The 56,797-nt window shown below is 41.3% G+C and carries 45 protein-coding genes and 1 tRNA gene (1 of these 46 running past the window's edge); 12 read left to right on the top strand and 34 right to left on the bottom strand.

Annotated elements, in window-relative coordinates:
• On the bottom strand, positions 1 to 6,811 hold a 6,811-nt coding region (locus tag L1266_RS10670; protein WP_235377506.1), incomplete at its 3' end, for an Ig-like domain-containing protein.
• Positions 6,812 to 7,055: 244 nt separating this feature from the next.
• On the opposite strand from L1266_RS10670, the gene L1266_RS10665 reads away from it, so the two are divergent.
• From L1266_RS10665 to L1266_RS10650, 4 genes are all read left to right on the top strand, one after another.
• The gene (locus tag L1266_RS10665) at positions 7,056 to 9,068 is read left to right on the top strand and encodes a TolC family outer membrane protein (RefSeq protein ID WP_235377505.1); all 2,013 of its coding nucleotides are present in this window, start codon (positions 7,056 to 7,058) and stop codon (positions 9,066 to 9,068) included.
• A 72-nt stretch (positions 9,069 to 9,140) separates the two neighbouring features.
• Positions 9,141 to 11,279, top strand: coding sequence for a type I secretion system permease/ATPase (locus L1266_RS10660; RefSeq protein ID WP_235377504.1), 2,139 nt, complete (start codon positions 9,141 to 9,143; stop codon positions 11,277 to 11,279).
• Positions 11,276 to 12,697 (top strand): HlyD family type I secretion periplasmic adaptor subunit, encoded by a 1,422-nt coding sequence (locus L1266_RS10655; RefSeq protein WP_054554375.1) that lies wholly within the window; start codon positions 11,276 to 11,278, stop codon positions 12,695 to 12,697. The genes L1266_RS10660 and L1266_RS10655 overlap by 4 nt, the downstream gene beginning before the upstream one ends.
• 22 nt (positions 12,698 to 12,719) lie before the next feature.
• Positions 12,720 to 13,307 (top strand): LuxR C-terminal-related transcriptional regulator, encoded by a 588-nt coding sequence (locus L1266_RS10650; RefSeq protein ID WP_054554374.1) that lies wholly within the window; start codon positions 12,720 to 12,722, stop codon positions 13,305 to 13,307.
• On the opposite strand, the gene L1266_RS10645 is transcribed toward L1266_RS10650, so the two are convergent.
• From L1266_RS10645 to L1266_RS10635, 3 genes are all read right to left on the bottom strand, one after another.
• Positions 13,304 to 15,262, bottom strand: a complete 1,959-nt coding sequence (locus L1266_RS10645) for a bifunctional diguanylate cyclase/phosphodiesterase (protein ID WP_235377503.1) — start codon at positions 15,260 to 15,262, stop codon at positions 13,304 to 13,306. The two genes, L1266_RS10650 and L1266_RS10645, sit on opposite strands and share 4 nt — an antisense overlap.
• A complete protein-coding gene (locus tag L1266_RS10640) occupies positions 15,256 to 15,963 on the bottom strand; it encodes a transglutaminase-like cysteine peptidase (RefSeq protein WP_082389319.1) in 708 nt (235 codons plus the stop codon). Before L1266_RS10640 ends, L1266_RS10645 begins: the two co-directional genes overlap by 7 nt.
• A gap of 120 nt (positions 15,964 to 16,083) precedes the next feature.
• The gene (locus L1266_RS10635) at positions 16,084 to 16,542 is read right to left on the bottom strand and encodes an LPP20 family lipoprotein (protein WP_235377502.1); all 459 of its coding nucleotides are present in this window, start codon (positions 16,540 to 16,542) and stop codon (positions 16,084 to 16,086) included.
• Positions 16,543 to 16,652: 110 nt separating this feature from the next.
• Here L1266_RS10635 and L1266_RS10630 point away from each other — a divergent pair, with 110 nt between their 5' ends.
• Entirely contained in the window at positions 16,653 to 17,843 is a 1,191-nt protein-coding gene (locus tag L1266_RS10630; RefSeq protein WP_235377501.1) for a flagellar assembly protein FlgT, read from the top strand.
• On the opposite strand, the gene L1266_RS10625 is transcribed toward L1266_RS10630, so the two are convergent.
• Positions 17,826 to 18,725, bottom strand: coding sequence for a LysR substrate-binding domain-containing protein (locus L1266_RS10625; RefSeq protein WP_054554370.1), 900 nt, complete (start codon positions 18,723 to 18,725; stop codon positions 17,826 to 17,828). The genes L1266_RS10630 and L1266_RS10625 overlap by 18 nt on opposite strands.
• Before the next feature lie 109 nt (positions 18,726 to 18,834).
• Between L1266_RS10625 and L1266_RS10620 the strand changes: the two genes are divergently transcribed.
• From L1266_RS10620 to L1266_RS10605, 4 genes are all read left to right on the top strand, one after another.
• A complete protein-coding gene (locus L1266_RS10620; protein ID WP_166341770.1) occupies positions 18,835 to 19,563 on the top strand; it encodes a glutathione peroxidase in 729 nt (242 codons plus the stop codon).
• 232 nt (positions 19,564 to 19,795) lie between these two features.
• Positions 19,796 to 21,229 (top strand): sodium:proton antiporter NhaD, encoded by a 1,434-nt coding sequence (gene nhaD, locus L1266_RS10615; protein WP_054554368.1) that lies wholly within the window; start codon positions 19,796 to 19,798, stop codon positions 21,227 to 21,229.
• 187 nt (positions 21,230 to 21,416) lie between these two features.
• Positions 21,417 to 21,638, top strand: coding sequence for an alcohol dehydrogenase catalytic domain-containing protein (locus tag L1266_RS10610; RefSeq protein WP_235377500.1), 222 nt, complete (start codon positions 21,417 to 21,419; stop codon positions 21,636 to 21,638).
• Entirely contained in the window at positions 21,599 to 22,480 is an 882-nt protein-coding gene (locus tag L1266_RS10605; protein WP_235377499.1) for a zinc-binding dehydrogenase, read from the top strand. Before L1266_RS10610 ends, L1266_RS10605 begins: the two co-directional genes overlap by 40 nt.
• 42 nt (positions 22,481 to 22,522) lie before the next feature.
• On the opposite strand, the gene L1266_RS10600 is transcribed toward L1266_RS10605, so the two are convergent.
• From L1266_RS10600 to rppH, 18 genes are all read right to left on the bottom strand, one after another.
• Entirely contained in the window at positions 22,523 to 23,479 is a 957-nt protein-coding gene (locus L1266_RS10600; protein WP_138618701.1) for an alpha/beta hydrolase, read from the bottom strand.
• A 361-nt stretch (positions 23,480 to 23,840) separates the two neighbouring features.
• A tRNA-Arg gene (locus tag L1266_RS10595) sits at positions 23,841 to 23,915 on the bottom strand.
• Positions 23,916 to 24,024: 109 nt separating this feature from the next.
• Positions 24,025 to 24,690, bottom strand: a complete 666-nt coding sequence (locus tag L1266_RS10590; protein WP_138618699.1) for a FlgO family outer membrane protein — start codon at positions 24,688 to 24,690, stop codon at positions 24,025 to 24,027.
• A 3-nt stretch (positions 24,691 to 24,693) separates the two neighbouring features.
• Positions 24,694 to 25,368 (bottom strand): FlgO family outer membrane protein, encoded by a 675-nt coding sequence (locus L1266_RS10585; RefSeq protein ID WP_138600292.1) that lies wholly within the window; start codon positions 25,366 to 25,368, stop codon positions 24,694 to 24,696.
• Between the two features lie 14 nt (positions 25,369 to 25,382).
• On the bottom strand, positions 25,383 to 25,976 hold the full coding sequence (locus L1266_RS10580) for a FlgO family outer membrane protein (protein ID WP_054554363.1): 594 nt from the start codon (positions 25,974 to 25,976) through the stop codon (positions 25,383 to 25,385).
• Positions 25,977 to 26,030: 54 nt separating this feature from the next.
• A complete protein-coding gene (locus L1266_RS10575) occupies positions 26,031 to 26,633 on the bottom strand; it encodes an SPOR domain-containing protein (RefSeq protein ID WP_235377498.1) in 603 nt (200 codons plus the stop codon).
• 13 nt (positions 26,634 to 26,646) lie between these two features.
• Positions 26,647 to 29,613 carry an MSCRAMM family adhesin SdrC gene (locus L1266_RS10570; RefSeq protein WP_235377497.1) on the bottom strand — a complete coding sequence of 989 codons (2,967 nt, stop codon included), beginning with the start codon at positions 29,611 to 29,613 and terminating at the stop codon, positions 26,647 to 26,649.
• Between the two features lie 20 nt (positions 29,614 to 29,633).
• A complete protein-coding gene (locus tag L1266_RS10565) occupies positions 29,634 to 30,425 on the bottom strand; it encodes a fimbrial biogenesis chaperone (protein WP_235377496.1) in 792 nt (263 codons plus the stop codon).
• An 8-nt stretch (positions 30,426 to 30,433) separates the two neighbouring features.
• A complete protein-coding gene (locus L1266_RS10560; RefSeq protein WP_054554359.1) occupies positions 30,434 to 30,901 on the bottom strand; it encodes a DUF4402 domain-containing protein in 468 nt (155 codons plus the stop codon).
• A gap of 19 nt (positions 30,902 to 30,920) precedes the next feature.
• Complete coding sequence (locus L1266_RS10555; protein ID WP_235377495.1) at positions 30,921 to 31,514, bottom strand: DUF4402 domain-containing protein; 594 nt, start codon at positions 31,512 to 31,514, stop codon at positions 30,921 to 30,923.
• A gap of 111 nt (positions 31,515 to 31,625) precedes the next feature.
• Entirely contained in the window at positions 31,626 to 32,234 is a 609-nt protein-coding gene (locus tag L1266_RS10550) for an SPOR domain-containing protein (RefSeq protein ID WP_082389317.1), read from the bottom strand.
• Positions 32,235 to 32,307: 73 nt separating this feature from the next.
• On the bottom strand, positions 32,308 to 32,775 hold the full coding sequence (locus L1266_RS10545; protein WP_235377494.1) for an SPOR domain-containing protein: 468 nt from the start codon (positions 32,773 to 32,775) through the stop codon (positions 32,308 to 32,310).
• Between the two features lie 470 nt (positions 32,776 to 33,245).
• Positions 33,246 to 34,127, bottom strand: coding sequence for a UTP--glucose-1-phosphate uridylyltransferase GalU (galU, locus tag L1266_RS10540; protein ID WP_235377493.1), 882 nt, complete (start codon positions 34,125 to 34,127; stop codon positions 33,246 to 33,248).
• Between the two features lie 26 nt (positions 34,128 to 34,153).
• Positions 34,154 to 35,005, bottom strand: a complete 852-nt coding sequence (locus L1266_RS10535; protein WP_138600286.1) for a thymidylate synthase — start codon at positions 35,003 to 35,005, stop codon at positions 34,154 to 34,156.
• 13 nt (positions 35,006 to 35,018) lie between these two features.
• Positions 35,019 to 35,822 (bottom strand): prolipoprotein diacylglyceryl transferase, encoded by an 804-nt coding sequence (gene lgt, locus L1266_RS10530; RefSeq protein ID WP_054562237.1) that lies wholly within the window; start codon positions 35,820 to 35,822, stop codon positions 35,019 to 35,021.
• Between the two features lie 14 nt (positions 35,823 to 35,836).
• Positions 35,837 to 36,646, bottom strand: coding sequence for a sulfite exporter TauE/SafE family protein (locus tag L1266_RS10525; protein WP_235377492.1), 810 nt, complete (start codon positions 36,644 to 36,646; stop codon positions 35,837 to 35,839).
• A gap of 338 nt (positions 36,647 to 36,984) precedes the next feature.
• A complete protein-coding gene (gene ptsP, locus L1266_RS10520; RefSeq protein ID WP_217874758.1) occupies positions 36,985 to 39,261 on the bottom strand; it encodes a phosphoenolpyruvate--protein phosphotransferase in 2,277 nt (758 codons plus the stop codon).
• 33 nt (positions 39,262 to 39,294) lie between these two features.
• Entirely contained in the window at positions 39,295 to 39,813 is a 519-nt protein-coding gene (rppH, locus tag L1266_RS10515; protein WP_054562240.1) for an RNA pyrophosphohydrolase, read from the bottom strand.
• A 540-nt stretch (positions 39,814 to 40,353) separates the two neighbouring features.
• Here rppH and mutH point away from each other — a divergent pair.
• A complete protein-coding gene (gene mutH, locus L1266_RS10510; protein ID WP_235377491.1) occupies positions 40,354 to 41,025 on the top strand; it encodes a DNA mismatch repair endonuclease MutH in 672 nt (223 codons plus the stop codon).
• On the opposite strand, the gene L1266_RS22400 is transcribed toward mutH, so the two are convergent.
• The 6 genes from L1266_RS22400 to rlmD all read right to left on the bottom strand — a co-directional run bounded on the left by L1266_RS22400 (position 41,020) and on the right by rlmD (position 49,626).
• On the bottom strand, positions 41,020 to 41,988 hold the full coding sequence (locus L1266_RS22400) for a prolyl hydroxylase family protein (RefSeq protein ID WP_235377490.1): 969 nt from the start codon (positions 41,986 to 41,988) through the stop codon (positions 41,020 to 41,022). The genes mutH and L1266_RS22400 overlap by 6 nt on opposite strands.
• A gap of 154 nt (positions 41,989 to 42,142) precedes the next feature.
• Positions 42,143 to 43,441, bottom strand: a complete 1,299-nt coding sequence (gene eno / locus L1266_RS10500) for a phosphopyruvate hydratase (RefSeq protein ID WP_062566760.1) — start codon at positions 43,439 to 43,441, stop codon at positions 42,143 to 42,145.
• Between the two features lie 100 nt (positions 43,442 to 43,541).
• The gene (locus tag L1266_RS10495) at positions 43,542 to 45,176 is read right to left on the bottom strand and encodes a CTP synthase (protein WP_235377489.1); all 1,635 of its coding nucleotides are present in this window, start codon (positions 45,174 to 45,176) and stop codon (positions 43,542 to 43,544) included.
• A 157-nt stretch (positions 45,177 to 45,333) separates the two neighbouring features.
• Positions 45,334 to 46,134 (bottom strand): nucleoside triphosphate pyrophosphohydrolase, encoded by an 801-nt coding sequence (gene mazG / locus L1266_RS10490; protein WP_235377488.1) that lies wholly within the window; start codon positions 46,132 to 46,134, stop codon positions 45,334 to 45,336.
• Positions 46,134 to 48,293 carry a GTP diphosphokinase gene (gene relA, locus L1266_RS10485; protein WP_235377487.1) on the bottom strand — a complete coding sequence of 720 codons (2,160 nt, stop codon included), beginning with the start codon at positions 48,291 to 48,293 and terminating at the stop codon, positions 46,134 to 46,136. The genes mazG and relA overlap by 1 nt, the downstream gene beginning before the upstream one ends.
• Before the next feature lie 7 nt (positions 48,294 to 48,300).
• Positions 48,301 to 49,626 carry a 23S rRNA (uracil(1939)-C(5))-methyltransferase RlmD gene (gene rlmD, locus L1266_RS10480; RefSeq protein WP_235377486.1) on the bottom strand — a complete coding sequence of 442 codons (1,326 nt, stop codon included), beginning with the start codon at positions 49,624 to 49,626 and terminating at the stop codon, positions 48,301 to 48,303.
• Between the two features lie 80 nt (positions 49,627 to 49,706).
• Here rlmD and barA point away from each other — a divergent pair, with 80 nt between their 5' ends.
• Entirely contained in the window at positions 49,707 to 52,475 is a 2,769-nt protein-coding gene (gene barA, locus L1266_RS10475; RefSeq protein ID WP_187490621.1) for a two-component sensor histidine kinase BarA, read from the top strand.
• 28 nt (positions 52,476 to 52,503) lie between these two features.
• The gene (locus L1266_RS10470; RefSeq protein WP_166341790.1) at positions 52,504 to 52,830 is read left to right on the top strand and encodes a hypothetical protein; all 327 of its coding nucleotides are present in this window, start codon (positions 52,504 to 52,506) and stop codon (positions 52,828 to 52,830) included.
• 70 nt (positions 52,831 to 52,900) lie between these two features.
• On the opposite strand, the gene pdxJ is transcribed toward L1266_RS10470, so the two are convergent.
• The 5 genes in view from pdxJ to lepB are tightly spaced (at most 43 nt apart) and all read right to left on the bottom strand, a layout consistent with a single transcriptional unit that may run on beyond the window.
• Positions 52,901 to 53,632, bottom strand: a complete 732-nt coding sequence (pdxJ, locus tag L1266_RS10465) for a pyridoxine 5'-phosphate synthase (RefSeq protein ID WP_054554340.1) — start codon at positions 53,630 to 53,632, stop codon at positions 52,901 to 52,903.
• A gap of 43 nt (positions 53,633 to 53,675) precedes the next feature.
• Positions 53,676 to 54,362 carry a DNA repair protein RecO gene (gene recO, locus L1266_RS10460; RefSeq protein ID WP_235377485.1) on the bottom strand — a complete coding sequence of 229 codons (687 nt, stop codon included), beginning with the start codon at positions 54,360 to 54,362 and terminating at the stop codon, positions 53,676 to 53,678.
• Between the two features lie 17 nt (positions 54,363 to 54,379).
• On the bottom strand, positions 54,380 to 55,312 hold the full coding sequence (gene era, locus L1266_RS10455; RefSeq protein WP_054554338.1) for a GTPase Era: 933 nt from the start codon (positions 55,310 to 55,312) through the stop codon (positions 54,380 to 54,382).
• Positions 55,302 to 55,979: a ribonuclease III gene (rnc, locus tag L1266_RS10450; RefSeq protein ID WP_054554337.1), complete on the bottom strand. Its 678-nt coding sequence runs from the start codon at positions 55,977 to 55,979 to the stop codon at positions 55,302 to 55,304. Before rnc ends, era begins: the two co-directional genes overlap by 11 nt.
• 2 nt (positions 55,980 to 55,981) lie before the next feature.
• Positions 55,982 to 56,797: the 3' portion of a signal peptidase I gene (gene lepB, locus L1266_RS10445; RefSeq protein ID WP_054554336.1), read on the bottom strand. It continues 120 nt past the right edge of the window; only the last 816 of its 936 coding nucleotides appear in the window; its start codon lies off the right edge, out of view — the gene reads right to left on this strand; its stop codon occupies positions 55,982 to 55,984.

Genomic DNA, 56,797 nt, shown 5'->3' with positions numbered 1-56,797 from the left:
GTAAATCTGATGTACCACTTAAGGTCACCAGTTGACCCAGTAAGAAGGTCGGCACAAAAGCAAGCTCCGGTGGAATGGTGTCGACTTCACCACTGTCACTGGCACTGCTGTTATTACCTGCTGCATCGCTGATACTGGCACTGACTGTGTAGTTGCCATCAGCTAAGGCTTGCCCTGCTTCGGCGCTCCAATTGCCTGAAGCATCAGTGGTGACTGTCACGGTATGGCTGATACCATCAGCATCGGTAAAGGTCACGGCGAGTGAGGTATTGGCTAAGTCTGAGGTGCCTGTGACCGTCGGCGTATTGTCGTTGGTCAGCGCTGGCGCATCAATGCTAATCGTTGGTGCCGTCACATCGATGGTGCCTGTTTCAGTATCGCTGCCTTCGTTACCCGCCGCGTCGCTCACGGTGGCCACCACGGTATAATCACCTTCAGCTAATGCCGTACTTGGCTCAACAGACCAACTGCCATCCGCTTGCACCGTCGCTGTCGCACTTTGTACATTACCGGCACTGTCAGTGATAGTAAGCAGCACTAAGCTGCCCACAGCCGCTCCGGTGGTTTGCCCACTAATCAGCGGTGTCACATCATTACTATCGGCCAAGGTATCAAGGCTAATCGTCGGTGCGGTAATGTCGATTTCACCAGTGGCACTATCGGTACCAGTATTACCTGCCGCATCTGAAACTTCTGCTTCAATAGTGTAATTACCCTCGGCAAGTACTTCAGTTGCAGCAACTGACCAGCTTCCGTCAGCACTAGTAATAGCAATTAAAGTTTGAATATTACCAGCACTGTCGGTAACCGTTAGTCTAACCTCAGTACCTGCAGGAACGCCTGAGCTTTGTCCTGAGAATACTGGGGTTGTATCATTTGTGATATTTTGAGGATCGATGAATACACTTGGTGCTGTGATATCGATATTACCCGTTGCGGTGTCAGATCCTTGATTTCCTGCAGTATCTTGTACTGTAGCAACAACAGTAAATTCTCCTTCAGCAATTGCTACGCTAGGCTCAACAGACCAGCTGCCGTCCGCTTGAACAATCGCTGTCGCTGTTTGAACATTACCAGCACTATCGGTGATTTCTAAATTAACAAGTGTACCTGTTGCCACACCATTCGCTACACCACTGATCAGCGGTGTTACATCAGCACTATCTGACAATGGATCAACACTAATAGTAGGGGCTGTTAAATCAATTAAACCGGTTGCCGAGGTTGAAGCAGAGTTTCCAGCAACATCACTCACAGATGCTTCGACAGTGAAGCTTCCTTCAGCAATAATAACCTCAGCATCAACAGACCATGATCCATCAGCTAATGTGGTAGTAGTTAAAGTTTGGGTATTACCCGAACTATCTGTTATTAATAAAGTTACCTGCGTGCCTTGCGGTACACCTGTTGTTTGACCCGTTAGAGTAGGTGTAACGTCATTTGTATCAGCAATAGCATCAATGCTAATTGTAGGCGCAGATAAATCGATGATACCTAATTGAGAGTCGCTCGCTTCATTGCCTGCATTATCTACCACCTCAGCTAATACAGAATACTGTCCTTCAGCCAGCGCATTGCTAACTTCTGCTGACCATGAACCATCTTGCGAGATAACAACAGATGCTGTCTGAACGGCTCCTGCACTGTCAGTAATTGTGAGTGTTACGACACTACCAGCCGCCAAACCTGACGTCTGACCCGTAATGATCGGAGTTACATCGTTGCTATCTACTAAGGCATCAATACTGACTGTCGGCGCTGTTACATCAATTACGCCTTGAGCAGCAGCATCACTGGTCAAGCCATCAACTGTTACTGACGCATTAACAGTAAATGTGCCTTCACTTAAAGCTTGCTGTATCTCTACACTCCACTGACCATTCAGCACTGTTGCAGTAAGCTGTTGGCTGTTGTTATTACTGTCTTCAACAATTATAGTTATGACGCTGCCATTAGGGGCATCTGAGGTGCCACTTATAGCTGGCGTTGTGTCATTGGTTTCGTTGATTGCATCTATTGCAATGCTAGGCGCAGCACTATTTAAAATAAAGCTATTCGTTGCTTGGGCCTGATTGCCTGCAGCATCAGTTATTGACGCTGTAACATTGATGTTGCCATCGTCTAATTCTGCAGGCACATCCCCAGACCAACTGCCATCAGCATTAACGGTTGCGCTAAATTCATAGCTGTTAATACCATCTGAGACAACAACCGTAACGATACTACCCGCAGGCTCATTCGTTTGTCCGCTAATTGTAGGCGTTGTATCGTTGACCGTTCCCAAATTGTCAATCGTAATAATTGGAGCAGTGAGATCAACAACACCGTTTTGAGTGATTTGCGTTTGATTGCCAGATTCATCCTCTACACTTGCTGTCACCGTGAACGCCCCTTCAGCTAGAGGCGTATTAGGGCTGATTGACCAGCTTCCGTCCGCAGCCACAACCGCAGAAAGCGTTTGTACCACGCCATCGCTGTCAGTAACGTTGACAGTAACAATACTGCCTGCAGTGACATCAGTTGTGCCTGTGATCAACGGCGTACTGTCATTAGTCAAAGGATCAAAATCTAACGTTAATAAAGGATTAATTCCATCGAACGTACCAACTTCAGTATCCGTGCCTGTATTACCTGCATTATCAGTGATGCTGGCTGTTATAGTAAATTCCCCTTGCGACACTGCACTTGTAACAGGCACTGCCCAATTTCCATCAGCATCAACAGTTGTCGTATAGGTTTGGCTATTATTTTGAGAGTCGACAACAGTAACTGTTACTGTATTACCTGCCGTCGCTCCTTGTGAGCTGCCTGAAATTAAAGGCGTACTGTCATTGATAGCGCCTATGGTATCTATGCTAATAAGCGGTGCAGTCGTATCAACCACTGCGGTGATCGAATCATTTGCGGTATTACCAAATTGGTCGGTAACAGTGGCATCAATCGTAAACTCACCCTCTGCAAGTTCATCTGATACATTGATACTCCAATCTCCATTTGCATCAACTGTTGTTGTAAATGTTTGGCTTGGACCCGAAGCTGGAATAATCACCACCGTGACCACATCACCTGCTGTTGCATTTAATGTTGAACCTGAAATACTGGGTGTTGTGTCGTTTGTTTCGCCTAACGCATCAATTAAGATAGTTAAAGATGAACTATCCACCGTACCCGTTTCTGAATCTGAGGCTTGATTACCAGCTAAGTCAGATACCGTAGCGGTAACCGTGTATTGCCCATCAGCAAGGCTGCCTGGTACGTCTGCACTAAATACACCATTATCATTAGTGATTGCAGTAAACGTCTGACTATTGCCATTTGCATCTGTGACAACTAAAGTGACCGGTGTGCCTGCTGCAACGCCTTGCACTGTGCCTGAAATTGTAGGTGTGTTGTCAGCACTACTTCCTAAGTTATCAAGGCTTATAATTGGCGCGGTTAGATCAATGATCCCTGTCGTCGTATCTTGAGCTTGATTACCAGCAGGATCACTCACTGTTGCGGTAATTGTAAACTCACCCTCAGCCAACACTTGATTTGCACCAACTTGCCAGCTGCTATCTGCATTAACTGTGGTCGTCAGTATTTGCTGATTTCCATTACTATCAACGAGTATGATCGTAACAACCGAGCCAGCATCAACCCCTGATACAATACCTGAAATAATGGGTGTAACATCATTAGAATCGTTAAACTCATCAATTGTGATGGTAGGTGCTGTTAAATCAATCACACCCGTTTCAATGTCTTGTGCGCTATTTCCTGCTTCATCTTGAGTTTGCGCAACAACAGTGAACTCGCCTTCAGCTAGCTCTTGATCAATATTAATCGACCAGCTGCCATCGGCATTTGTAACAGTTGCAAATACTTGTGCACTCCCATTACTGTCGGTAACCGTGACTGTAACTGTGCTACCAGCATTTAACCCTTGTGTTGTGCCAGATATTGTCGGCGTGGTGTCATTACTATCAGCAATTGCATTAATATTAATAATTGGTGCAGTTAAATCTATTGTGCCAGTTGCTGTTGCTGAACTGGTGTTACCCGCTTCGTCGCTTGCGCTTGCAGTGACAGTATAATCTCCCTCAGCAAGCTCATTTAAAGTTTCGACTTGCCATACACCTTGTGCATTTGTGGTGGTTGTTATCGTTTGCACAACACCATTACTATCTGTAATGACTAACGTAACTGTCGTTCCTGCTGGTACATCTGCAACAGATCCTGAAATTAGTGGAGTTGTGTCATTAGTATCATTTAAAGGATTGATTGAAATAGTAGGATCGGTTAAATCAATGACCCCTATTTCTGTTGCTGTCGCTGTATTACCCACTTCATCGGTTACTGTCGCGGTGACTGTGAATTGACCTTCAGCCAATGCAGTACTTGCTTCAACAGTCCAATTACCGTTTGCATCGGTAATAACTTGTAAAGTTTCAGTCGCTCCATCACTTCCTGTAAATGTAACAGTAACGACTGCGCCTGGTTCAACATCTTGTGTTGAACCAGATACACTTGGAGTCGTGTCATTAGTATCAATAATGAAATTAATACTGACTGTTAAATCTACATTACCAATCGCGGTTGCTTGTGCTTCATTACCTTGAGGATCTAATACCGATGCGACAACTGTAAAATCTCCTTCAGGTAAAGGCTCTGTCAATTGAATAGACCAACTTCCATCAGCTTGAGTGATTGCGAGTAAATTAATAACCCGCCCATCACTTGCTGTAATTGTCAGCGAAATTGTCGTTCCAGTAGCTACGCCATCGGTTTGCCCACTCAGCAATGGTGTTGTGTCATTACTATCAGCAATAGAATCAATTGTGATTGAAATAGGAGAAAATGCGACGGTACCTGTCGTATTTGCAGATGCTGAGTTACCCGCAGCATCACTAACGGTAGCAATTGCCGTAAAACTGCCTTCAGGCAAAGGGCTTATTGCATCAACACTATAACTGCCATCAGCAAGAACAAGCGCCGTCAACGTTTGCGACTGACCATTACTATCAACAACTTGTATTGTAACTTCGGTGCCCTCTGGCACCCCTTCAACTCGCCCGACAAAGGTTGGCGTTGTATCATTTGTATTGGCAATAGCTGTTAACGTTATGTCAGGAGCCGTCAAGTCAACAACCCCTTGGGTGTCAGCTTGGGCAGTATTTCCGGCTGCATCAGTTACGGATGCACTTACGTCAAAAATCCCTTCAGCAAGATCTGCGACAACATCTAAACTCCAATTCCCATCAGCATCGGTTACCGTTGTCAATGTTTGAACTTGACCATTAATATCAGTGACAACAACGGTAACAAGTGTGCCTTGTTGAACACCAACAACATTACCACTGATATTTGGCGTAGTGTCCTGCGTATCATCAATTGGCGTGATACTAATCACAGGCGCTGTATTATCAATAACACCTGTGGTCGTTGCTTGCGCCTCATTTCCAGCAATATCAACGGCTGTTGCAGTTACAGTAAACTCACCTTCAACAAGTGCATCAGGCACATCAACGATCCAACTACCATCTTCAGCAACAATTGCAGTTACGGTTTGCACTGTATTATCTGCGCCAGTAATCACGACAGTGATTTCACTACCAACAGTGACTCCACTTACCGTTCCTGAAATAGTTGGCGTGGTATCATTTGTTTCGCCGATGGTGTCAATACTTATAACGGGAGCAGTCAGATCGACTAGACCATTTTCACTATCACTGCCTTCATTGCCAGCCTCATCAACTGCCGATGCAACGACTGTATAAAGCCCCTCAGCAAGTGCTTCAGTTGTAATACTCCAATTTCCTTGATCATCTACTTGCGTCGCTATTACCTGCACTTGTCCTGCGCTGTCTGTAACAGTGATAGTGACAGTATCACCACTGCTGATACCAGACACTGTGCCAGTAATTAGTACATTTTGAATCGCTGAATCAGTAAGTGTATCAATCGTTACAACTGGCGCGACAGTATCAATACTTGCGCCAATATTATCTGATACAGGGTCACCATTTGGATCAAGAGCAACCACATCGACAGTGATTGGACCATCAGGTAATGGGTCAAGTGGTGGGGTTACAAAAGTACCATCTGGTTGGACTACAACAGTCACAACTTGGGTATTACCATTCGCGTCGGTTACTGTCACCGTGACCGTTTGTCCTACTAGGTTTTCAGATGTACCTGATATAACTGGTTGTGGATTATTAGTAAGACCTAATTCATTGACACTCAATGTTGCAATTAACTCATCACCTGGTACAACACCATCAGTTGTATCTCTAGGAGAGAAAATGCCAGTGTTATCAGCGTTAAAGCTGTCATCAAATGCTAAACTAGATGGGTCGATACCTTCAGCGATACGTGCTAGCTCTACAAACGAGGTGCCTCCGCCAGATGCAGCACCACCGCCTCCACCAGCAGCCGTCGCCTCTAAATTATCTAAAATGTCTCCCCCCCCTTCAAGCGCATCTAAAAAATCACTGATATCAGTGCCTGTTTGTTGCTCTGGGGTTGGTTGATTGGGTTGATTTAAACTTGCAATGGCTTCGTCGATACTATCATCGAAAAGGGTATTCTCTGAGTTATCTTGCGTCTCTTTTGCTAGCAAGTCAGGGGTTATAGTCACTGATTTATTGGCAGGGATCGCCAACGACTCTCCTTGTACATCAATTAATATGGTCGAGTTATCTGCGGTAACAACAGTATCTCCTACCGTTATCACATCGCCAACTGAGAGGGCTTTTATAGAACCATCCGCTTGCACTAAGCCTGCAGAACCTTGTACATCAATAACCAGTAATTGATTTGCGTCCATTTGCTTTTCCTCAAACTATGAGTAATACATTTGTATAACTTAAGCTTAGCCAGCAAGTAACACTTTGTTACTGGACTATGGTACAGGTGAACACTAAAAAACAGCACTATTTAACTAATATTCGAATAAACAAAACAATTAATAAAAAACTAAAAGCAACACAAAAGTATCATTTGCAGTATTTGAAATTGTTGGCTAAACCTTAACTTAGCGTGAATAAAATTTAGTCTAAAAAGAGGATCATATGGCTATAAGCAAGCAGTTCACTAGCAAAAAGCTCAGCGCTTTACTTATTTTAATGTTTGCAGCGAATGGAAGTGTATTCGACGCACAAGCAGAACAAACCTCTGTAATGCCTTTGCATTATGTATCTGATAAAGCAATTTCATCTAACCCAGAAGTACAACAAGCTTGGCATGCATTTAAAGCATCAATGTATGGCATTGATGCTGCTCGTTCAGGTTATTTACCAACCGTCGATGTATCAGCGAGTGCAGGTTATGAAAAACGTAACTACGGTATTGAAGATGAATACAACCGCAATACCGCAGAGCTCACATTAGGGCAAATGCTATACGATGGTTTTAGAACATCGAACACAGTTAAGCGCTTTGAACGAATTCAACTGATACGTTATTTTGAACTACTTGATCAAGCTGAAAAGATTGCACTTCAGGCAAGTATTGCTTACCTAGATGTGCAAAAGTTCACTGAGTTAGTTGAGCTTGCTGAAAATAACTTAAAAGAGCACGAGGCTGTCTATCAGCAAATAGAGCAAAGCGTTGGTGCTGGTGTTGCTAGAGCAGCAGATCTTGAACAAATTAATGGTCGCCTCTCGCTTGCGCAATCGAATGTTATGACAGAGTATGCAAACTTGCATGATGTAAGTGCTCGCTATTTACGCATTGTTGGAGAGCTGCCAACAAAAGGAACAGCAAAAGCAAGACTAAGTGATGATGCAATTCCCATCACCATCAATCAAGCTCTTGATATAGCTTACAAAAGCAGCCCTAACTTTTACGCATCTCTGTATAATATTGAAGCGCAAAAAGCGAATGCTGATTCACAACGCTCCGCATTTCATCCTAATGTAGATTTATCTGCACGCTACGGAATGCAAGATAGAGATGAGTTAGGTTTAAATGAAACTCGCTCTGAGGCAAGAGTTGGTATAGATATTCGCTACAATTTATACAATGGTGGCTTAGACAGTGCGAATCTTGATCAAGCCTATCAAGAGATTAATGTTGCTAAATATCAGCGCGACCAAACCTGTATTGAAATCAGACAAAACCTTCAAGTTGCTTATAACAATGTGCAGGTTTTACAAAATAAGATCCCTTCTCTTGCTAGTCATAAAGAGTCATCTAATAAAGTAAAATATGCCTATAAAGACCAGTTTGATATTGGCCAAAGAACGTTACTTGATGTGCTTGACGCTGAAAATGAAGCATTTCAATCAAATCGTTCTTATATCGCGGCTCTATATGACAGACAGTCAGCTATTTTAACTATGCTTGCGGAGATGGGTAAATTACTCGACACGCTCAACGTTACATCCGACAAGTTTCCAAAAATTACAGAGTTAACTGATGACCCAATTGCATTAAATGCAGACAGTATTTGTCCAAAATTTGATGTAGCTGCAACGATTGGCAGACAAGCATTCTTGCAGAAAAAAAAACAGCAAGATAATGCATATATGACAGTAACCGCTATGCCTAGCTACTTAACTATGCCGGCAGCTCCTGTCGAAACAGCTACGACATTTGCCGATGATGATAATGATGGTATCGCAAATGCGCAAGATGAATGCCCATCTACGCCTGCATTTACGGAGGTTGATGAAAAAGGCTGCACAAAGTATCGAAGCAACACGAGTAATGTAGAGATTGGCATTCCTTTTCTCGCAGACTCAAGTGTTGTGCGCCCTCAGTATATGCAGGAAATAGCTCGACTTGCTGATTTCTTAAAAGAACACCCCAACAAAAATGTTGAAATTCAAGGGCATGCTTCCCTTGAAGGACCAGCCCTTCACAATAGAAAGCTCTCTGAAGAACGCGCATCTTCGGTTGCTGAGATATTAATCCAGCAATACGGTATTGCCCCAAACAGAGTGAAATCGCTTGGTTATGGTGTTGATCAACCAAGAATAAATGAGATTTCAGTTAGAGCAAATGCTGCAAATCGTCGCATTGAAGCAGTGATAACCGACGCAGGTAGCCGCCCAGCAGTCATGAAAGATGGCTGGTCGTAAAGCTCATGGTGAATTTGATACCAATTCGCTTAATTTAGTATTTTTGCGCATTGGTATAAGTATGGATATTGTATGCAAGAAACTGATGCTCAAGATCATGGTGGCAGCCTTGTTGACTGTTTAGAAACCCTATGCCGCTATCATGATCGAGAATTTTCTCGTGAAACATTATTAAGCGGTTTACCCCTTGAGAACGGCTTATTGACTCCGTCAGGTTTTTCACGTGCCGCTAAACGTATAGGCTTTAAAACTAAAATTGTTCACAAACCCCTATGCGACCTTAATACAGCTTTGTTACCTGCGGTGTTAATCCTAAAAGGTAATAAAGCCTGTGTAATTACTGAGCTTGATATCGAAAACGACAGCGCTAAGGTCATCTACCCTGAACTAAATGACTCCGCCGTTAAAATCAGTATTACAAAACTTGCTGATAGCAGCACAGCAATGGTTATTTATGCACAGCCCGAATTCGCTTTTGACGCACGCTCCCCTGTACTACAAAAATTAGCCAAAGATGGCTGGTTTTGGGGAGTCATCAAAGAGTGCAGAAGTTTATACAAAGATGTAGTCGTTTCTGCCATTGCATTAGGCGTATTATCAATTGCGATGCCGCTTTTTGTTATGAATGTGTATGACCGAGTTGTACCCAATCATGCAGTAGAAACCCTATGGGTGCTGGCAAGCGGTGTTTTAATTGCACTCACCGCAGATTTTATTTTACGGTTAGTTCGAAGTTACTTTGTGGAGCTGGCAGCAAGTCGTATTGATGTCAAAGTTTCAGCTGTCATTATGGAACGCGTACTTGGCATGAAACTAAAAAACCGCCCCGCTTCTGCAGGTTCGTTTGCAAGTAATATTCAATCATTTGAAGCGGTCAGAGGCTTCTTTAGCTCTATGACCCTTATTGCGCTTGTCGATTTACCTTTTGTTTTACTCTATTTAATTGTAATCGCGATCATTGGCGTCGAATTAAGCTTACCAATAATCGTCGGGGCTTTGATATTGCTCTGTTACGCATTAGCAGCCCACCGAAAGCTTGAAAGCCTCTCAGAGCAAACAATGAAAGCAAGCTCTATGCGCAATGCAATTTTAGTTGAAAGCTTAACTAATATTGAAGATGTAAAAAGCTTTCATAGTGAGTGTAAAACTCAGTCCAATTGGGAGAAATCAACAATTTACATTGCTCGCGTTAACGCGCAAAGCCGCTTAATTTCATCTTCTATCAGCAATGCAGGTTCATGGGTTCAGCAATGTGTTGGGGTCATAATTATGATGGTTGGCGTACATCTCATTATTTCCGGTGACCTCACTCAAGGAGGGCTCATTGCAGCCTACTTACTTTCGTCGCGTACTATGGCTCCAATTACCCAATCTGCTGCTGTGCTAGCTCAGTTTCATCATGCCGCAATTGCAATGCATTCACTCAATGAAATTATGGATAATGAAGTTGAACGCCCAGCCGGCAAGCACTGGCTAAGTCACCCTGTACTACTGGGTGATATTGAATTTAATGATGTTCGGTTTAAGTACTCTCAAGAAAGCAATGAAGCATTAAGTGGTGTTAGCTTTAAAATAAAGTCTGGTGAAAAAGTAGCGATTCTTGGTCGCAATGGCTCTGGTAAAAGCACAATTGAAAAATTAATTCTCGGCCTGTATGAACCAACTTCTGGCAGTATCTTAATAGATAATAATGATATCCATCAGATCGATCCTGCCGAGTTACGACATAACATTGGCTATGTACCACAAACAATTTCTTTATTTTTTGGCACCCTTAAAGACAATATCACCCTTAGTGCATGGCATGCTAAAGACGAGCAAATTTTATCTGCGTGTCAACAAAGCCAATTATTTGAGTTAATAAACTCACACCCAGATGGTTTTGACCTACAAGTGGGTGAACAAGGCCGGCTACTTTCTGGCGGGCAGCGCCAAGCTGTTGGGATTGCACGTGCGCTTCTGAACAATCCGCCCATCTTACTGATGGATGAACCCACATCAGCACTTGATCACAATAGCGAAAGTAAAATTATTAACAATATTAAGCGCAACTGCCAAGAGAAGACCCTAATTGTCGTCACTCACAGAACCTCATTACTCGAGCTGGTAGACCGCATCATTGTACTTGATAACGGCAAAGTGGTTGCTGATGGCCCCAAGGCACAGGTGTTATCGGCTTTAAATAACCATACAGTAGGAAAAGTATCATGAGTAATAAAAACTTACCTATTGAACAACGCTCATTTGAGCATCTAAACAAGGTGCTGGAAAAGCAAAAAGCAAAACGTCCCTCTATTTTCTCTAAGCTTTTTTCCGGTTGGTTATCACCGCCAAATAGTCAAGACTGGGTCGTTGACGCACAATGGGAAAAAATGCAGCAACAACCAGCAAGTGCCCGATTACTGCTTTACATTATCTGTATCAGTATTGTTGCGCTTATTGTTTGGTCGGGATTTGCTCATCTCGATGAAGTAGCCAGAGGAGAAGGCCGTGTAATCCCATCTCACAAATTGCAAATAGTGCAGTCGTACGATGGTGGTATGGTCGAGCAGATATTTGTACGTGAAGGACAAGTTGTTAATGCAGGTGATGTTTTAATAAAAATAGATCCCACACGGTTTATTTCTTCATTTAGAGAAAACCAAGCTAAGGTACTGTCTTTGACTGCTAAAGTTGAGCGATTAAAAGCTCTTACGCAAAAAAAACCTCTGCTATTTGCTGCCAGCTTGATAGAGCAAGCACCGGACGCGGTTCTACATGAACAAGCTATTTTTGAAAGCAGTAACAAAGAACTTGAGCAACAGGTTACCATTCATAAACGCCAATTAGAGCAGCGTCGACAAGATTATGCCGAAGCTAGGGCTGCATTACAGCAACACACGAATTCATTGAGTTTAGCTAACCGAGAGTTAGCAGTAACTCGCCCCTTACTTCGCACAGGTGCGGTATCAGACATAGATATAATTCGCTTAGAGCGCCAAATTGTTGAACATACAGGTGAAATAAATCGAACAAAAGCGGCAATAAATCGTAGCCTATCAGCTATAAATGAAGCAAAAAACAAAGTCACCGAAGTTGAGCTTGCCATGATAAATCGCTGGAGTAATGAGCTATCAGAAGCCTTACTCAGGCTTGATGCAATGAAAGAAACTGAGTCTGGACTTGCTGATAAAGTTGCACAAACGGAGATCCGCTCCCCCGTCAATGGAACGGTTCAACGCCTATTAGTCAACACAGTTGGCGGAGTACTCCAACCTGGCAGCGACGCAATTGAAATTATTCCACTCGATGATCAATTGGTTGTTGAAGCTAAAATTCTACCTAAAGACATTGCTTTTTTACGCCCAGGTCAAGCTGCAATGATTAAATTTAGTGCTTATGATTTTGCGATCTATGGCGGCTTAGAGGCTGAAGTTACTCATATCAGCGCTGATACGATTACAGATGACAGAGACAATACATTTTACTTAGTGCAGCTTAAAACAAATCGTAATCACTTTGCAGACAACCTAACCATCATTCCGGGAATGACTACACAAGTCGATATTATTACCGGTAAAAAAACGGTTCTTGAGTATTTATTCAAACCAATTTTGCGTGCAACGTCGCTGGCAATGAGTGAACGCTAGCGGGCTTTTTAATGGAGTAATCATGCGTCGCAGTATTTTTATTACACAAGATGACTTGCAATCGCCTCACTGGTTAAGTGCATTTCCAAATTGCGTAATTCAGACAGCCTGCCCTAAGAAATTATTAGCAGACACATTAGTCTGGTTACTTGCAGACTCTGCGGATTGGCAAGTGCAGCTACAAAAATTAACCGCACAACGACTACCCGTGATTGTGATGACAACTCAGCTGGATATTCAACAACTGTGTGATGCACTGCAACTTGGTGCACGCGGATACATTGAAGCATTTGCAAACAAAACTGTTATCGAACAAGTTGCTGAAACCGTTAACGCCGGTGGAATTTGGCTTCCTGGGCAATTACTTTCAAACTTGGTTGGCGTGTTATCAGGACAAGCAATTAACTATCCGCATCAATGTGATCTGAGTTCTCTCACCAAGCGTGAAAAACAGGTTGTTGATGAAGTTATAAAAGGTGCAACCAACAAACAAGTCGCGCAAGTTTTAAATATTACTGAGCGCACTGTCAAAGAGCACATGAGCTCAATTTTTCATAAATTAAAGGTACGCGATCGAATGCAATTAATGCTTGCTGTGAAGGGTCATTAAACTGACTCTTCAACCGCAACAACACCATCAAAACCAAGCCCTTTTAAGGTTGATTGATCACTTGGGTTTTTAACCCCTTCAGCAACAACCTTAATCCCTAGCGAGTGAGCTAATGAGCATACCCCTCTCAAAAAGCTTTGGTTTGAGTCATTAAAACTAATGTTATGACAATAAACGCTATCTACCTTTATCATCTCAAGGCCAAGCTCTTGGATTTTAGTTAATTTTGTAAACTCAGCCCCAACGCGTTTTAACGCAACTTTTGCACCTATGCTATGCACCTGACTGCAAAAACGCCTGAATAACGGTAAATCTTTAATGGCAGTGTTTGCTCGTACCTCAAAGCAAATTCGCTTAGCAAGTTCAGGGTAAGCACACAATCCTGTCAAAATTGACGCTACGGCCATATCATCATGTAAGTTACCTGCTGAGAGCTCCATCCCCAGCAAGGCACCGTCTGTTAACTCACCATATTGCTTAATCATCAATTTCATTAGGCTCCAATCAAGCCGCGCTAGTAATTGAAGTTTGTGCGCCCATTGATAGTAAAATCCTATTCCGTACTTCTCTCCTTTGAGCAATAAACTCAGTGAAATTTGTTGTTGTAGAAGAATGTCGCTGAACGAGGTAACGGGATATAATGCAATTTCTAGTTGGTTTTCTTTTAATGCTAATTCTATCGTTTCTCGCCAAAAATTAAGGTCATCATTTCTAAGCTCAGCAGTACCATCTACAGTAAAGTGGGCATTACAACCAGGCTTTGAAATCGCCACTTTTAATAAGCTATCAACCCGCTTTAACAGCGCTCCTCGCGTATCGTTGGTAGTAACTAAACTGCAACTATGAGATACAGCAAGATCCACCTGTGCGTACTGAGCAACTAATTGCTGATGAGACTGCAAAATATTGTCACTCAACAGTGTTAGATCACTCACATCAGAAAACAACACCAAAAAGTCAACATGCGACATTCGCGCAATATGGCTCTCTCTAAAGCTATCTTCATTTGACTCTAGAAATGCAACTAACGACTGCGAGAAAAGACGTAAAAACTCGACCATCTCTACACGTCCAACTTGCTCTGTTAGCTCGTCAAGATTAACCACCCTAAAAAGGAATAATGCGCCATGCCCTTGTGTATTATCTAAAAAGGTATCTAAGGTCGCATTAAAATACTCACGATTTGCAAGCCCAGTCAGGTCATCGTGCTGGCTCTTAAAACGCATTTCTTCAAGCCTTTGACGGTCCTCTTTCACGATGCGGCTAAAACGTGTAGATAGTAAGTTCATTGAAGAAACTAATTTGGCAAACTCGTATGTTCTAGGCACCTTTGATTTAATAAAGCGCTTTTCTCCTAACGCTATTGCTTGGCGCATTACATCGCTCAAAGGGCTTAAAATTTTCGATAAGAAGTAAGCGCTCGCTATACAAGCAACAACTGCAACAGCAAGAAAGCTAAAAAACAAATGCACCGAACTTTGCCAAAGCGCATCTTGTGTATGTTGACTATGACTTTCAACATATAAAGTACCATATTGCTGCCAACCATCACTGACAAGCGCAATGCCGGGTGCTACTTCAAGAGAATATAAATGGCGGAACCAGCTCGGTGCATCAAGCACTAACTCGCCCTTAAATGCACGTTTTATAATAGTCTCGCCATTCGGATCTTTTAATTCAATACGTTGGTAATAACCTGTATCAAACGACGCCGAAAGAAGCAGTTCGATTTCCACCGGGTCCTTATCCATTTGACTCAACATTAGCGCTAATGAATTTGCATTATCTACATTTTTCATTTTAAGTTCGGCTGTAAAATAGTCTTTTGCCGAACTTGTACTAATTAGCAAACTGCTAATAAAGCCAATAATGATCACCACTAAAATGGCAATCCATAACTCTTGTTTCAAAGTAATGGTTTTTTTGCGTTTAAACGCTTTAATTACATTCACCATTTAACTCCTTCTTTACGAGTTTGCTCTAAAATATGTCGCCAACGTGATAGCCTCGCTGTCGGATCGGCTACGCTTTGTGCTGAATTGTTAGCCCAAAGGCCCTTACTGTTAAAGCTGAAAACAGGACTAAGATCGGTGCGCTTTGCAGCAGGCAACACTTTTACGATTAAGCTGTCTAAAATAAGTGGTTGTGCATTGGGTTGACTGTAATAACCCAACACCATGTGGGCTTGGGTCTTCCTAGTTCCAGGTAATTGCGCTTTAACATAAATCAATCGGAGCTTGGTATCGCTTATACCCAAAGCGCGTAAGCTGACGTACTTAGCAATAGCGTAATCTTCACAATCACCAAGCCCTGTTCCCATTGTTTCTAGTGGGGTTGCCCAATAATCATTTTGTTTCCATAGCTGGATATCAGTTTGATAACGTAAACTACGCGCAAAAAAATCATTAACGACCAAAATTTGCTGTTGTTCAGGAAGGTTTTGAGCATGCTGCAACATGCCTTGCCATTGCCTTGCGACAGTAACTCGAGTGGCGCCGTAGCGTTGCTGCATTTGTTGAATAAAGGTTGAAAACTCGATCACTAAGCGCTCAGCTAAAGCACCGCTAGTGACGCAAAATAGAATGACAATTGAAGAAGATAAAAAGCGGTAACGCCCAATAAAACGACAAGCAAAGATACAAGCCTTAGATAACATAAGGCATGCCTTGAAGATATTCAGCTTGAATGTAATCGTGTGTGTTACCCATTATGCTTTAATAAAAAAATATGATTTTTAAAGCATAGCACCCAAGCTGAAACTATGAGAATTTAAGCGCTAATAATACGTTACTTTTTTTACCTGTCGAGGTTTTACTTCGCCGATGTATAAATCGTGCACACGCTTCATATCGAGCTGCAATTCAGTTACATAGGTATCGCCTACTGCATAAGTCTTGATCACCTGTGCACCTTTGATCACACCTTGTACTTGGCTTTGTAATTGATCATTATGTGCGATACTGTTTTGCACTGTGGTACCTGCGGAAATTTTTTGCCCGTAAACTTGCTCAGCAAGCTCTCGATACGCTTCAAGCTTTGAGGCTTTAATCGCAAGAAGGGTACGCTGCGATTCATTGCTACCTGGTTGAGCACTAATTGGCGCATAACCCACGGCTTTTAGCACTGGGTAGCTATCTGGCTCAATGTAAGTGTATTCTACATGTTGATCAAAAATACTACTGCAGCCGGTTAATGCTGCGCAGGCAACCAGCCCGCCGAATAATAATGCTCGCATGATTTATTTCCGCTTAAAACTCTTTGGCTACAAATATGCACGTTTAATGCCACTGTGGTACAGTCCTTGCTCGTTAAGGTTATTCATTGGTTTTAATGCTAGGTGTCAGCATGAAAAATAAAACAATAGCCAACTTTAAGTGGTTCGCTTCAGCCTTTACAATTTTGTTTTCTAACAATAGCTTAGCGCAGTGGTTTGAATCTACAGGTCATGCTGTTATAAAAAATGGCGATACGAGCCAAGCCAAATCTGCCGCTATTAAAGACGCCATAACTCAGGCGTTAGTGTTTTCTGGCGCTCGAGTTAGCTCAGTACAAACCCTCGTTGACGGGGTTTTGACGCAAGATCAGCTAAAAATAAGCAGCCACGGTGAAATCCAAAAAATAGAACTGATCAGCGAAGACCGCCATAACGACACCTATGCTATAACGCTTCGCTTAGATATTTTTGCTCAAGCAGAAGAATGCCCAGCAAACCAATACACTAAATTTATTGCCGTGACACAAAGCCAACTGGCCAACCGCGAGCAAGCGCGCATGGGCCAAATTTTTGACGTAAACAAAGCTATTAGCGAACACCTCTATGCCAGCTTAAACAATACGCAAATGGCTGCAAAGCCAACAGCCTATTACAATATCCCACTGCGAGTAGATCATTTTTTCACTCAGCAATACGATTACAGTAATGCGCTACTTGAAGAGATCACTAGTCGCAGTAACTCGCAATATGTATTACTGAGCCGTATCCGTGACTTATCGGTTAACCATAAGATCAACAACGATTATGCGTTTTGGCAGGATGATAGTTTCAAGCGTGCATACAAAGTAGATTACGTATTATTTGATGGCACCACTTACGAAAAGCTCTGGCAAAAAAGCTACCAAACAGAAGGCATTTGGCCGTATAAAAAGACTGAGATCATCGATGTATATAGCGACCGATTTTGGGCAACTGACTATGGCCAAGCTATCAGCGATATAAACCAAACCCTAACCTATGACTTACAAGCAGCCATGGCCTGCTTACCCACGCAAGGAAAAATACTGCATATCGAAAACGATAGGCTAATCATCAACTTGGGTAAGGCGCACGGGATTGAGCAAGGGCAAATTTTAAATATTGCCCATCATAATTACCTAACGGATGCTCAGGGTAATAAGCTTCCGCATAAAATCACCACACTTAACCAGGTAAAAGTAACTCAGCTTTATCAGCAATCAGCGGTAGCCATAAGTATTGATCAGCAACCACTACCAAACATTCAAATAAACGATATTGTTGAATTAGCTACTAGCGAGTAAATGAGCTTGTAGTCCCTTATGAGCATTTAGCCAGTCGGCTAATTGCTCAACGCCTGCTATATGTGGGTAATGCTTACGGGTTGCAATAACAACTTGGCGCTGCTGATTTGGTGTAATTGCTAAGTACTTTACTCCCTCACGTGGTGTACAAGCAAGCTTAGGAACAAAAGTTAACCCATCATCCATTGCCACCAGCGCGAGTAAGGTTTCAATACTATTGCCTTTATATTGATTTGACACCTCAACCCCTGCTGAAAAGCAAAATTGTTCTGCTTGATCTTTAAAGCAATGCCCTTCATTTAGCATCAATAAATCACAACCTTGTAATTGAGCCAGCGCAACCTCAGGGTATTTTGCTAATGCATGTTGTTCAGAAACCGCTACTAAAAAATCTTCTTTATAAAGCGGTGACACATGATAAGGCGCTAAATCAGCCACATCAGCAACAATGGCAATATCAATCTCACCATTATCAAGCGCTACAAGCGTTTGTGCTGTTTGCATTTCTATAAATGAAAACTGAGTTTCACTAAAGGCTTGCTTCATCGATGTTAGCAGCGTTGGCAGTAAATAAGGCGCAATGGTAGGAATAATACCGACATTTATTTTACCTTTAAGTGGGTCGTGTGAGCTGGTAGCTATTTCTTTAAGTACCTGTGTTTGCTCTAAAATAACTGTGATCTGTTTAAGTAGTTGCTCACCTTGCACAGTCAACGTAACCTGCTTAGTTGAACGGTCAAAAATAACAACACCCAACTCTTGCTCAAGCTTTTTGACCTGACCACTCAATGTAGGCTGGCTGACATAGCACGCATCGGCAGCTTTTCTGAAGTGCTTATATTGTGCAACCGCTTTTACGTATTCAAAGTCTTTTAAATTCATATCACACCATCAATAGCTTTTACCTATCATACTAATACAAACAAACGATTGGAGCTATCATAAATTAAATTGCATAATGGCACTCAACAAATCAAGAGGAATCAAAACAATGTTAAACAATATCGAAGGCCAAAGAGTACCAAACGTTACATTCGCAACGCGTGTAGACGAGCAGTGGAAATCAATAACCACTGACGAAATTTTTAAAGGTAAAACGGTTGTGTTATTTGCATTACCTGGTGCATTTACACCAACATGCTCATCAACTCACTTACCTCGTTATAACGAGCTTGCAGCTGTATTTAAACAAAACGGCGTTGATGACATTGTTTGTATTTCTGTAAACGATACATTCGTAATGAATGCATGGGCTCAAAACCAAGAAGCGCAAAACATTACTCTATTACCAGATGGTAACGGTGAGTTTACCGACGGTATGGGTATGCTCGTTGATAAAAACGACTTAGGTTTTGGTAAACGCAGCTGGCGTTATTCTATGCTGGTAAAAGATGGCGTTATCGAAAAAATGTTTATTGAGCCACAAAAGCCAGGTGACCCGTTTGAAGTATCTGATGCAGATACCATGCTTGAATACATTAACCCAGCACAGGTAAAACCAGAATCAGTGAGCATTATTACTAAACCTAACTGCCCGTTCTGTACCAAAGCTAAAGCGCTACTAGACGCAAAAGGTTATGTGTACGAAGAAATTGTATTAGGTCAACACGCTTCACTAACGAGTTTAAAAGCGATTTCAGGTCGTGAGACAGTGCCGCAAGTATTCATAGGCGGTGAGCACATTGGTGGCTCTGACGATTTAGAAAAACACTTTGCATAATTTTCAAGTTGGGGCTGCTCGTTGCAGCCCTTTATTATTTTAAAACCTCAACCCATTGATTAAATTATAAATTATACAACTGGTCTGCTCTCGCCATCACCCGTATTTATATTCAAAATACCAACACCTTAGTTACCAATTTGTTACATAAAGCCAAGAATAAACTTAAAATGTCTGCAGCTACATTTACTCAAACCGTAACGAATTTAAGATGAATTAAGTGGAATATACAATGAAAAAACTATTACAAGGACTGATCCTATCCTTGCTATGTTTCGGTGGCCAAGCTCATGCTGCGTCAACTGGTACTATCGATTTACTCACCCACCCTGTTGGCATTATCTGCCTTGTTATTTTTATCTTTGCTTATGTGCTCGTCATACTCGAAGAAAAAATTCACTTACGCAAATCAAAACCCGTATTAGTTGCAGCCGGGATTATTTGGACCCTTATTGCTTGGCAATACAGTGCACAAAACTTATCTGATCTGAGCACCGACGCATTTCGCCATGCCTTGTTAGAGTTTTCAGAGTTAATGCTATTTTTGCTCGTTGCGATGACCTACATTAACGCCCTAGAAGAACGCCGTTTATTTGATGGCCTAAGAAGCTGGCTGGTTGCGAGGGGCTTTAGCTACAAACAATTATTTTGGATAAGTGGTGTACTGGCATTTTGTATTTCACCTGTAGCCGATAACTTAACAACCGCCCTACTTTTATGTGCTGTGGTAATGAAAGTTGCAGCAAATGATAACCGCTTTATTGCTATGTCATGCGTAAATATAGTGATTGCCGCTAATGCCGGCGGCGCATTCAGCCCATTTGGTGACATCACGACACTGATGGTTTGGCAAGCCGATGTTGTTGCCTTTACCGAGTTCTTTGTTTTATTTCTGCCAGCTTTAGTCAGCTATATTATTCCTGCCTTTGTTATGTCTTTATTTATCAATAACCGTCACCCGGATACGGCCGATGAAGATATTGAACTTAAACGCGGTGCGCTTCGCATTTTGTGCTTATTCTTACTGACAATTTTAACCGCCGTGGTGCTAAAAACCGCCTTTGGTTTACCGCCAGTTGTGGGCATGATGATGGGTCTTGGCTATTTACAGTTTTTTGGTTACTTCTTACGCGTGACACTCCCCGGCTCTCTTGCCAGAAAGCGTGCGATGGCAGAGCGTGAAGGTGATAAAGAACGCTTATCTCGCTTAGGTAACGTTGTTCCTTTTGATGTATTTAGCCGCGTATCGAGAGCAGAGTGGGACACGCTCTTGTTCTTCTATGGCATCGTTATTTGTGTTGGTGGCTTAGGGTTTATCGGCTACTTAGCGCTACTTTCTGATTTACTTTATAACAACTGGTCTGCCACCGGTGCGAACATTATTCTTGGTTTAATGTCAGCGGTAGTAGATAACATTCCAGTGATGTTTGCAGTGTTACAAATGATGCCTGATATGTCGCATGGTCAATGGCTGCTTATCACGCTAACAGCCGGAATTGGTGGTAGCCTGTTATCAATTGGCTCCGCGGCTGGGGTTGCACTCATGGGTCAAGCGCGAGGGATCTACACCTTTAATAGCCACTTAAAATGGTCACCGGTCATTTTACTCGGTTACTTTGCTGGTGTATTAACTCACTTGTACCTCAATACTGCCTACTTCGGCTAAACTTCTGTAATGTCAAAGTTAAAACCCTAATCACTCTTAGGGTTTTAACTTTAAACACTCCACAATGAGCAGTTTATAAACAACAGTGTCGTAATAAGCTGTGTTTTTGTCGTAAAAAGTCAAGATAAAGGCAGGCGCTTTACTTTAGTCTAATAATTCACAAATAAGGTGAATTGAGGACACACATATGAACCAAATGAATTCTGTTGCCATGCAAAGTGGCAAGCTGCATGTAAAACAAATTGATATTCCTACTCCCGGACCCGGCCAAGTACTGGTAAAAAGCCTAGCTTGCGGTATTTGTGGTTCTGATATTCATATTACCCGCCACACAAGCGATGTATTCGATATCTATAAAACCTTGGCATCATGGCTAAAGAGGCAGGCAATGACCAAGAAGTATTATTAGGCCATGAATATGCGGCAGAAATCGTTAGCTATGGCCCCAATACTAAAGGCGAATTAGCTAAAGGCACCCGCGTAACCTCAGTGCCTATTTTACTTTCTGCGGGCGGCGCTGGCGTAGGTGTAACCCCAGGGCTATATGGTGCCTATTCTGAATATTTTATTGTTGATGAAGCCTTGCTATTACCTATCCCTGATGCTGTTCCATCAGAAGCAGCAGCCATTACAGAACCACTTGCTGTTGGCCTGCACGCAGTGAACCGTGCACAAATGAATAATGATGATGTTGCCATTGTGGTTGGCTGTGGCCCAATTGGCCTTGCCGCGATAGCTGCGTTAAAGCTTCAAGGCGTAAAACACATCGTTGCCTCTGATCCGCAAGAGAGCAAAAAACAAATAGCCCTTGAATTTGGCGCTACAGAGTACGTTAACCCTATGGCGGATGATGAAGTTGCTACAGCCGCAGCACTTGCGGGTAACAACAAGGTGGTTATTTTTGAATGTGCCGGTGTAAGCCGCTTATTGAACGACTACATTTTACGTGCACCAGCAAAAGCAAAAATCATTGTAACTGGTGTACATACCGCGCCACTAAACGTTAACTTTGCTTATGCCACAGTGAAAGAGTTAGACCTTATTTTCTCTTATTACTACCAACCAGAAGAGTTTGCACAATCACTTGAGAACATCGCGTCAGGCAAAATTGCATGGCAAAAAATGCGTACTGGTAAAGTCGGCATCGACGGCGTACAAGGTGCGTTTGATACGTTATTTAAACCAAACGACCATATAAAAATCATCATTGAACCATGGCGCACAGGTGAGCTTGAAAAAGTAACGGGTTAATTTTAATGAGGCTATTAAAAAATTAATAGCCTCATTTTAGAGCTAAAATCTATAAGCGTTCAACTTACTATCAAAAACTAAGCCATCAGTCTCCTCACCTCTACCGCCATTTAAAACAGTTGTAAAAAATGATTTAACTACATCATTTGTCTTTTCATAGAACAGGCCATGGGTTTTCCCTACATTTGGGCCGCCAGTAAAGTCAAAATAAAAAGCATTTGAAGCGACCAAATTCCTAGCAGTTCTTCCTAACCGATCTTTTTGAAAATTCGCATCAGACCATTTTAGGACCCAATCATTTTCATTGATCGTAATATAAACTCGTTTTCCAGCTTCTATGTTATTTACCCAATGTTGATGACCTGCGTTATCAACATCAGCTTGGCACAATACAACGTTATCAAACATTCTTGTTTCAGCTTCGTATAAAGCGTTGATAACGTAATTCTGAAACAAATAATTCCCCAAACTGTATGTCATAAAGGTAAATTTAATATCACATGCCTCAAGGGCCTCTTTATTGAACGGCTCTTTCATGTAATGACCTAGCTTTTCCAACGTAGCATCCAAAGCACCAACTGACGCCTGTGCATTTCTCTTAGCGCTTCGGTATTCTTTTGTCTTAAAACCTCCAGGATTAGAGGGCCAAGAAAAAACAACAACCTCAACCCCATGCTCTTTTTCTAATGCTAATGACTTTTCTAAGTTCTTATAAAAGCTTTGATTAAAGCCATGTACAAAAAAAACGCAGTTTTTACCTGAAGAAGTGAGCCGTTCACGAACTTCTGCAAATGCTTTTTTAGAGGGAATATTATTCTCTGTGATTTTAGATGGCTCAGTGACTAGTCGCACTTGCCATACTCCCTCTACTTTATCTGCATGAGCGAGCCTAACTTCATTAGGTCCTTTAGCGTTTGCGTAGTCACCAAAAGCATTGTGATCGCCTACGCCATTTTTAAAGTTTGATTTATTTATGTTTCTATTCGTAATAATCAACATATCAATATCCTTATTCTGTTTTTAGCCATAGGAAGTAGTTAGAACCTGTCACTTTTATAGGCGGGGTTAAAACTAATCTGCAAAATAATGATTAGTTTAGATTTCAATCAAACAGCAAGAAAAACAGTAAAGAACACGACAAACGTATTGTTTTTTAATATTGAAAATAGACATAGTGTTGAGTAAGTGAAATGCTGGCAGCACTAAAAAACGACTTGATAAGAAGACTGTTCGAATGAAGAAATCTGTATTATTTAATAGAACACTCAAATTTATCGGATATTGATTTTGGCAATCGATTTGGAACTTTAATGCTACAAATTTGCTTCAAAGAAGAACATGACTAACTTATTGATTTTATTGGTAGCCCCTACAGGAATCGAACCTGTAACTGCCCCTTAGGAGGGGGCCGTTATATCCATTTAACTAAGAGGCCACTCAAAAGCTGAGGTAAAGCTACAGAAAATTATAACGGTCTAAGGCTTTGGTAATCAAGAAATTAATCCAACCGGCTTTAGAGCAAGCCGATCGGTAAAATAATGAGGCTAGTTAACGCGAGCAGTTGCTGATTTGATTGACTCATTCTTTAGCACAAAATATGGGATCACTTTTTGTGCGCTAGCAATAACCAGCTTTGAGTTTAGATTAATTACTCGCGCATTCACTTCAACACCATTAGGGCGATATATCAGCGTGCCTGTAAGTACATGGCTGGCGATGCGACGCTCGGCTAGCTCTTCTACATCACGCGACATCACAAAATCACCACGCGAGGTCACACTAATGATATCCATCGCTTTAAAATCAACAACGCCAAAGCCGAATTTTTGCAGCTGGTGCATCATTGTTTCAGAGAGTTGATTACCAAGTTGAGAGCTGTTTTTTAGGCTCGCATCTAAATCAACAAAGCTAGTAATGGCTATTCCTAACTCGCTTTCTTGTTGCATGGTATCCACTAATTCAAGGGCCATTTGCTCGACATAATTAACAACGGTTTTATGATGTTGATAAGGCACAAATAAACGATGGTTAGCGTTATCCTGCTGCATATCTTTTTGCTCAAGCGCTTGCAGCATAGCAACATAATCGACTTGAGTACTTGCTGATGCAGGTGCACTTTGAGCGGTATTTTGCGGCTCTGCTGATTGCTCTGGCAGCAATTGGCAGCCAGAAATCGCGAGCGTTAACGATGCGAAGATAAAACCTTTCATAGCTTACTCACTTGCTTGTTTAAGTGTAATACCATCACTACGGTTGGTGCTATCAAGGGCATCAACCACTGATTGTGGTATAAAGCCTTGCGCTGACCCTACAACTGCTTTGCTTGCTAAACCAACAATGCGGGCATTAACGAGCACACCACTTTGATGATTAACCAAAGTACCCGCCAATACATAATTGAAGTTTTGATCTTGGCTTAGCTCTAAATAATCACGACTGAAAACATAGTCACCACTTGGCGTGACACGCATATAATCAGTGGTTTTAAAATCAATGACAGGTACACCAAATGCATGAAGCTCATGAATGAAACTTTCAGCAATTTGATTACCTAGCAAATTCGTTGAGTTGTAATCTGCATCAAGGTATACAAAGCTTGAAACAGCAACCGGCGTGTTATCGCTAACATATTGCAAGTTTTCAACTAAGTCCTGCATGATGCCACGCACATAGTGATTAATATTTTTGCGCGTTGGTGCAGCGGTAAAGGTGCTGTTATTCATCACCGCCTGATTGGTTTGAAACACACTGTAGTTACTATGCGGCGCGGCAACTTCTCTTTGCGCAGCTAATTGAGGATCATTATCGTGTTGTGTTACATCACCAGTTAACATTGACGAGCAACCAAAGCCAAAAGGCAAACATAAAGTTAAAATTAAACGTTTCATTAAATGAGTTCCTCTTAATATTCGCTTCGATACAACTGGCCATCACGTTGCTGAACTTTTTCAGCGCCCCACATCACATTGATAGGGATCTCGGTGCTTGCTGCTGACACTATTCGCAGATCTTTGGTATTTACCAATCGGGCGTTAACTATGTAGGCATGTTGTTGCCGCGTCAGTGTGCCGGTAATAACAAAGTCAATATTCTGACGTTGACGCAAGGTATTTACATCACGACTAAGTACACTATCGGCCGATTGCTGCAAATTTAAAGTCTTTTCTAATCGATACTCTATGGTATGAAAACCAAGCTGAGTAAATTGCGTTAATAAACTTTCTTGAATTTGCTGACTCAAGCCACTGCCCTGATCTTCTGCTAAATCAGTACCTAAGCCATCAGCCATATAGAAACTGGTCACAGCAATACGTGCATTGCCTTTGTAAGGGCCTTGAATACGGCTCAGCTGACTACTTAGATCAGCAACGTATTGATGCACCGTATAAGGTGCCATCGGCGATTTTGGGGTTTCTCTAGGGGGCGCTTTTTGTGGCTTTTCAGTTAAGCTACAACCCACCAACACTAAAAAAACTGAATAAAATAACAGGCGCATAATTGCCATCCTCACTAAACTTAGTAAGTACAAAGCAATAATTATGCCTAAGTATTATTGTTGGTGAGATAAATCAAGCGGATTTTGCACATAGTGCGATACCAAGCATGCCACCCCGACTGATGCTAACTTTTTACAATCATTATCTGCTTGCTGCTTTTGTTGATATGCACCAATTTTCAAACGATGAAAAGTGCTGCCATTTACAGTTACTGACTCTACATTAGCAATAAACTGACCATGAAATAGTGCCGGCGCTTGTTTTTTAATTTCAGCAAGGCGAGCTGTTAGTCGAGGTAATTCTGTTACGGAAGCAGGTTGTAGTGCAAACTTGGCTGCAGGCTCCGCAATAAACTGAGGTGCGGTTACTGATGACTTTTTAGTATTTACAGGCTCAGCTTGCTGCGTATTTAACAAAGTAAGTTGTTCAGTGAGTAAGGTTAACTCACTTTCTATTGTCAGCAAGCGCTCAAGCTCTGGCTTCATCGCTTGGAATTGTTGATGCGACTGTCTCAGCTCTATAAGCTCTTGCTGGCTAATTTTTACTAAGTTTTCTTCACTCACTTGTGGCTCTGATACGCTTTGGCAACCAAAGATAGGAGTAACCAGTAAAACTAACCATACTTTCTTCAGATTTTGAAAAATACTAAAAACCATAATTTACTCCTTGCTAGTGTTGAACATGCTGCTCTGTTACATGGCATTTAATTGCTTGTGATATTAGCTGCACACATTGCTGCTCAAGCTCGTTTGCAGATTGTGCGTCATAGCCAACCGCAAGCGTGTAGTGCGCATTTGCTTTATCGTGAATATAAAAAGCGTTTTTTAACCCTTGCTGTAACAAACGCTGTTTCACCAATGAGTAATACACCTTTAATATTTTCAGTGAATTAAACTTGCCAATACTCGCTATATATCCCTGGCGCTTTTCGAGTGGCCGCAAAGTAATGTCAACTCCCACCAGCACATCACCTTTGGGCGATAACTGTATTTTATGTGTTTGAGTACTAGTCAGTGATTTTTGTCCTTGGTACTGCTTATCTACAATCGCCTGATACTTACCGGGCTTAATATCAGTAAACAAGTAATAGCCATCATAAGCCGCTTGCGTAGTTGCTACATCATTACCTTGCTCATCCACTAAAGTAATTTGGGCATAAGGTTGAACATTAGCTCCTTGCTCTGTCTGCTGATAAACAGTGCCTTCTATTTCGCTGGCATTATTTACTGGAAAATCCATGTACTCAACAAAGCCTGCTCGTGGTGTTATGGAGAAACCATCGTGGGCGGGGATCATAAAAGGGTCAGCAAAACTGTCACGATCGAGCACTATATCTGTTGTGCGGTTAGCTGGCATAGCAGAAAGAATCGCGATCCCTTGTTCATCAGTAATCGCTTGGCGATAATTTTGTAAGCCTTTTACTTTAACACCTGCCAAGCCCTTCTCATTACTGTCTTTAATACCATTATCATTTTCATCTAAAAACACATTAACCATTAAACTACCTGTATTGGTCAATGTTCTGTTGCTCATAAATGGTTGATTATATTGGCTATCAAAACCAAAGCTAAATCGGCTATTTAAGCGAATTTGCCATTGGTCATTACTATCGTAATTAACATTACTGCTTAAGTTAATCCTGTCATTTTGCCACGTTAGTCCTAATTCTGCAGACTGAACATCGTAATCTAGAGAGTCCCTTAAAGTTAACTCTGCTTGGAGACTCGGGCCTAAACTTCGGCTAAATTCAGCTTCATAACTTGCTATCTCACTCACTGGAGAAAGACGATAATTAACACCAAACCGACTGTACACTCTGCCTAGTCGTGTTTGTAAACGCGTCATACCATCTACACTTTCTTGCCCGGCACTTGGGTCTTGCCATTGCAATAAATTATTTATTGAGACGTTTGCATAGCTGTAATTTAAACGGTTATAAATTTGCTTTAAATCACCACTTTGTGCGTGTTGAACTAAAAAGTTGTTTTGATAATTAAGCCGCCCAAAGTTGTTTTGCATCAGCTCACCAGACATATCAAATTGATAGCTTTTCAGCGTTATATCTCGACCATTCTGGTTATCTGTACGGTTCGTTGCGCTGAATAGCAAAGACTGATCAGCCAGCTTAGTTCTTGTTGTTAATTCAAATTCTCTTTGTTGTTGATTGTTTTCTTCATACTCCAGATTAACTAATAACCTATCTAACAAGCTGAGATTCGTTCCTAGAGCAACATGGTATAACTCATCTTGCTCTTGCTTTTGCGCCATAAAGCCTGAGTACATAGCAACGTTATTACTCAATCCATATTGGTATCGCCCTGCAGCAACCCAGCCCTTGTTTGCACTATTACTGTTATTACCTAATAACTGCTTGCCTTGCTCTGAAAAAGATAACTCATAGACTGCTTCCCCTTGTTCAAGCTGCGTACCATCAATGTAGTAATATTCTGTTTTTCGCTCTACTTGCCCTTGCGGACCATAAAAAATCAACTCAAAGTTATTTTCACCAAACAGTAAATCAACGTCAGCAAAAACATAGCGCCCATCCGCCAAGCTCAATTGCTGCTCAATTAAAATACCATTGCGGTATAATTCAACATCCCAACCTGGCTGTACTGCACCAGTTAGATTCACTCGATTATTATTAACTGCTTGCCCAAGTTGATAATTCGAAATTTTAACTCCGCGCCCGTACTGGTTGTTATAACGGCTGCCAACTTGCGTAGCTGTGACATCACCTACCTCAATAAGACTTGCAGCAAGTGGACCTAACAGCTGATTATTCACATCTTGCTTGGAGAAAGTTAGTCTTGAGTTATTCAATAAATCACTTTCACGGCCCGATAAAAAGTATTCCATAGTAAGGTATGCAAAATCTTGCGAGCCAAGTAATGAGTAACTTGCCTGACTACCATCATTATCTTGGGTATAGTTCAATTGTAAGTCAGCCACAGGGACAGATAAGGCCTGGTATGGGCTTGGTTTCCAAGGTAAAGTTGCTTGCTTTTGAGTACTATAGCTTTGTAGTTGTTTTTTATGTCGCTGCGCTTGGGCGACAACCGGATAAACAGACTCAGTTTCAATATACAGCTCTAAGCTTGCGTAATCAGAGCGATGCTGAAATTCTAAAGCCTCAGCGAGTACTGCTGCCTCTATATAAATATCATCATCAACACTAATTTGTTGTTCTGTAAGCTGCCACTTTTTTGTATCTGTAATCAACTGTTTTTGAGCTGTTAATTGAAAGGTTTTATTGGTGTTAATGAACCAACCTTCGGCCCTCTCGGCTGATATATCGACATTAATTGCAAGCTGTAAAATATCAACTAGCCCCGAAACGCCAAGCAATATGTCTTGATCAGACTTAAGGGCAAACAACTCACCTAAATAATTTTCATTTAAATAAATTGAAAATAGCAAAAATTCCCCAGTGGCAATTCGTTGCTGAGCGTCTAAGGTATCTGCAGAATGATTAACAGCAGTTATATGCTTAGATTGTGGAGCGTAAAGCTGTTCGCCATTTAGCTTAGCTCTTATGGCATTGACTCTAGCTAGTACATCCTCTGTACTCACAGTCGAATTAGCAACGCTGATAGGACTTAATAGCATAAGCCCTAACGCAAATAAGCGATTCATAAATTTTTTCGCATTAATCCCTAATGTCGAATAGGCAATAAATATGAGCCAAAATCGACGCCTTCATACTCATCGGCACCTTGATATTTAAGCTCAATGTTCCCTTGTTTTGGCAACTGTTTACCAGAGAATAAATCTAACAACACAGTCGCTTGTTCAACTTCAGGGTATAGGCTTAGATTCCCGATTTCTGCGATTTTTTCTTGTTTACCTGCAGAATTAGTAATATACGCGCTAAGTCGACCGTAACTACTAAAACCTTGTTGTTCAGTTAATTTAACGGCAATTTTTGGTTTTTTGTTTAGAGAATCTTCAACTATTTCTGCAGTTTGAAATGCAACTTTTGGCAGCTCACCTTGTTCACGATATACAACTGGAATACTAAAACTCAAAATCATATTCACTTTAAGTCCAGCCTTAGCTGCCTTATCTTCATTTGGTAAGGCTTGAAATAGTAAATGGGAACGATATTCCCCTTTAGCCAAATCCTTAGGCTTTCTAATTGCTATTTTAATCGTTTGCCTTTCGCCAGGTGCTAAGCGAATTTGCTTTGGTGATAAGCGTGCCATAGGAGAAAGGCTCGTGGTTACTGGCTCACTCAATGTTTGATAGCCCCCACCAGGTAGCGCTAATTTTTCGCTCCATACCACGCGGTATGTACGGTACTCTTCTGAGCTATTAATGACGGTGACTTTTGCGCTTCGTTGGCGCTCATCAAATGAAACCCGCGTTGGTGAAATAAGTAAGTTTGCCGTTGCATATTGACTGAAAAAAACAAAAAGAAGTCCACATAAAAGACGTTTTGCGAACATATCTATCCTTAGTAATCGACTGATATTTCTAAATAAGTTGTAGAAGAATACTGACCATCAGCGTATGGTTTAGCGCTACGGTCTGTCGTTAAAATACCGCCAATAAATACTTTTGCTTCACCAAATTCATTGGTAATCACATATTTAGGAAAACCATTAAGGCGTACAGAAAATCCAGCACTCGAGTTGCCATCGATATCATGTGTTAAGTCAACTGGGGCAACTAGATTCATAGTTAGCTGAGTTCTAGCTGGAAAGTCAGTAAGTAATAATTCTGCAGGGCGGCCATTTTTAAGAACATAAACCGAGCCCTGCGTATTGATACTGCCATCATCTTTGACGATTACAGAGCTGGTATTTGTATTAGCTAGAATAACTAGAGTACCAAAATCAAGCGCTTGTTGCTCTGTGCTCGCAGCCTGTAAGGGTGTTGAGAACACACAAAATAAAACAGTAGCTAAAAGCAAAAAGCGCATGACTAATTACCTAGTATTTTTAGTAAGCAACTTCTAATTGGAAAGTGCCGGTATACTCAACATCACGATAAGGCTCAGATGACGCCGAATTTGAGGTAGATAAATTGGCACCAATGTTAAACTCAACACTGCCGTCTGCATCTGCTGTTAAATTTGGGCTGCCTGGAAGGTAATAAGCATTTGCATTTGGGCCTGAAGTAATAAAATACTTCCATTCATCAACAATAAAGTTTGGCTCATTTAAACCTTGTCCATCAGAAGCTAAAGTACTAGCAGTAGGATCAGTAATCGACAAACGCGCATTTGGCACCGCTTCCGATACCGTAAATGAAGCAGGAGACCCTTGCTCAATAATTGAAATAATCGCAGGAGATGCATCTGTTCTTGTTGAAACAGGGCTTGCATCAGGTTCTGGGTTAATTGTTAAAACAGCTTGCGCAGCACCTGAAGGATCGGCTACGGCACGAATAGTACCAAAATTTAGATCATTCCCTTTTGTTAAAACAACTGAGTTTTGAACCTTTACTGTTGCACTGAAAGATTCAGTAGTGGCATAAGAATAAAAAGCAGAAAATGCTAATGAGCATGCAATTAAAGAAAGAGGTAATTTCATATTAAGTCCTTATAAATAAATGGCTAAGCCATTTTGCTGTATCTTAAGCTTTATCGACCTCTAGAACAAATACTTTAAGGTTAATCCCCTAATTTCCAAGAGGAAAGATACTTATAGCATCTCCCCAATAAAAGGGGCTGTCACACAAGTTTGCCCCATTCTTTTGGCTATCTCACAAAAAGCTGTCGCCTGAGTATAATTTGCAAATGGACCTGCTCGTAATCCATACAAGGTTACCCCTTTTTGCTCACGAGTTTTAAAGCGAAAATCTAGGTCATTTAAAACAGCAGGATAATCACGTTTAAGGTTCAAGACCTGATGTCTGACCTTTTTCGGCGTTAAATATAAACCTAATTGCACACCTGCTTCTGCTGCTTTGTTTGCAGCAATAATCGTTTCTAATGAGTCGATTGATGATGATTGCTGAGATTGTATTTGCTCACTTTGGTGATAGATCACATCATTTTGCGGCTCAAATGCCGATGGTTGTGCAGTTAAATCACTATTAGCCGAAAGTACCTCGATTAACAACGCAAGGTCTTTTTCCATTGCAGCAAGACGTTCAATGCTAGGCTGTTGATTTTGCCACTCGGCAGCAAATTGCTGTACCTGCTGTTCAGTATAAACAGGCTGGCTTTGTTCTTGGCTCATCATACATGCTGTTAAAGCAGTTAAGCAGATGGTTAACAATAAATATTTAGAGAAAATAGAAAAATGCATGGTGACGTCAATTCTAAAAAACAGACTTAAATATTAGCAATAAAAATGCCACCTTTAGAGTGAATATTTGACGCTAAAAATAAATTCGATTATCTGTGTATTTACTAACCCAACAATCAATACCTTGTCGCTTAATAGCCGCGCAGTCAGCTTTCGCATTTTTTAAATACTTATAGCCTCCAAACTTTAAGCGGTAGAAAGTTCTATCATGCACGTCTGCAACTTCAACATTCAAAATTGGTTTACCTTGAAAAATACTAGGCGCTTGTTTTGCCATTTTATGAAAGGTGACTTCTATTGCGGTCTCAGAGCTAACTGATGCTAACTGTAACGCAAAAGTATAATTAGGTTTTGTAGGTGCTAATATAGCAGCAGTGGTTAGGGTATTTTTTTGTGTAGCCGTTGATTGAAGCTCAGAACTAGTTTTTACATTAATTTGAAAAATAGGATCGATTAAGCGAAGTGCAAAACTTTGCATAGAATTAACGGTAGAGCTTAGCAGCAGCTCATTACTGCAACCAGAAACAGTTAATAACACCATTAGATATATACTGCAGCGAAAAGGCTTGAAGTAATCTTTCATAATCAGGATTCTTAAACGTACCGTTAAAAAATTGCTTCTTACTTTGAAGAAGACTATCTGTTAGTACTTACCTGTACATCAAAAGCTAAAAGATAATTTAAGATATTGAAAATAAACACTAACATTATGTTTTTATTATAATTTCAGTTTAGTGCTTTAATTCGCTGCAAATCATGTTGTTAGTAAAAAGTAGCTTTATAACATAAACAATTTGCAGCAAAATTATTAATGCTTTTCATTACTCAGTTAACTAACTGAATTAGAGCAATTAATCACCATACTCATCTTAACAACCCTATAAGACAAAGGTATATCAGAAAAGTCCCTAATTTGTTAATAATCAACAATTGTCAGCTGCTTGTAAATAACAAAAAAGTGCCATATAGGCACTTTTTTAACATAATTTATTACTAAGTAAATAGAATTGGTTATTTAACCAACGACTTTATGAAGTCGCTCAATTCATCTTTGAATTCCTCACGTCGTAAAGCAAATTCAACGATGGCTTTTAAATAACCAATTTTGCTACCACAGTCATGGCTTTTACCTTTCATAGAGTATGCATCAACCGTTTCTTTTTCCATTAGCATGGCTATGGCATCTGTTAATTGAATTTCATCACCTGCCCCAGCTGGAGTTTTTGCAAGTAATGGCCAAATATTTTTGCTCAGTACATAGCGACCCACAACAGCAAGATTTGATGGAGCTTGATCAATAGGAGGCTTTTCAACCATATTCAAAATTGCGGCGCTTTCACCTTGATTGATTGTTACATCACCTAAGTCTACTACACCGAACTTGTCTACTTCGTTTTGCGGCACAGGCTCAACCATAATTTGGCTCTCACCGGTGGTTTCAAAACGCAGGATCATTTCAGCTAAGTTATCTTTTTTAAGATCGCTCGCAACATCATCGATGATCACATCCGGTAAGATAACAACAAACGGTTCATTACCTATAATAGGCGCCGCACAATTTATCGCATGACCAAGGCCTTTCGCTTCACCTTGACGAACGTGGATAATAGTCACATCTTTCGGGCAGATTGACTGTACTTCAGCAAGTAACTGACGTTTAACACGCTTTTCAAGCGTTGCTTCTAACTCAAAACTGGTATCAAAGTGGTTTTCAATTGAGTTTTTACTTGAATGCGTTACTAAAACAATTTCTTTAATTCCTGCTGAAATTGCTTCATTCACAACGTACTGAATCAACGGGCGGTCAACAATAGGAAGCATTTCTTTAGGGATTGCTTTTGTTGCAGGTAACATACGCGTGCCAAGACCAGCAACTGGGATCACTGCTTTCATTGATTTCTCCTTAAATTTTATTGTTCTTAAACTGAAAACGGATACTTAATTGCATCGTGACACTGATAACCTACTACTTCAAAATCGTCTTTTGTAACCCAGCTTTCAATGTCTTCTAGTGATTTAATATTTGGGTTTATTTTTAATTCTGGCGACGCGAATGGCTCACGCTTAAGCTGCACATCACGCATCAACTCAAGTTGGTTTTCATAAATATGCGCATTCGCTATTTTATGATACGCCTTACCCGGTTTGTGGCCGGTGATTTGTGCAACTAGAGCAAGTAACACAAAACATTGAATTTGATTAAAGTTCAAACCCAGCGGCACATCGCAGCTACGTTGGTATGATGTTAAGTATAGGGTATCGCCCAATAAAGAAAAGGTGTGCGTATGCATACAAGGGCGTAAACAACCTAACTCAAACTCACCAGGGTTATAAAAAGTGACGATTTCACCGCGATCATCAATCCCTTTTGATAAGTTATCGATAACCTTTTTAAGCTGATCAAGGTGGCTACCATCAGGGCGTTGCCAACTGCGCCCTTGAACACCATACACTCGACCCATATCATCTTCACCACGGCGATGTGGGTTTTCTAGCCAAGCTTTGTTTTCGTTTGCGTTTGCATTCCAAGTCATACAGCCGATATCACGAAACTGTGCAGCGCTGTCGTAACCACGTAAATAACCAAGTAACTCCGCTATCGCCGCTTTGTAAAAGCTCTTGCGCGTTGTTATTAGCGGAAACTTATTATTTGCCACATCATATTCAAGATCGGCATTAATAACGGTTAAACACTTGGTCCCTGTGCGTTTGTTCTCAACCCACACACCTTCGTCAACAATACGCTGACATAAATCTAAATACTGTTTCATTGATTTGCTCTTGTTATGCTTTGCTTGCCACGCTGTGTTGCGGCTTTTTATAGGCCCATATTAACAAACCAAGGCCACCAATTACCATCGGCAATGACAGTATTTGCCCCATCGAAATAAAGCCTGCAAATAAACCTAAATGAGCATCTGGCTCACGGAAGTATTCAACAATAAACCTAAATACACCATAGCCAAGTAAGAACACCCCAGCAACACTACCCGCTGGACGAGGCTTTTTGATAAACCATTGTAAGATTAAGAACAGCACCAAACCTTCTAAAAAGGCTTCGTATAATTGTGATGGATGACGAGGCTCTGGGCCACCTGATGGGAAAATAAACGCCCAAGGTACATCAGTCACTCGGCCCCATAGCTCGCCATTAATAAAGTTACCAATACGTCCGGCTAGTAAACCAAGCGGCACCAGTGGCACTACAAAATCGCCCACTTCAAATAATGATTTTTTACGTGTCCAGGCAAAAATAGCAATGGCTGTAATCACACCTAGCGTACCGCCATGGAACGACATGCCACCTTGGTCAATTCTGAATAAGTACAAAGGGTTTTCAATAAAGTAGCTGAACTGATAAAACAATACATAACCAATACGGCCACCGAGTATTACCCCGAGCATGCCGTAAAATAATAAGTCACTAACTTGTTCTTTTGTCCAACCTGAGTTTGGTTTTTCTGCTTGACGATTAGCAAGCCACATCGCCAAAGCAAAACCAATTAAATACATTAAACCGTACCAACGTACGCTGAGCGGGCCTACCGAAAAAATAACCGGATCGATATCTGGAAATTGAAGAGCCATAAAAATAAAAACCTTTAACTAAACACCATTTTAAGCGCAATTATGACAAGTAATAGCGCGAATACTTTTTTTATTGTTGCCACAGGCAAGTAATGCGTGGCCTTGGCACCTATAGGCGCAATGAGCGACGAGGTAACCACAATCCCGACTAACGCAGGTAAATACACAAATCCGGCAAATCCATCACTGAAAGATGTTAATTGCCACCCGGCAGATACGTAACCCACCGAGCCGAACAGCGCAATGACAATACCACAAGCAGCAGCACAACCAATGGCCTTTTTAATATCAACAGAAAAATAATGCAGTAGCGGCACAATAAGCGCCCCGCCGCCAATACCAATTAGCCCTGACAGCGCCCCCATTATGGCACATAAAAAGCCAAGAATAGGTCCTGATGGAAGCGGCTTTTCACTGGCGACTTTTTTTCGTGTCGATAACACCATTCTGAGTGCGATAAACACCACGCTACCAGCAAAAACAAAGCGCAGTAGCTGCTCTGGGATAAAGCTTGCTGCAAAGCCACTGATCAATGCGCCAAGGCCAACGCCAGTCATAACCCAAGGAGCAATTTCCCAAGGCACGTTAGCATTACGATGATGAGCAAGGGCTGAAGACGTCGAGGTAAAAATAATGGATGCTAACGAGGTTGCTATCGCGATAACTAATACATGGCTTGGGTCGGCAACATTAAACGATACTAATAGCGCACTAAGTACCGGCACGATAATCAGACCGCCACCAATACCTAATAATCCTGCTAAAAATCCAACCACGCTGCCCAAAATTGCGCAGTACACCATTAAAAGTATTACGTCATGCATAGCACACTCATATATTCAATTTGTTATATACATATACTAAACTAATATATATACCCAAACCACCTCAAGATGCGAGTTTCAGTTGGAATTAAAAGCGATTTAGGCAAGGCATTGATTGCAAGTAATAGTGGTTCTATTGTTAAAATCAATAACGCAGTATAAATCGCTTTTAAACCAACCCTTTGGGCGTTTCACAGGCACTTACTCTCATCGTTGTTACTTCTTAAAAGGGACTGCCATTGTTGCAAAGTAACGCCTTGATATTAAGCGCCTGTGAAACGCTGAATTCTACATCTTGAGGTGGCTTGGGTATAAGTGCTTCACAGCACAATTTTCCCTCATGATTGACCTTGGCTTGGGGTGTAAAATAGCTCGCCGAGTTGATGTTCAATCATAAAGTTACGCGTTAACCTAAGTACATGTTTTGCAGTGGGTTGTAATAAACACTCTGCAAGTAACTTTTCCATATCACTGACATTTAATCGCCTAAGCACAAACTTAATTTTACTAATCGAAGCATAGTTCATACTCAAGCTTCGATAACCCATCGCAATCAGCAGTAATGCGCCTTCAGGGTCGCCGCCTAACTCACCACACAAACTAAATGGCAACTCATGTTGTTGACACTCTTGTGCAATTTTTAACAACACTCTAAGAACACTTGGGTGATAAGGATTAAATAACTCAGCAACACGGGCATTAGAGCGATCAACTGCCAGCATATACTGAGTTAAATCGTTGCTACCCACAGAGCAAAAATCGACTTTTTGCGACCACTCTTCAAGCATAAATACACTTGAAGGTACTTCTAACATCACGCCGATTTCAGGGCGCTCAATGGCTTGTTCAGGGTATTGCTCACTTAACTCAAAATAGGCTTGTTCGAGCAATTTTAACGACTCATCGACTTCCTCTGAACCACTGATCATCGGCAGCATGATTTTTAAATTACCCAACCCAATATTGGCTTTTAACATTGCCTTGAGCTGATCTAAAAATAGCTCTGGGTGATCTAAGGTAACGCGAATACCACGCCAACCTAAAAATGGATTTTCTTCTGTTATATTGAAGTAATCTAAAACTTTATCGCCACCAATATCGAGTGTACGCATCACCACAGGATTAGGATGGTAACTAGTGAGCACTTCGCGATACCAGCTTTCTTGTTCTGACTGTGAAGGAAATTGGCCTTTTTGCATAAACCAGGCTTCGGTGCGATAAAGGCCTACCCCATCGCAAAATGGCTTATTGTCATGCTCGGTATTTAATTCAAGACCCGCGTTTAGTAATAAGCTAATGTGTTCGCCATCTTTAGTGACGGCATCAAGGTTTTGCTCTGCCACAAAACGGTCGTTCAATAAGGCTTCTTGATATTTGAGCTGACTGTATTCCTCTTGCAGCATTTGTGAAGGAGAAATATATAAACGCCCTGCATAGGCGTCTAATATCATTTGCTTGCCTTCAAACTGCAATAACGGCACATCTTCAATGCCCCAAATAGCAGGGATCCCCATAGCACGCGTTAAAATTGAAGCATGACTATTTGCCGCACCATTAACACTCACAACCCCAGCAAGGTGCCCTTTAGGTACTTCAGCAAGCATTGCAGGGGTTAATGTACCGGCAATTAAAATAGTGTCTTTAGGGTAAGGTTTTGCCGCATGCTCAGTATTAACTAAGTGATGTAAAACCCGTAAACCAATATCTTTAACATCAACAGCACGCTCTTTAATGTAAGGATCTTGCATGGCATTGAATTGAGTCACCAATTTCTCAATTACAATTTTCAGGGCGCTTTTAGCATTCCAGCCTTGTTGTAATTGCGCTTCAACATTTTGACCAAGACTTTTGGCATCAAGTAACTGCTGATAAACATCAAATACCGCCAGTGCCTCTTGCGGAATAGAGTCGCTCAGAGTCATAGATAAGGTATTAAACTCGTTACGCGTCGCAGCCACAGCTTGGGTAAATAGCTTACGCTGGGTGCTCACATCGTCGTCTTTTTGCAGTTCAATGGAGCTGAAGTCGAGCTTAGGGATCACCACAAAGGCTTCACCTATGGCAATACCTGGTGCACTTGATACCCCTTTTAGTACTGAGGTTTGGTGTGAAAACTCATCGACACGTAATATTTCTTTTATTTCTGCATGAGCTAACTGAGAAGCTAGCTGGGCCGAAAGCGTAATTAAGAATGACTCTTCGTCAGGGCTAAAAACACGGGCTAGTTTTTGTTGAACAACAATAACGCCTAAAACCTTTTTCTGGTGCACGACTGGCACTGACAAAAATGCGTTATAGCCTTCTTCATTAACTTCAGGTGAGAGTTTAAAACGAGGGTGAGACTTAGCAAAAGCAATATTTATAGGCTCTTCACGCTGAGCAACAAGACCCACGAGACCTTCGGTAAAACCTATACGAAACTTACCCACTGCATCTGGGTTGAGGCCTTGGGTGGCCATCAATACAAAGTTATCTTGGCTATAATCTGCAAAATAAATCGAGCAGCACTGTGTTTGCATGGCATCTTTTACCATTTGCACAAAACACCCCAGCGCACTATTCAAGTCCGCCTGTTGCGACACTGCCTCAGCAATTGATCTGAGCGTGGCTAACATGATGCTGCTCCTTTGATTTAAATAAGGTTGCCCTTATCGTTTATGTCGCCAATGATCTTTGTGTTGCTCTCGTTTATTAAACGGCATTGCAAACGGAGCAAACTCTTTCATTACTCGACGATATACATCGCGCTTAAACGAAACAACTTGCCTAACCGGATACCAATAACTCACCCATCGCCAATCATCAAACTCGGGGTGATGAGTTTTAAGTAAATCTACATCTTCATCTTTACAGCGAAGTTTCAGTAAAAACCATTTTTGTTTTTGCCCAATACACACAGGACTTGAGTCTCTGCGAATTAAACGCTTGGGTAATTTATAGCGTAACCAATGTTTAGAACTTGCGACGATCTCAACGTCTTCAGGAAGCAAGCCCACTTCTTCGTGTAATTCTCTGTACATGGTTTGCTCTGCTGTTTCGCCGTCATCAACACCACCTTGGGGAAATTGCCAAGAGTGCTGACCATAGCGACGAGCCCAAAATACTTGTCCCTGATTATTGCAAATTACAATTCCGACATTGGCACGAAAACCTTCGGCATCAATCACCTTAGTGCCTCATTTGTAAGTCGATTTTTATTGATTGTTCCACATAACCTGCGATACAGCAAACACTTTACACTTAAGCCTAAATTAGATTGAAAATTTATTTTTTAACAAACACGTTTAATCAAGGTGTTACGAAATAATTATTATAAAAATGTGCTGTTTGATTAAAATAACTATTTACAACCGTATTTTCATCACCTTACCCACAGCTTGTGCATAACTTTTATAAATCATGCCTAAATTGCAAACAAATCCACAATCCACAGTTTAAATATCCACTTTCTCCACAGAAACTGTGGATAAACATGTTTATATATCTGTATTTATACAAACAACTGATTAATTAATGAAATGGAAACCCCGTACAAAAACAGTAAAAAAGATAAATATCAATTAGTTAGGATATGACACCGCAAAATAAAACTGATTATTTTTAGCCCACACTTAACGTGCGCAAAAAACACCCAAACACAAAGATATCCACTAAGGCGTGCATTTGCTATCATGAACCGGATAAATAGACAATCAATTAAACGCCTTATGCGACCAATAAAACCCGCTTCTATAAACGAATTAATGCAACGTGTTGATGCTATTGCTGGCCTAACCCTAGGGCAGCTAGCCGAGCAATATAAGTTTAAAACCCCTGACGATTTACTTCGTGAAAAAGGCTGGACCGGGCAACTTATCGAATATGTGCTTGGCGCAACAGCGGGTTCAAAACCAACACCTGATTTTGAAGAGTTAGGCATTGAGCTAAAAACCTTGCCGATTTCATTTAAAGGGAAACCTCTCGAAACAACCTTTGTTTCGGTAACGCCGCTATTAAATGTAACCGGAATGACTTGGCAGCAAAGCACAGTTCGTAAAAAGTTGAATCATGTTTTGTGGTTACCTATTTTAGGCGAACGTGAGATACTGCCTTTTCACCGTACCATAGGCAGTGGCTTTTTATGGCAGCCAAGTGCAGAGCAAGATGCCCTTTTACATCGTGATTGGGAAGAACAAATGGAGCTAATTGCCCTTGGTCGCGTAGATGAAATTTCGGGTCATTTAGGTGATGTAATGCAAATAAGGCCAAAAGCTGCCAATAGCAAAGCGCTTACAGATGCAATTGGCCCGAACGGCCAGATAGTAAAAACCTTACCTCGCGGCTTTTATCTAAAAACCAGCTTTACTGGCGAGATCCTAAAACAACAATTTCAGCTATGAATTCCAAATAGAAGCTCTTAACCAGAATGGTTTTTCTCTGAACCATAGAGTACAAATCCATTTTTCACCATCAATTACTGGTTTTCCAGAATGTACTGAACTTTTATCAACTTTAGTATCAAGCATATTGTTAAATTGAATTAACTGACCTGCTTTCGCTGATACTTCTAATTCCCAAAACTTAAAGGCAGTCTCCCCACCTTTAAACCCCTCATTAAGGTTTAAAATGATTGTTTTTTTTCGTTGCCCAAAAAAGTCTATTTCTTTTTGGGCTGCACTATTGCTCGGGGTGATAAAGTCATAGTGCCATTTATACTGCTGTCCTTTTTTATATCGATAAATGATAGCTGGTTCAGCATACTTCAAATCAAAAATATTATTAATACACATATATCTTTGAATAAGTGCCGTGAAAAAATCATTGACTGGTAAAGTAACAATATGTTGATCATTATTTCGAATTGAATCTACTTTCTGATTCTTTTGTTGTTCCGAATAAAGTTTAGCATCAGTTAATTTTTCTTTGGCAAATCCAATCACTTTTTGTAGGGCTTCATCATTCATTTTACTGTCGAGTAAGTTAACTCGAGAATCACCAAGATTTTGCGATACAGGAAGGGGTAACAACATTTGAATTAGTTGAGTCAGCTCTTCAGTTAGCAACTCATTAATCTCAGGGACTTTACTAACTAGATGAGGCGAGGCTTTCAATAGCTGACACTTTTGAAACTGCAATTTAGGCCAATACTCAAACAACAATTCAAGTTCATTTAAATTATGATACTTTGCAATTAGAAGGCAGTTAATCAATTCATCATGTAGCAAAGAAGATGATATAGCATGGTAAAACCAAGCTCTCGCAAAGTCTTGATTTTTAACCGCGTAATCAATTATGGCCGAATTTTCAACTATTTTGCCATTGAACCGCGCTTCTAATAATTCAAAAATTAACTTGCCAGCCACATTACCCTCAGATTAAATAGAACAAAACACAATAATCTTTAAAACATTATCATTTTTATATTGATTACAAAAGCTTGCTGTTACTACTTAAAGTTTACGCTATAAAAAACCTCCCGAAGGAGGTTTTTAAGGTCTTGATGAGCTAAAAGCCAGATTACTGACCTTTAACCTCTTTAAGACCATTGTAAGGTGCTTTCTCACCTAATACTTCTTCAATGCGAAGTAATTGGTTGTACTTAGCAATACGGTCAGAACGGCTTAATGAACCCGTTTTGATTTGACCCGCTGCAGTACCTACTGCTAAATCAGCAATTGTCGCATCTTCAGTTTCACCTGAACGGTGTGAGATAACAGCTGTGAAGCCAGCGTCTTTAGCCATTTTGATAGCAGCAAGCGTTTCAGTTAATGAACCGATTTGGTTGAACTTGATTAGGATTGAGTTAGCAATACCGTTATCAATACCACGCTTTAAGATCTTTGTGTTAGTTACGAAAAGATCATCACCTACTAATTGTACTTTGTCGCCAATTAGTTGTGTTTGGTGTGCGAAACCATCCCAATCAGACTCATCTAAGCCGTCTTCAATTGAAACAATTGGGTATTGCTCTGTAAGGCCTTTAAGGAAGTGGTTGAATTCTTCAGAAGTGAATTTTTTACCTTCGCCTTTAAGGTCGTAGATATTTGCTTCTTTGTCGTAGAACTCAGATGCCGCACAGTCTAGAGCTAGAGTGATATCTTTACCAAGCTCATAACCTGCATTTGCAACAGCGACCTTGATTGCAGCAAGTGCCGCTTCGTTTGATTCAAGGTTAGGAGCAAAACCACCTTCATCACCTACTGATGTAGAGTGACCTTCAGCTTTAAGTACTTTTGCTAAGCTGTGGAAAACTTCAGCGCCCATGCGCAACGCTTCACGGAAGTTTGTAGCGCCAACTGGCTGGATCATGAACTCTTGAATATCAACAGAGTTATCAGCGTGCTCACCACCGTTGATGATGTTCATCATAGGTAATGGCATTGAGTAAACACCTGGTGTGCCGTTTAAGTCTGCAATGTGCTCATAAAGCTCTACGCCTTTAGAGTTAGCAGCCGCTTTAGCTGTTGCTAAAGACACAGCTAAGATAGCATTTGCACCTAGTTTTTCTTTGTTTTCAGTACCATCTAAGTCAAGCATTACTTGGTCAACCGCTTTTTGATCCACTGCGTTTTGACCTTTAAGCGCTTCAGCGATTTCGTTATTGATATAGCCTACTGCTTTTAAAACACCTTTACCTAGGTAACGTGCTTTATCACCATCACGTAATTCAAGCGCTTCGCGAGTACCTGTTGATGCACCAGAAGGTGCTGCAGCACGGCCCCATGAACCATCAGCTAAATGTACATCAGCTTCAACAGTTGGGTTACCACGCGAGTCCATGATTTCGCGACCAATCACTTTTACGATTTCTGACATCTTGATTCCTCTTTTCCCGAAAATGGTGAGTTAGTGCCAGCTTTATTGTTGCTGGCTTTTTAAAACAAATAAGCCGTGCATATAGCACGGCCTATTTAAATTACGATGACGCTTTTTGGTGAGTGTGTGCAGCTGCAACAAACCCTTCAAACAGCGGGTGACCATCACGTGGCGTTGACGTAAATTCCGGATGGAATTGCGCGGCAATAAACCAAGGGTGATCTTTATTCTCGATGATTTCGACTAGTTTCTTATCTTCAGATAAACCAGTGAAACTTAAGCCAGCTTTTTCAAGCTGCTCTACAAAGTGGTTATTCACTTCATAACGGTGACGGTGACGTTCAACTATTTCGTCACTTCCGTATACTTCGCTTACTTTTGAACCTGGTGTTAAGTGACACTTCTGTGCACCTAAACGCATAGTGCCACCTAGGTCAGATTGCTCATCACGGATTTCAACGTTACCGTCAGCATCTTGCCACTCTGTGATTAAACCAACAACTGGGTGCGCAGAGTTTGCGTTAAACTCAGTTGAGTTTGCATCTTCAAGGCCTGCAACGTTACGCGCATATTCAATAAGCGCTACTTGCATACCTAAACAAATGCCTAAGTAAGGAACTTTGTTTTCACGTGCATATTTAGCCGCTAAGATCTTACCTTCAACACCACGGCCGCCGAAGCCACCAGGTACTAAGATAGCATCAAAGTGAGACAATAACTCAGTACCTTTGCTTTCTAAGTCTTGTGAATCAACATATTCGATGTTCACAGTTAAACGGTTTTTCAGACCTGCATGTTTTAATGCTTCGTTTACTGATTTATATGCATCTGGTAGTTCGATGTACTTACCAACCATACCAATTGTCACTTCACCTGTCGGGTTAGACTCTTGATATAACACTTGTTCCCATTCAGATAAATCTGCTTCTGGGCACTCAAGGTAGAAACGACGACATACGAAGTTATCTAATTCTTGTGACTTAAGTAACGCAGGGATCTTATAGATGCTTTCTACGTCTGGTAATGAAATAACGGCTTTCTCTTCAACGTTAGTGAAAAGTGCAATCTTCGCGCGCTCGTTATTTGGTAATTTACGATCAGAACGACAGATCAAGATATCAGGTTGGATACCAATCGAACGTAATTCTTTTACTGAATGTTGTGTTGGCTTAGTTTTAACTTCACCTGCAGGGCCTAAGAATGGCACTAGCGTTAGGTGGATAAACAATGCGCGCTCACGGCCAATTTCAGTGCCAAGCTGACGAATTGCTTCTAAGAATGGTTGTGACTCGATGTCACCAACTGTACCGCCAATTTCAACGATTGCTACATCGCGACCTTCAGCACCGTCGTATACACGTTGCTTAATGTCGTTTGTGATGTGTGGAATAACCTGAATTGTTGCACCAAGGTACTCACCACGACGCTCACGTCGTAATACATCTTCATAAACACGACCTTGTGTGAAGTTGTTGCGGCTAGTCATCTTGGTACGGATGAAACGCTCATAGTGACCTAAGTCAAGGTCAGTCTCTGCACCGTCTTCAGTTACAAATACTTCACCGTGCTGAATTGGGCTCATAGTGCCTGGGTCAACGTTAATGTAAGGATCCAGCTTTAAAATAGTCACGTTAAGACCACGTGCTTCTAAAATAGCGGCTAATGACGCTGCTGCAATACCCTTACCCAACGAAGAAACAACCCCGCCAGTTACGAAGATAAATTTTGTACTCATGCGAACCCTAGAATATCAGGAATTAAAAGGAATAATATAGAATCAAGACGGGGCGATATTGTAGCAAAGGGACTGCTATCAATCCAGATAAAATTAGCAAATAAGTGCACAAAAAACGAGCTTGGTTACGCTGTACCCAAGCCGTATCATAACTTACCTAGTTTGCCTGCTTTTTAATGGCTTCCCATGCGTTGTCCATTTCTTCGAGGCTAGCCGTCTCTAAACTTTGACCACGTTCACCTAAGTAAGCAGCCACTTTTTCAAAGCGTGACGCGAACTTAGCATTGGCACTTCGTAATAATTGCTCAGGGTCACGTTTAATATGACGGGCTACATTTACCGTTGCAAACAGTAAATCACCCAGCTCCTCTGCACTATGATCAGAGTTAGGATCATGAGCCAGTGCTTCTTTAACTTCGTCTACTTCTTCAGCAACTTTATCGAGTGCCCCATGATAACTTGGCCAATCAAACCCTAGGCTTGCTACACGCTGTTGAATCTTCTTCGCTTTTGATAAGCCCGGCATCGCATCAGGAATATCTTGCCATAAACTCATTTGTGGAGAGGCGGTTTTTTCTGCTCGCTCTTGTGCTTTAATAGCTTGCCACTGCGCTGAAAGCTCAGCGTCCGACAGCTCACTTTGCTTTGCAAAGACATGGGGATGACGACGAACTAATTTATCATTAAGCGTATTAGCCACATCGGCAAAATCAAATAAGCCCTGCTCTTTAGCAAGTTGAGCATAAAAGATGACTTGAAAAAGTAAATCGCCAAGCTCACTTTTAAGCTCAGTGAGTTCACCTTTTTCAATGCAGTCTGCTACTTCGTAAGCTTCTTCAAGGGTATGCGGTACAATCGATTTAAAGTCTTGTTTTAAATCCCACGGGCACCCAGATTCTGGGTCCCGTAGTTTGGCCATAATTGCAAGCGATTGCTCAATTGCCTGTTTATCATCCATTACGAGTGACCACGCTTTGCATCATGTACACCTTCGATTTGGTGTAACTTAGACAATAAGCGGTTGGTGCTTGATAAGTCATGTACTTCAACCTGCATTGAAAACAGCGCAAGTTGCTTATCTTCAATTGTGTTGACGTTCATGTTCAGCACATTCACTTTTTCGTTTGCAAGCACTGAGCTGATATCTCGAATAAGACCTGAGCGGTCAGTGGCTTCAACTTTAATCGTTAATGAGTAAGAGCCATTAATGTCGTCTGACCAACTTACTGATATTACCCGCTCAGGATGCTTTTCACGAAGTTTCTCAAACGAATCGCAATCTTCACGGTGAACTGCAATCCCTCGGCCTTGCGTAATGTAGCCAATAATTTCATCGCCCGGCACAGGTCGGCAGCATTTAGCAACATGGCTCATTAAGCTACCTACCCCATCAACAACAATACCGTTCTTATCGCCAGTGACACTTTTTGGCTTTTTAAACTTAATTTGTGGTTCGTCATGCTCACGGTCACTAATGAAGTTTAATAACTGGTTTAAGCGAACATCTCCAGCACCTACCGCAACCATAAGGTCGTCAAGGCCTTTAAGGTTAAAACGCTCAATAGCTGGCGCTAGATCTTTAGTTGTTAAATCCAGTTTTTGCAGCTCAGTTTCAAGAATCTCTTTACCGGCATTTAAGTTTTTATCGCGATCAAGCTGCTTAAACCAATGATGGATTTTAGAGCGTGCTCGTGAAGACTTAATATAACCTAGCGATGGGTTTAACCAATCACGGCTTGGGTTAGGTTGCTTTTGAGTTAAAATTTCAACCTGATCGCCGGTGCTTAATTGGTGAGTAAAGGGTACGATTTTGCCGAACACTTTTGCGCCAATACAGCGATGCCCTACATTTGAGTGAATGTAATAAGCAAAATCAAGTGGTGTTGCACCCAGCGGTAAATCGAAAATATCACCCTTAGGCGTAAACACATAAACGCGGTCTTCTACTACTTGGTTTTTAAGCTCTTCCGCAAGATCACTCCCATCAACAACTTCTTCTTGCCATTGCAGTAACTTACGTAACCAACTAATTTTTTGCTCGTAGCCCGACCCACGCCCTGGCAATGCACCTTCTTTGTACATCCAATGCGCAGCAACACCTAACTCAGCATCTTGATGCATTTCGCTCGTACGAATTTGAATTTCAACGGTTTTACCTTCAGGGCCAAATACCACGGTATGGATTGACTGATAACCGTTTTGTTTAGGTGTTGCGATGTAATCATCAAATTCTTTATTTAAATGGCGCCAGTTAGTATGAACGATACCTAACGCCGCGTAACAATCTTGCAGGCGCTCTACCACTATGCGCATAGCGCGAATGTCAAAAAGCTGGTCGAACTCATAGTTCTTCTGTGCCATTTTTTTGTAGATGCTGTAGATATGCTTAGGGCGACCATACACCTCACCTTCAATACCCGCCTCAGCCAAGCGTGCTTTAACTAAAGCAACCATGTTCTCCATGTAAGCTTCACGGGCAAGGCGCTTATCATCTAGCTGTTTAGCGATATTTTTATAGGTATCTGGATGCAGATAACGGAACGACAGGTCTTCAAGTTCCCACTTAAGCTGGCCAATCCCTAAACGGTTAGCAAGGGGGGCAAAAATGTCGCGAGTTTCTTTAGCGGCAATAACGCGCTCTTCTTCACTGGCGTCTTTAACATCACGCAAGTGGCACACTTGCTCTGCCAGTTTAATCACTACAGCCCGCACATCTTCAACCATGGCTAATAACATGCGGCGGATATTATCAATTTGTACAGTGCCTTTCCCTTGGTGGGCTAAGGTACTGATGGTCGCCATTTGGCTTACGCCTGTTAGTAATAATGCAACGTGGTTACCCAGCTTTTCAGTGACTGTCTCTATCGAGATTTTTTCAGCTAAAAAATAAGGCGTTAAAAAAGCAGTAGCAAGGGAATCTGCGTCTAAATTTAGCTCAGCTAAAATTTCCACCATTTCAATGGCTGTGTTTTCACGTTTTGCATCATCGCAATGCAGGCACAGTTGGTGAGCCTGCTCTAATAAGGTATGTTTGTCTTCTGTTAGCGCTAACAGCTCGATACGGCTGGCAAAATCACTCGGCTTAGTTAGCTGATGTGACTGTCTAGTGGCTACCATGTGCGCTTTACCTCCTGTGAAATAACGCCATCGTTTCAATATGCCCGGTATGCGGGAACATATTCATAAGCCCAATTTTTTCAATGCTAAAGCCTGCTTGTAAAATAATTGCACTGTCACGGGCTAAAGTAACAGGATCACAAGAGACGTATAAAATCGTTTTAAACTGAGTAAGTGGTAACTGCTCTAAAATAGCCATTGCACCAGTACGTGATGGGTCAAGTACTAACACGTCAAGTTCGGCACTAAACCAAGCAGCTGATTGCAGTGATTTTGTTAAATCAAAACAATAAAAATCGGTATTCGACAATGAGTTAGTTTGCGCATTTTGTTTTGCTAATGCAACCGCAGAATCGACCCCTTCAACACCAATAACATATTTAGCATACTTTGCAATCAATAATGAAAAGTTACCAATGCCACAAAACAAATCCAATACCTGCTCATGACCTTGTAAATCAAGCCACTGTTTTGCTTGATGCAGCATAGCTTGGTTTACTTGCGGGTTAACTTGAATAAAGTTTTCAAGGCCAAACTCAAAGCGTAAATCATAAGCCGGTATCTGGTAGTACGGCATTGGATGGTCACTGTGATCAATTTCGCCACTGTGTGACTGCCACACAACACGCCAGCTATATTCATCACACGCTGCGACTACAATAGCTTTTAACTCTGCGTTAATGGCTTTGGTATGCCTAATAACCACAAAGGCCGCGTTATCAGCTTCACATAATTGTAAGTGACTAATGCTACTCAGACCTGAATGGCTGTTGATAAGAACATCAAAAACTGAAAAAACGTCTTTAAAAGTGCCGCTCAGCACATCACAGTTTTCTATGCTCACTAATTGTTTAGAACCTTGAGCCCGATACCCTACTCGCATTTTCTTTGCGGCTTTGTCGTGCATTACGGCAATGCGCGCAGAGCGACGATAATGGCGCTCTTCACTAAGCAGAGGTGCTTGCCAATTTAAGTTATCAGCTTTGGCAAACTTGCTAAACAGCTGACTCACCGCCGCTTGCTTCTCAACCAATTGCTGCTCTGCATCAAGGTGCTGTAGCTGACAACCACCACAAACCTGATAATGCTGGCAAAAAGGAGTAACCCTATGCGCTGAGGCTGATAGCACTTTTTTACAATCAGCACTTGCAAAGCGTGCCTTATCTTCAATCAATAATGCTTTTACTTCTTCACCCGGCAAAGCACCATTAACAAAACAGACTTTATTCCCCTGCTTAGCAACGCCCCGCCCTTGGTGATCCATAGCAGTGACATTCAGGGTTAGCATTTTTTGCGAAACGGATTTCTTTTTGGCTTTGAAAATCTGTGCCATTGGGCAACACCTTAATTATTGATAAAGCGGGAGTAAGTATATACTCTTAAACAACGATAATAATGATAACAACATTCTTTATGACTAAATTTGGCTTACGTGACTCAGTCTTAACCCTTACACTTATACCGACTGTGATCATAGGCTTGTTGCTGGGCGGTTATTTTACAATAAATCGTTACATTGAGCTCGATGAAATTTTGTATCAACAAGGCGTGACTATTATTGAGCCCCTCGCCATTGCTGTTGAGCAACCGCTATTAAAGCGTGATAAAGCTTTATTAACTCGCTTAGTTAGTCATACGCACAACAAACACTCCCCTGCTATCCAATCAATTGCTATTTTTGATGAAAACAATGAGTTAGTGATTTTTAGTAAATACCAAAGTGAGTTCAAAGAAATTGTTAGCAGCAATGCAAACAACATGGATGGCATCCAAGTACAAAATTCTGAGCACTATTTAACATTCTCCACTGCCATAATTAATCATAGCCGCCAAGACACGATTTGGAATCATCACAGCTATCAAGCATCACTTGGTACTGTGGTGATTATGCTTAACAAACAACAAGCCATTATTGGCCAGCAACGAGCATTATTGGTCAGTGGCGTAGTGATATTACTCGCGCTCATACTTGCTATCGTATTAGCGTTTAGACTAACTCGCATGTTTATTCAGCCTCTTAATAAGTTAGTACTAGCTACCGACAAGCTTATTGAAGGTAAAGTAGACACTGGACTTGATCAAAAAATGTTTGGCGAGTTTGAGTTATTACGCACAGGTTTAAATACCATTGCAGAAACTATGGTCGTGCAACGCGATGAGATGCAAAAGCACATTGACCAAGCAACCTCTGATTACCGCGAAACACTCGAACAATACGAAACCCAAAATATTCAGTTAAGTATTGCTAAAAAAGACGCGCAAGACGCGAACCGAGTAAAATCAGACTTTTTAGCTAAAATGAGTCACGAATTACGCACACCTTTGAATGGTGTAATTGGTTTTACACGCCAGCTTTATAAGACTCCGCTGAATAAACATCAAAAAGATTATCTTGATACCATTGAACTGTCGGCAAATAGTTTACTTACCATTATCAGCGATATTTTAGACTTTTCGAAATTAGAAGCCGGAGCCATGGAACTTGAGTCAATGCAATTCCAGCTCCGTGACAATATTAATGAAGTTATGACCTTGTTGGCACCAAGTGCTCACGAAAAACAACTTGAGCTATCGATATTTATCCACCCACAAGTACCCGACAACTTAACTGGCGACCCGACCCGCTTTAAACAAATTTTAATCAACCTGTTAAGTAATGCCATTAAGTTTACTGAAAAAGGCTCAATCAAAGTTGATGTTGGCTATCGCTTATTAGATGAAGAACGCGCCTCTATTTTAGTGTCTGTCACCGACACTGGTGTAGGTATCCCAATGGATAAACAAGATGCGTTATTTACCCCATTTGGCCAGGCAGACTCTAGTATCACCCGTAAATTTGGTGGCACAGGTCTTGGCTTAATCATCACTAAACATATTGTTGAAGCTATGAATGGCCGCATCACCCTAAACTCAGCACCTGGTAATGGTACCTGCTTTACATTCAATGCCGTATTCAGAACGCCAAGTAACTCAATTACCAGTGACTTACCGACTCAATCATTAATTAATAAACGTATTCTTTACCTTGAACCTCACGAGCATACACACCAAGCGACTCTGTCATTACTCAATGAGTGGCAAGCACGAGTAACTGCCTGCTTAGATGAAGAAAGTTTCTTAACTGAGATTAACAAAGACTTCAGTTACGATATTTGTATTATCGGTCATACAGCTGCAATTGATGATATGCAACAGCTCAAGAGTTATGTAAAAGCCGTTCGCCCTGTCACTGACTATCTTTACCTTATGCTCAATACAGTTTCGCATAATATGCGCGAAGCCTTTATTGGCAGCGGAGCAGATGCGTGCTTAAGCAAACCACTTAACCACCGTAAATTATGCGAAGTGCTTGCTGCACCTTATCGCCTTGATCACCCTGTACATAACATTGAACAAGGCGATGAAAAACTATTACCGCTAAAAGTACTGGTTGTAGACGATAACGATGCCAACCTTAAACTTATTTGCACCTTGCTTGATGAACAAATAGAACTGATAGATACCGCACACAACGGTTCACAAGCTTACAGCTTAAGTAAAAGCCACAAATATGACTTAATCTTCATGGACATCCAAATGCCAATTATGGATGGTATTACCGCATGTAAACTTATTCGCGAGTCATCTCTTAATGAAGATACCCCTATCATTGCTGTAACCGCTCACGCCCTAGCGGGTGAAAAAGAACAGCTACTTAAGGATGGTTTTAAAGGCTATTTAACCAAACCTATTGATGAAGATATGCTAAAGCAGATAATTAGCGATCATAGTCCACAATCACCGATTAACCGCGAACGCAACAAAGTTCCGGCAATTAATTCAGAGCCTCCATTTGAAAGTGCCCGCTTAGATTGGCAGTTAGCACTACAACGTGCTGGCGGTAAAGAAGAGCTAGCACTAGAAATGCTCAATATGTTATTACTCAGCGTGCCGGAAACCTTGCGTCTGCTCAATGAAGCTATAGAAAAAGAAGATTGTGAACATGTGCTTAGCATTGTGCACAAGTTCCATGGCGCATGTTGTTACACTGGTGTGCCAAAACTTAAATCCCTCGCCGAAACACTCGAGACAGCACTAAAAGGTGATTGCGATTTAAATTACATTGAGCCTGAATTGTTTGAGCTTGTTGATGAGCTAAATAATTTGTTGAGCGATGCTGGAATGCTTGAGCAGCAACGTTAAAAGTTATGAAGGATATCAAGGAAGATTAATGTTTTTTATTTTATTTTTGTTTTTTACATCATTATCGTTCTTTTGGTTCATACTCAGTTCTAAAAAGCTGTGTGTGATAGCAAACGAATACGTAAAAACTAATTACACTGAACAGTGGCAAGCATACGAGAATAAAGCCCGCTTAATGAAAGTAAAACCTGACTCAATGGTTATTCATTCAATCAAGAAAGGTGAATTGTCGGCCGAAGATGATGATGTTTTGAAAAGCTTTAAGAAAAAGCATCAATATTTAGTGGTCCTACTCTGCCTTTCCCCTTGGCTATCTTCATTGCTTGCACAATTTATTGTTTATCTAAGTAAATAAAAAACGCGGTGGATATCACATCCACCGCGCTCAGTATTCAAATTTGCTGGCTCTTATTAAAGGCGTCAGCTTAAAGTCTTGCTTCAATCATTAAACGTTTCATATCGCTGACTGCTTTTTCTAAACCATCAATCGCTGCACGGGCAATAATCGCATGACCAATGTTTAACTCATAAATTTCTGGCATTGCCGCAATAGGTTTTACATTGTGATAATGAAGGCCATGACCGGCATTAACGATTAAACCTAGGCTATCGGCATATTGTACGCCGCTACGAATACGCTCAAGCTCAGTGTGAAGCTCTTCGTCATTTTCAGCATCAGCATAAGCACCGGTGTGAATTTCAACGTATGGAGCATTACACGCTTTTGCAGCGTCAAGTTGTGCGTTGTCGGCATCTATGAATAACGAGACCTTAATTCCTGCTGCTGTTAGCTTTTCTGTTGCTGCTTTTACTTTTTCAAAATTACCCACAACATCAAGACCACCCTCTGTGGTGAGCTCTTCACGCTTTTCAGGCACTAAACAAACATAAGCAGGTTTCACTTCAAGGGCGATGTCGATCATTTCATCGGTCACTGCAATTTCAAGATTCATACGTGTTTGAATCGTTTTTGCCATCACATATACGTCGCGGTCTTGAATATGACGACGGTCTTCACGCAAATGAATGGTGATACCATCTGCACCAGCATGCTCTGCAACAGCTGCAGCATGCGCAGGATCTGGGTAACTCGTGCCACGCGCTTGGCGTAAAGTGGCAATGTGATCAACGTTTACACCAAGAAGAATATCTTTCATTTTTTTACCTGTTTAAAACAACGATTCAAGGCTGAACATCAGCCTACTTAATAAATAACTCACGGCTTTTTAATGGCTTTTTACCAAGTAAAGGCTTGAGTAAGTATCGACTTAATTGCTTTGCCATATATAACACATCAGGGGCGCTAAAGTCATGAGCTGCTATGGCATTTAATTGCTTTCCTGAAAAACCACTATGGGGGTCGTTATGCAGTAAAAAACCGTATTCAGCAAAGTACTGGTAATTTGCTGCATCGATAATTTCATCACCTTCGGCATCAACACTAAAATCAACGCCATAACCAAGCATTTCAAGTAACTGAAACTCATAAGAGCGAAGTACCGCTTGCAGGTTTTTAGTGGTTGATAATTCACCTAGATGCTGTTTATAAAGATGATAAACACTTTCCATCGGCTCATTGATAGGTACGATACGATTGGTTAATTCGTTCATATAGAAGCCGCAATAAAGCTCGGTACCCTGCAACATAGTTTGCCGGCCATGGGGTTCAAAACGATTAATGTATTTTAAATCAGACTTGCCGTTATATTGTACGAGCAGAGATTGGAAAGGTTGTAATTGTGCTTTATGTTTAGTGGCCTGGCGACCACTAACTCGGGCCAGCATTCTCAGCTGACCTACGCCTTCTACCAGCATATCGAGCATGACTTGCGAGTCGCTAAATGGACGTCGGTGCAGCAAGTATGCTGTGTAGAATTCGCTATCCATGGCGTGTAAGACTTTACTTAGTCTTCACCATAGCCAAGGCTACGTAGCGCACGCTCATCGTCGGCCCAGCCAGACTTCACTTTTACCCAAAGTTCTAAAAACACTTTGTTATCAAGCATGTCTTCAAGGTCTTTACGAGCTTCACGGCCAATAACTTTCAGCTTTTCGCCTTTATTGCCGATCACCATACGCTTTTGCGTTTCACGCTCAACGAGGATCAAACCATTAATTTGCCAAACACCGTTTTCTTGCCATTTAAACTGTTCAATCTCTACAGTGACTGAATATGGTAACTCATCGCCCATAAAGCGCATCAGCTTTTCACGGATCACTTCAGCTGCCATAAAGCGCATTGAACGGTCTGTTACGTAGTCTTCAGGGAAGTAAAACTCACAAAGCGGTAAGCGCTTTTTCACTTCATCTTTGATTAAATCAATATTTTTACCCTGCTTTGCAGAGACCGGCATAATAGCCACAAAATCAAATTTACCACCTAAAAACTGCATGTGCGGAAGCACTAAATCACGGTCTTTAACTTGGTCAATTTTATTCATAACTAATAACACTGGGCGACCACTTTGACGTACTTTATTTAGTACCATCTCATCGTCTTCGTTCCAGTGTGTGCCTTCAACCACAAAGATGATCAGTTCTACATCGCCAATTGAGCTTGATGCAGCACGGTTCATTAAACGGTTAATAGCGCGTTTTTCTTCGACGTGTAAGCCTGGTGTATCCACATAAACAGCTTGGTATTTACCTTCGGTATGAATACCCATGATACGGTGACGTGTGGTTTGTGGCTTACGCGAGGTAATAGACACCTTTTGCTCAACAATATAGTTAAGTAAGGTTGATTTACCTACATTTGGGCGGCCAACAATGGCAACCATACCGCAGTGCGTGTCTAGCTCTGCAGGTTCTTTGCTAATTAAATCATCAAGATTCATTTTTAAGTATCTTTAAGGCTTTTTCAGCGGCTTTTTGCTCAGCTTTACGACGCGAGCTACCAACTGAGATAATGCTATCCATCCCTTCAACAATACATTCAACCGTGAATGTTTGATTGTGCGCTTGGCCTTTTGTATCAATAACAGTGTAGCCAGGTAACGATAATTTGCGCGCTTGTAAGTATTCTTGAAGTAATGTTTTTGGATCTTTTTGATTTAAGCCCGGCGAAATTGCATCAAGACGCGACTCGTACCAGCTTAAAATTAACTCACCACATTGTTCAATGTTTGAGTCTAAGAACACCGCACCAATAATCGCCTCAACGGCATCAGCAAGGGTTGATTCACGGCGAAAACCACCGCTTTTAAGCTCACCTGGACCTAAGCGTAGATAATCGCCTAAGCCAAACTCAAGGCCAAATTCAGCTAACGTTTGACCACGAACAAGGGTCGAACGCATGCGGCTTAAATCACCTTCGCGTGCTTTTGGAAATTTAGTGTAAAGCGCATTCGCAATCACAAAGCTCAAAATCGAATCGCCCAAAAACTCTAAGCGCTCGTTATGTTGGCCTTTATGACTGCGGTGCGTCATTGCCTGCTCAAGCAAAGCTTGATCAGTAAATGTATAACCTATTTTGTTGTATAACTCTGTTACGTTTTTTTTCATCGTTACTGAATATTACCTAGGCGTTCAAAACGAACACCAGTTGGAACCCAGCCTGGTAAAAAGTCATCTGGGCCATTCTCAAATTCAAAACTCATCCATATAAAGACGGCTTTACCTACCAAGTTTTCTTTAGGTACAAAGCCCCAAAAGCGACTGTCTTGGCTATTATCACGGTTATCACCCATCATAAAATAATGATCGGCAGGAACAACCCACTCATCAGAGCGTGTACCTGGTTGTTGATAATAACGGCCTTTCATTTCAGGAGCTTGCGGGTTAATTAAAATGTTATGATTCAATGTGCTTAGGTTTTCTTCTAAGCGCACTAAATTCATCGAACCCTGCTTGAACTCGTCACTATTGAGGATTTCCATATCAATTTTGTTGTATTCATTACACAGCAAATCACCTTGCTGCGTTTCACCTTCGGCACATTTTGGCTGAATATAAAGGTGCTTATTGCGATAAACAATTTTATCGCCCGGTAAACCAATCGTACGTTTAATGTAATCTACACGCTCGTCTAATGGGTATTTAAATACCACAATATCACCACGTTCAGGTTCATCAACATCAACTAACTGGCTACGCCAAATTGGGTCTTTGATGCCATATGAGTACTTCTGTACCAAAATGAAGTCACCCACTAATAGGGTTGGCATCATTGAGCCAGATGGAATTTGAAACGGTTCAAAAATGAAAGAGCGAAAAATCGTGATCGCTGCAATCATCGGAAAAATTGACTTAGCCGTTTCAGTGATACTTGGCTCAGGCGCAATTAATGCGGCGGTTTCTTCGTCTAGTTCACCACCTGCTGC

The sequence above is a fragment of the Pseudoalteromonas sp. Cn5-37 genome (assembly GCF_021532495.1).
Lineage (GTDB): Bacteria > Pseudomonadota > Gammaproteobacteria > Enterobacterales > Alteromonadaceae > Pseudoalteromonas > Pseudoalteromonas simplex.
The sequence above is the reverse complement of the archived record's forward strand: the minus strand, read 5'-3'. Positions and strand labels throughout refer to the sequence as shown.

What these genes read in the sequence shown, in the direction of transcription:
- L1266_RS10665 (WP_235377505.1), top strand. Translation starts at nt 7,056, where the DNA reads ATGGCTATAAGCAAGCAGTTCACTAGCAAAAAGCTCAGCGCTTTACTT.
- L1266_RS10660 (WP_235377504.1), top strand. Translation starts at nt 9,141, where the DNA reads ATGCAAGAAACTGATGCTCAAGATCATGGTGGCAGCCTTGTTGACTGT.
- L1266_RS10655 (WP_054554375.1), top strand. Translation starts at nt 11,276, where the DNA reads ATGAGTAATAAAAACTTACCTATTGAACAACGCTCATTTGAGCATCTA.
- L1266_RS10650 (WP_054554374.1), top strand. Translation starts at nt 12,720, where the DNA reads ATGCGTCGCAGTATTTTTATTACACAAGATGACTTGCAATCGCCTCAC.
- L1266_RS10645 (WP_235377503.1), bottom strand. Translation starts at nt 15,262, where the DNA reads ATGGTGAATGTAATTAAAGCGTTTAAACGCAAAAAAACCATTACTTTG.
- L1266_RS10640 (WP_082389319.1), bottom strand. Translation starts at nt 15,963, where the DNA reads ATGTTATCTAAGGCTTGTATCTTTGCTTGTCGTTTTATTGGGCGTTAC.
- L1266_RS10635 (WP_235377502.1), bottom strand. Translation starts at nt 16,542, where the DNA reads ATGCGAGCATTATTATTCGGCGGGCTGGTTGCCTGCGCAGCATTAACC.
- L1266_RS10630 (WP_235377501.1), top strand. Translation starts at nt 16,653, where the DNA reads ATGAAAAATAAAACAATAGCCAACTTTAAGTGGTTCGCTTCAGCCTTT.
- L1266_RS10625 (WP_054554370.1), bottom strand. Translation starts at nt 18,725, where the DNA reads ATGAATTTAAAAGACTTTGAATACGTAAAAGCGGTTGCACAATATAAG.
- L1266_RS10620 (WP_166341770.1), top strand. Translation starts at nt 18,835, where the DNA reads ATGTTAAACAATATCGAAGGCCAAAGAGTACCAAACGTTACATTCGCA.
- nhaD (WP_054554368.1), top strand. Translation starts at nt 19,796, where the DNA reads ATGAAAAAACTATTACAAGGACTGATCCTATCCTTGCTATGTTTCGGT.
- L1266_RS10610 (WP_235377500.1), top strand. Translation starts at nt 21,417, where the DNA reads ATGAACCAAATGAATTCTGTTGCCATGCAAAGTGGCAAGCTGCATGTA.
- L1266_RS10605 (WP_235377499.1), top strand. Translation starts at nt 21,599, where the DNA reads ATGGCTAAAGAGGCAGGCAATGACCAAGAAGTATTATTAGGCCATGAA.
- L1266_RS10600 (WP_138618701.1), bottom strand. Translation starts at nt 23,479, where the DNA reads ATGTTGATTATTACGAATAGAAACATAAATAAATCAAACTTTAAAAAT.
- L1266_RS10590 (WP_138618699.1), bottom strand. Translation starts at nt 24,690, where the DNA reads ATGAAAGGTTTTATCTTCGCATCGTTAACGCTCGCGATTTCTGGCTGC.
- L1266_RS10585 (WP_138600292.1), bottom strand. Translation starts at nt 25,368, where the DNA reads ATGAAACGTTTAATTTTAACTTTATGTTTGCCTTTTGGCTTTGGTTGC.
- L1266_RS10580 (WP_054554363.1), bottom strand. Translation starts at nt 25,976, where the DNA reads ATGCGCCTGTTATTTTATTCAGTTTTTTTAGTGTTGGTGGGTTGTAGC.
- L1266_RS10575 (WP_235377498.1), bottom strand. Translation starts at nt 26,633, where the DNA reads ATGGTTTTTAGTATTTTTCAAAATCTGAAGAAAGTATGGTTAGTTTTA.
- L1266_RS10570 (WP_235377497.1), bottom strand. Translation starts at nt 29,613, where the DNA reads ATGAATCGCTTATTTGCGTTAGGGCTTATGCTATTAAGTCCTATCAGC.
- L1266_RS10565 (WP_235377496.1), bottom strand. Translation starts at nt 30,425, where the DNA reads ATGTTCGCAAAACGTCTTTTATGTGGACTTCTTTTTGTTTTTTTCAGT.
- L1266_RS10560 (WP_054554359.1), bottom strand. Translation starts at nt 30,901, where the DNA reads ATGCGCTTTTTGCTTTTAGCTACTGTTTTATTTTGTGTGTTCTCAACA.
- L1266_RS10555 (WP_235377495.1), bottom strand. Translation starts at nt 31,514, where the DNA reads ATGAAATTACCTCTTTCTTTAATTGCATGCTCATTAGCATTTTCTGCT.
- L1266_RS10550 (WP_082389317.1), bottom strand. Translation starts at nt 32,234, where the DNA reads ATGCATTTTTCTATTTTCTCTAAATATTTATTGTTAACCATCTGCTTA.
- L1266_RS10545 (WP_235377494.1), bottom strand. Translation starts at nt 32,775, where the DNA reads ATGGTGTTATTAACTGTTTCTGGTTGCAGTAATGAGCTGCTGCTAAGC.
- galU (WP_235377493.1), bottom strand. Translation starts at nt 34,127, where the DNA reads ATGAAAGCAGTGATCCCAGTTGCTGGTCTTGGCACGCGTATGTTACCT.
- L1266_RS10535 (WP_138600286.1), bottom strand. Translation starts at nt 35,005, where the DNA reads ATGAAACAGTATTTAGATTTATGTCAGCGTATTGTTGACGAAGGTGTG.
- lgt (WP_054562237.1), bottom strand. Translation starts at nt 35,822, where the DNA reads ATGGCTCTTCAATTTCCAGATATCGATCCGGTTATTTTTTCGGTAGGC.
- L1266_RS10525 (WP_235377492.1), bottom strand. Translation starts at nt 36,646, where the DNA reads ATGCATGACGTAATACTTTTAATGGTGTACTGCGCAATTTTGGGCAGC.
- ptsP (WP_217874758.1), bottom strand. Translation starts at nt 39,261, where the DNA reads ATGTTAGCCACGCTCAGATCAATTGCTGAGGCAGTGTCGCAACAGGCG.
- mutH (WP_235377491.1), top strand. Translation starts at nt 40,354, where the DNA reads ATGCGACCAATAAAACCCGCTTCTATAAACGAATTAATGCAACGTGTT.
- eno (WP_062566760.1), bottom strand. Translation starts at nt 43,441, where the DNA reads ATGTCAGAAATCGTAAAAGTGATTGGTCGCGAAATCATGGACTCGCGT.
- L1266_RS10495 (WP_235377489.1), bottom strand. Translation starts at nt 45,176, where the DNA reads ATGAGTACAAAATTTATCTTCGTAACTGGCGGGGTTGTTTCTTCGTTG.
- mazG (WP_235377488.1), bottom strand. Translation starts at nt 46,134, where the DNA reads ATGGATGATAAACAGGCAATTGAGCAATCGCTTGCAATTATGGCCAAA.
- relA (WP_235377487.1), bottom strand. Translation starts at nt 48,293, where the DNA reads ATGGTAGCCACTAGACAGTCACATCAGCTAACTAAGCCGAGTGATTTT.
- rlmD (WP_235377486.1), bottom strand. Translation starts at nt 49,626, where the DNA reads ATGGCACAGATTTTCAAAGCCAAAAAGAAATCCGTTTCGCAAAAAATG.
- barA (WP_187490621.1), top strand. Translation starts at nt 49,707, where the DNA reads ATGACTAAATTTGGCTTACGTGACTCAGTCTTAACCCTTACACTTATA.
- L1266_RS10470 (WP_166341790.1), top strand. Translation starts at nt 52,504, where the DNA reads ATGTTTTTTATTTTATTTTTGTTTTTTACATCATTATCGTTCTTTTGG.
- pdxJ (WP_054554340.1), bottom strand. Translation starts at nt 53,632, where the DNA reads ATGAAAGATATTCTTCTTGGTGTAAACGTTGATCACATTGCCACTTTA.
- recO (WP_235377485.1), bottom strand. Translation starts at nt 54,362, where the DNA reads ATGGATAGCGAATTCTACACAGCATACTTGCTGCACCGACGTCCATTT.
- era (WP_054554338.1), bottom strand. Translation starts at nt 55,312, where the DNA reads ATGAATCTTGATGATTTAATTAGCAAAGAACCTGCAGAGCTAGACACG.
- rnc (WP_054554337.1), bottom strand. Translation starts at nt 55,979, where the DNA reads ATGAAAAAAAACGTAACAGAGTTATACAACAAAATAGGTTATACATTT.